This window comes from Haloactinopolyspora alba (assembly GCF_003014555.1).
GTDB classification, from domain to species: Bacteria; Actinomycetota; Actinomycetes; order Jiangellales; family Jiangellaceae; genus Haloactinopolyspora; species Haloactinopolyspora alba.
Map to the genome: position 1 here is coordinate 1 of NZ_PYGE01000018.1, position 54133 is coordinate 54133.

Genomic DNA, 54133 nt, shown 5'->3' on the forward strand with positions numbered 1-54133 from the left:
AGTTTCTGATCCCTGACAAGACAGAAACCTAGAGCGAGAGCGGCGTGCAGCTCTATCAGACGCGCTCACCCACCCACGGAAACGTCACAAGAGCCCCTTGTACACAGCCCGGATGTTCGCCTCGAGTGCGGCGAAGTCGTACGGGTCCCCGCCGACGAGCACCAGGTCGGCGCGGTTGCCCGGTTCGACAGTGCCCAGCTCGTCCGCGACCCCGATCAACCGAGCGGCGGCGCTCGTCGCCGCCGCCAGCACCGCCGCCGGCTGCATTCCGGCCCGGCGCATGAGCTCCAGCTCACGTAGGTTCTGCCCGTGCGGGCCGACGCCGCTGTCGGTGCCCATGGCGATCGGCACGCCGGCGGCGACCGCCCGGCTGACCGACTCCTGGTGGATCTGCGCCACTTCCCGCGCCTTGGCGACGACGACCTCGGAGATCGCCGCGCCGGCGTCGGCGGCCTCGATCACCCAGTGCGGCGCGACCAGCGTGGGGACCAGGAACGTGCCCGCTTCCAGCATCATCTCGATGGCCTCGTCGTCGAGGTACATGCCGTGCTCGACGGAGCGGACGCCCGCTCGGACCGCGTTCTTGATGCCGGCTGCCCCCTGGGCGTGCGCCATCACGAAGATACCGGCCGCCGCTGCCTCCGCGGTGCACACGGCCAGCTCGTCCGGGCCGAACTGCGGGTGCCGGGGATCGTCGCGCGGCGAGACCACGCCGCCGGACGTGCAGATCTTGATCACGTCGGCCCCCGCGCGGATCAGCTGGCGCACCCGGCGGCGCATCTCGTCCGGCCCGTCGACGACCGGGTCGGGGCGGCCCGGATGCGGCACGAACAGCGGGACGTCGATGCCGCTGGGATGCCAGCCGTCGGTGTGGCCCCCGGTCTGCCCGAGGATGCTGACGGCCGTCCGCAGCCTCGGTCCCTCGACCAGGCCGTCCTCGACCGCCTTCTTCACGCCGAGGTCAGCGCCGCCGGCGTCACGTACCGTGGTGACACCCCGGTCGAGGGTGGCGGCGAGGTTCCCGATGGCCGCGTAGAAGGCGTACGAGAACGGCCGCTCCAGATGGGCCATCAGCTCGACGCCGGAGATCATCACGTGCACGTGGCAGTCGATGAGCCCCGGCAGGACCGTCATGCCGGTTGCGTCCACCGCGACGTCGCCGTCCAGACCGCTGCCCACGGCGACGATCCGGCCCTCCTGCACCGCGACGTCGGCCCGGCGGGGTGGCGCCCCGGTGCCGTCGAACACGTCGCCGCCGGTCACGACGAGCCGGCTCGCCGGGTCGTTCCTGGCGCTTCCCGCACCGCTGGCCGGCCCCGGTGTGGACGCGGTCATGCCCGCAGCACCTGCCCGGCCCGCTCCCCGGTGAAGCGGCCGTCGACGACGACGGGCCGGCCGCCGAGCAGAACCGCGTGGATGCCGTCCGGCCGGACGCCGGGCTCCGTGTAGGTGCCGCGGTGGCCGATCCGCTCGGGGTCGAACACGGTGACGTCGGCGTGGCAGCCGGGTAGGAGCACACCACGCCCGGCCAGCCCGAACTGGCGCGCGATCAGCGAGGTGGCCTTGCGTATCGCCTCTTCCCAGGTCAGCACCTTCTCGTCGCGGACGTAGCTGCCCAACAGCCGGGGAAAGCAACCGTAGGTGCGTGGATGCTGCAGGCCCAGCGGCGGGCCGTTGTCCGAGCCGACGCCCACCAGCGGGCTGCGCATGATCTCGCGGACGTCCGCCTCGGCCATCATCTCCAGGACGATCGCGGCCGTGGGGTCGGTGGCGAGCAGGTCGCACAGGGTGTCGAACGGGTCGCCGTCCCCGGCGACGTCGGCGAGCGCGCGACCCACCACGTTCTCGTCGGCGTGCGCGGTCACCAGGATCCGGGCCGGATGCGTGCTGGACCACATGCCGTCGCCCGGGTTCCCGCGTTCGGCGGCGGCGCGCAACGAGGCTCGCTGGGCCGGGTCGCGCAGCCGTGCCGTCATCGCCTCGCGCCCGCCGGCCGCGGCCGCGTTCGGCAGCAGCGCGAGCATGACGGTGCCGCCGGCCAGGTACGGGTACTGGTCGCCGACCACGTCCACCCCCGCCAGCCGGGCCTGCTCCATACGGTCCAGCAGCGCCCGCGCCTTGCCGTGCGCCGGGATGCCGGCGGCTTTGCAGTGCGAGATCTGCAGCCGGATGCCCCCGGCCCCGGCGATCGCCACCGCTTCGTCGACCGCGTCCTCGAGGAACCGGCCCTCGTCGCGCATGTGCGTGGCGTAGATGCGGCCGTGCACCCCGGCGACCTCGGCGATCTGCTCGAGTTCCGCCCGGTCCGCGAAACAGCCCGGCGGATAGATCAGCCCGGTGGAGAACCCGACCGCGCCCGCCTCGAACGCCTCCGCCGCGAGGGCCCGCATCCGTTCGACGGCGCCCGGGCGCAGCTCACCGTCCGCGCCGTTGGCGGTGAGCCGGAGCGTGTGGTGCCCGACCAGGTAGGCGATGTGATTGGTGGGCCCCAGCCGCTGCACCGTGTCGAGGAAGCCGGCGAACGACCCCGGGAGGACCTCCGCGCCACCGGCCAGCTCGTCGAACATGTCCCGCACGACCTGCGCCGACTCCTCGGTCAGCGGGGCGAAACCGAACCCGCAGTTGCCCGCGATCTCCGTGGTCACACCCTGGTGCAGCTTGAAGGGCTGCGGTCCGTCCATGCCCGGGACGAGATCGCTGTGCGCGTGCGCGTCCACGAACCCGGGGGCGACGTACAGCCCGTCGCAGTCGAACTCCCGCGCGCCGGCCGCGGTGACCCGGCCGATCTCGGCCACTCGCCCACCGTCCACCAGCACGTCCGCGACCCGCCCGGCAGAGCCGAGCCCGTCGAAGACCGTGCCGCCGCGCAGGACCGACCGCTCGCCCATGAAGCCGTTCCTCCCGTGTCGGCGACCACGTCACGACGTTCCGGTCACCGTAGCCGCCGACGGCACGGGGAACCTCGTCGACGCCACCACAGCGGCGTCGTCGGAATCGTCCGATCGGCCAACCGCCGGGCCGGACGCTCACGTCGGCCGCCGGGCTCGGCGGACTTTCACGTCCGCAAGTGCCCCAGCGCGCGGAAGGTGCTGCGCGCGAAGTCGCCGAGATCGACCGTGCCGAGCTCGTCGAGAGGAACCCAGGTCGCGGCGAGCGTTTCGTCGTGGTCCGGCGCCGGCCGCCCGGAAAGCACCCGGGCTTCGTAGACGATGCTGACGTAGGCCGCCTGGTCGCCGTTCGGATAGGTGATCCGGAACTCGGGGCCGCCGAGCGCGGCGACCAAGCGCGTCAGCTCGACCTCGACGCCCGCCTCCTCGCGCGCTTCCCGGACCGCGGCCGCAGCTGGCTCCTCGTCCACCTCTACCGAGCCGCCCACCGTCCCCCACCGCCCCGTGTCGGCCAGCCGGACCAGCAGAACCCGGCCGTCACGGTCGGTCGGCAGGACGGTCACCGACGGGAGCAGCACCAGCTCGTTTCCGACCGAGCGGCGCAGCTCACGCAGATATGGCGACATCGGCACGGCACATCACCTCGCAGCGCTTCACCGTAATCGACCAGAGCTGGCTTGTTGCCTGTGCGTCGCGGACGGAGCCCCTTCAGGGCAGTCCATCCGCGACGCACAGGCAACAAGGCTGGGCGCGGACCGACGGCGACGGATATGGCCTCAGCGGCTGGTGACGCCGTCCCGCCCGACGACCGTGACCATCTGGTCGACGTGATCGCCGTAGATCGCGTCGACGCGCATGTCGAGGAGTTGCTCGACGACGCCGGGCTTCTGTACGTCCCATGCGAACGCGTGCACACCTGCCCGGTGACACAGCGCGGCGTACACCTCCGACCAGTCCAGCCGGTGCAGGTTCAGCGCGTCGACGCGGTGTTCGGCGAGCGTGACGGCGCCCTGCCGGACCCCCTCGCCGATGCGGCTCACCCGGGTGGAGTGCACCAGGTGCACGACCTCGTCGGCCCGACGCCACGCGTCCAGCACGGCCAGGTCGTCATGGCACAACCACAGCCGCTCGACCGCGCCCGCAGCGCGTGCCGCCGAGACGATCGCGTCGAAGGCGGCCGGGTCCTTGACGTCGAGGGACAGCTCGAAAGCGGAGCCACACGACGCGTAGAGGTCATCGAGCGTCGGCACGTGAGCGGGCAGCGCCGAGCGGGGCATGTCCGCGAACCGCTGCCGGCGAGGCCATCGGCCCAGCACACCGTCGTGGTCGAGCACGACCCGGCCGTCCGAGGTCATCCAGGCGTCGCTCTCGAGCCCGGTCGCGCCCTGCGACAGCGCCAGCTCGAACGCCGGCAGCGTGTTCTCGGGCGCCCGGTCCATGGCGCCGCGGTGTGCGAAGACGATGGGCGGCACACGTAGCGCCGGCACCCGCTCGGACATCAGGTCCTCCTCCGGCCGCGTCGACGGATCGCTGCCCATTCTTGCCGATCATCGGCATTTCCCGTGCACATGACACGGAAAGTGCCGGTGATCAGCGCAGTGGTCGGGACATCTTGCCAGGTCAGTCACGCACTGCAAGAATGGATCTTGAGCCAGCCCGCTCATCCGGACACTCGACGCTGGCTGCGGCGGGCGCGAGTCGACTCGTCATGACTCGTGCTCCGGACGAAGCCATGCCTTTTGTCATATCAACAGTGACGAACCATCGCTATTACCGACATTCAGCTGAGACGGGGCATTCCGGAAATGACGGAATGCGTGTCACACTCCACAGATGCACATCCCGTTCACGCCGTCCGAGGGCAGCAGCCTCGGCGTGGAGTGGGAACTGCAGCTGGTCGACCCGCGCACCCGCGAACTGACGTCGGGCGCGGTCGAGATCCTCGAGGACATCCGGCCACCGGACGCCGACGAGCACCCGAAAGCCAAGCACGAGCTCCTGCAGTCCACCATCGAGGTCATCACCGGTGTGTGCGGCACCGTCGCCGAGGCGCACGCCGACCTCGCCGAGACGGTCCGGGTCGTGTCCCGCGCAGCAGAACACCAGGGGCTCGCGCTGATGTGTGCCGGCACTCACCCCATCAGCAACTGGGCCACCCAGGACATCAGCCCGAAACCGCGCTATCAGCAGCTCGTCGCGCATTTGCAGTGGCTGGCCCGGCGCCTGCAGATCTTCGGCGTCCACGTCCACGTCGGCGTGCGGTCGCCGGACAAGGCCATCCCGATCGTGAACGCGCTCACCGCGTACGTGCCGCATTTCCTGGCGCTGTCGGCGTCGTCGCCGTTCTGGGTCGGCCACGACACCGGGCTGGCCTCGTCACGCAGCAAGGTCTTCGAGTCGTTGCCGACAGCAGGGCTGCCGTACCAGCTCTCCGGGTGGGACCAGTTCGAGAGCTACATGGAGACACTGGTCTCGAGCCAGACCATCGAGTCCGTCCGCGAGGTCTGGTGGGACATCCGCCCGCACCCCGACTTCGGGACCGTCGAGCTGCGCATCTGCGACGGACTGCCCACGCTCGACGAGGTCGCGGTCATCGCCGCTCTGGCGCAGTGCCTGGTCCAGCGGCTCGACGACGACCTCGACCGCGGCCACACTCCCCAGTCATCGCACGACTGGGTCGTGCGCGAGAACAAGTGGCGCGCCGCCAGGTACGGCCTCGACGCCGAGATCATCATGGACGATCACGGCACCGTCGTGCCCGCTCGGCAAGCGTTGTTCGATTTGGCTGACGAACTCATGCCCGTTGCCCGTAGACTGTCGTGCGCTGACGAGCTCGCGGGTATCGACCGCATCCTCGCGATCGGCGCGAGCTACCAGCGTCAACGCGCGATAGCAGAGGCGAGCGGCGGTGATTTGACCAAGGTCGTCGACAGCCTCTTGGAGGAGATGGCAACGGGGTTGACGGCGTGACCGACACCTGGCTCTCGAGCTGGCTGACCATTCACCACGACGAACTCGTCGCGATGCGGCGGCAGCTGCACACCCATCCCGAGCTCGGCTTCGCCGAGCATCGGACGACCGAACTCATCGTCGAGCGGCTCACGGCCGCCGGCCTGCACCCCCGGGTGCTGCCGCGCGGCACCGGCGTGGCCGTCGACATCGGCTCCGGCCCACGCACCGTCGGCCTGCGCGCCGACATCGACGCGCTCCCCCTGGCCGACGTCAAGGACGTGCCGTACCGCTCGGGCATCGACGGGGTCTGCCATGCCTGCGGGCACGACGCGCACACCGCCATGGCCGTTGGCGCGGCGCTCGCACTCGCGGACGTGCCGCAGCTCCCGGGCCGGGTGCGGGTGATCTTCCAGCCGGCCGAAGAGATCATGGGCGGTGCGCGCGAGGTCGTCGCCGCAGGTGAGCTCGACGACGTCGAGCGGATCTTCGCCCTGCACTGCGACCCGCGGCTGCCCGTCGGCCAGCTCGGGCTGCGTCCCGGTCCGATCACGGCCGCGTGCGACCTGGTCGAGGTGCACATCAGCGGCCCGGGAGGGCACACCGCGCGCCCGCAGCTGACCGTCGACGTGGTGGACACACTGGCGCGCATCGCCGCCGACACTCCCGCCCTGCTCGCCCGCCAGATCGACATCCGCTCCGGGCTGTCGCTGGTGTGGGGGGCCATCCAGGCGGGCTCGCCGCCCAACGCCATCCCGTCCGAGGGCGTCCTGCGCGGCACGGTGCGCGTCCTCGACCACGCGGCGTGGGCCGACGCCGAGAAACACGTCCGCACCATCGTCTCCGACATCGCCGCACAGGCCGGCGCCGGCGTCGAGGTCCACTACGAACGCGGCGTGCCGCCGGTGGTCAACGACGACTCCAGCGTGGCGCTGATGCACACCGGCATCAGCGCGGAACTCGGCGAACGCGCCATCACCGGCACGCAGACCAGCATGGGCGGCGAGGACTTCGCCTGGTACGGCGAGCGCGTCCCGCTGGCGATGGCCCGCCTCGGTGTGCACGGCAACACTCTGGGCACCATGCGCGACCTGCACCAGGGCAACTTCGATCTGGACGAGCAGGCGCTGGGGCACGGCGTCCGGGCTCTGGTGGGAACCGCTCTGGCGGCTCTGGGGCCGGGCGTCACCCCGGCCTGAGCACGTCCCGCCCGGCGGCACCGCCCGAGTACGGTGTCCCGGATACGGTGCACGGTATGGAAGCAGTCGTGTTCGACCTCGACGGGGTGCTGGTGGACTCCGAGCGCGCCTGGGACGAGATCCGCCGTGCGGTCGTCGCCGAGCACGGCGGCACCTGGACCGCGGAGGCGACCCGCGCGATGCAGGGCATGAGCACGCCGGAATGGGCTGCCTACCTGGTGGAGACGCTCGGCGCCCGGCTCAGCGCCGAACGCGCCGCGCAGCTGGTGGTCGGCGAGATGGCGCGCCGGTACGCCGAACAACCACCGCTGCTGCCCGGCGCGGCCGAGACGGTGCGCGCCGTTCTCGATCGCGCGCCGGTCGGCATCGCGAGCTCGTCGCCGCCGGAACTGATCCGGGCGTTCCTCGAGTACACCGACCTGGCCGCACGGGTGCGCGTCGCCGTCTCCAGCGAGCAGGTCAGCGCCGGCAAACCCGAGCCGGACGTCTACCTCGAGGCGGCGCGCCAGCTCGGTGTCGACGCGAGCGCCGCCGCGGCCGTCGAGGACTCCACGAACGGGCTGCGCGCCGCGCTGGCGGCCGGGATGACCGTGTACGCGACACCGAACCCGCATTTCCCGCCCGATCCGGGCGTGCTGGCGTCGGTGGCCGCGGTGCTCAGCGACGTGCGGGAGCTACCGGCCGCCCTCGACGCGGCGGCGTGAGCCCGCGCCCCTGGAGCACGAGCGCCGCACCGACGAACGGCACGAGGACGGCCGCGGCGGCGCCGATCCAGGACACCGCCGTGGCCAACGGGTGCCACAGCGTCAGGAGGCCGACCGCGACCGCCGGGCCTCCGGCGCCCAGATAGAACGCGAGGTACAACGCGGAACTGATCGCCGCCCGCTGGTTCTGCGGCCCGGCGGCGTCGACGGTGGCCGTCGCTCCGCCGAAGGCCAGCCCGTGCCCGACGCCGGCGGCCACCGCCGCGAGCAGGGTCACCGACAGCGAACCACCGCCGGTCAGCGCCAGGGCGCCGAGACCGACCCCGACGGCGCCGAGACCCGCGAGTTGCGCGAGTTCTGGACCGAACCGGCCCACGAGCGGCTGCGACGCCACCGAACAGGCGAGCACCGCACCCACGATGGCACCGACGACCGCCAGGTTGTCGATCCCGGCGGTCCCGCCGAGCACGGCTGGTACGACCGCCAGGAACAGGCCGGCCGCTGTCCAGGCGAGAAAACCCGCCGCGGCGGCGGTGCCGAACCGCAGCCGCCAGCCGGCCGGTATGCGCGGCCGGCTGGGACGCAACCTGCCCGGGATCGGTCCGGGAGCGGCCAGCGCGGACACCCGACGCCACCCGTACCCGAGCAGGGCCAGGTGCATCAGGTACGGCAGCACCTGCGGCGCGGGAGCGTACTGGGCGAGCACGCCGGCAGCGATCGGGCCCGCGGCGGTGCCGGCCACGAACGCCGTGCTGGCCGTCGTCGACGCCCGGGCGCGGCTTCCGGTGGAAGCGTGCGCGGTGATCAGCGCGGCCGCTGCTCCTGTGGCCGCGCCGAGCGCGAGTCCCTGTGCGGCGCGCCCGGCCAGCAGCCACTCCGGACCGCTCGCGAGCGCGAAGCACGACGACGCGAGGGCGGACACGGCCACGCTGATGCGCAGCACCGCGCGCGGGCCGGCCGTATCCGCCGCCGGTCCGAACAGCAGCAGGGAGGGCGCACTGACGAGCGCGAACGTCGCGTAGATCAGTGTCATCGTCAGGTCGCCGAACCCGAACGCGTGCTGATAGCCCGCGTACAGCGGGCTGGGCAGATACGCCCCGGCCGTGAGGACGACCAGCAGGTACACCGCCGTGCTGGTCTCACGCGTCCGAGCGGGCGCCGTGCGCTCGGACGCGGCGCCGGAGGCGCCACCACAACCCTCGTCGAAAGTTCCCTTGAACAGCAGCACACTGCCAGCGTGCGCGCCACGACTGCTGTGGAAAAGCAAACGTTATTGGACATGACTGTGCAACAATGTTGCATGATCGATCCGAAGCTGCGGGTGCTGCAGATGGTCGCCCACCACGGCACCGTCACCGCCGCGGCGGCGGCCCTGCACTACACGCCCTCCGCGGTGTCGCACCAGCTGCGTCAGCTGGCCGCCGAGCTCGGCGTGGAGCTGGTGACCCAGTCCGGCCGCGGCGTCCGGCTGACCGCCGCGGCGGCCACGCTCCTGCGTCACGCCGACGTCCTGTACGCCCAGGCCGAGCGTGCCCGAGCCGAGCTCGCCGCCGCCGCGGACGAACCCGGCGGCTCGTTCACCCTGTGCGGCTTCTCCACCGCCGCCACCCACCTGCTGCCCCCGGCCGCGGCGACGCTGCGCGAACACCACCCCCAGCTCGCGGTGCGGGTCATCGAAGCCGAACCCGCCCGCTGCTTCGACCTGCTGCTGGCCGGCGACGCCGACCTGGCCCTGGTGATCGCCACCGCCGACACCCCGCCGACGTCGGACGCCCGCTTCGACCAGCAGCCGCTGCTGGACGACCCGCTCGACCTGGTCGTGCCCAGCCACCATCAGCTGGCCACCCGTCGGACGGTGACGCTCGCTGACGCCGCCGACGAGCCGTGGATCCTGGGCCGTCCCGGCGGCACCTACCACCACCTGGTGCTCACCGCCTGCATGGCCGCCGGGTTCACCCCGAACATCGAGCACTACGCGGACGAGTGGGACACCGGCACCGCCCTGGTCGCCCACGGCTTCGGCATCATCCTCGTGCCACGGCTCGCACGACTGCCCGAGGACTGGCCCGTCGCACGTGTCCGGCTACGCGGCGAGCCCGCCCCGACGCGCCGGATCCTCGCCGCCACCCGCCGCGGCAGCCGCGAGCACCCCGTCGTCACGACAGCCCTCGCGAGCATCACCACGACCGCCACCGCCCTGCACCCCGCGCCCCGACCGTCCGAGGAGCCCGGCGAGCAGGCGGAACAAGGCTCCTCGACCTGAACCGTGGGTGGCTGAACGGTGTGGAGACGGCGTCGCTGGGGCGAAACGGTGCGAGTTCGGTGTCGCCCTGGCGACACCGTGAACACACCGTGCCGCTCAGATCAGGACCTCGGTCACCGGCAGCGACGAGTCGGAGCCGAACTCGAACCGGCTCGGGGGCAGCCCGCGCTCGACCACTGCCGCGCCGAGCGCCGCGATCATCGCACCGTTGTCGGTGCACAGCGAGAACCGCGGCTGGCGCAGTTCGATGCCGGCGGCCTCGCAGCGCTGCTGCGTCAGCTCACGCAGCCGCGCGTTCGCCGCGACGCCGCCGGCCAGCACCATGGTCGAGATACCGCGCTCCTGGCACGCGAGCACCGCCTTCGCCGTCAGCACGTCGGCCACCGCTTCCTGGAATCCCGCGGCGACGTCGCCCACCGGCACCGGATCGCCGGCGCGTTCGGCGGTCTCGACCCACCGGGCCACCGCCGTCTTCAGGCCGGAGAACGAGAAGTCGTAACGGTGCCGCGCCATGTCGCGCTGGCCGGTCAGCCCTCGCGGGAACCTGATGGCCGACGGGTCGCCGTCGGCCGCCGCGCGCTGGATGTGCGGCCCGCCCGGATACTTCAGCCCGATCAGCCGCGCGACCTTGTCGAACGCCTCCCCCGCGGCGTCGTCGATGGTCTGGCCGAGCAGTTCCGCGGCCGTGGCGACGTCGTCGACCTGCAGGATCTCGGTGTGCCCGCCGGAGACGAGCAGCGCGACCACCGGCTCGGTCAGCGGGCCGTTCTCGAGCTGCTCGGCGGCGACGTGACCGACCAGGTGGTTGACGCCGTACAGCGGCTTGTCCAGCGCCACGGCCAGCGCCTTCGCGGCGGAGACGCCGACCATCAGCGCACCGGCGAGGCCGGGACCAGCCGTCACCGCGACCGCGTCGACGTCGTCGAGACCGACCTGCGCCTCGTCGAGCGCACGGTGCAGCGTGGGCACCACGGCTTCGAGGTGCGCGCGGCTGGCGACTTCGGGCACGACGCCGCCGAAGCGGACGTGCTCGTCCACGGAGCTGGCGACGGCGTTGGCGAGCAGGGTGGTGCCTCGCACGAGGCCGACGCCGGTCTCGTCGCAGGAGGTCTCGATGCCGAGGATCAACGGAGCGGTCACGCAGACGATTATCGCTCCTGTGCCGCCTGGTCCGCTGCCTGGTCCGCCGCCCGCCGTCGCACCCGCCGGCGCATGACGATGCCGTCGCGGCCTCCCTGGTAATAGTTCCGACGCACCGCGATCCGCTCGAACCCGTGGCGGGCGTAGAAGGCCTTCGCGGGCTCGTTGTCCGTCCGGACGTCCAGCAGCAGGTCGCCGGCGCCGCGCCGGGCCGCCTCGGCGACCAGCGCGTTCATCAGCTCGCTACCGTAGCCGCGGCGTTGGCACTCCGGCGCCACGGCGATGGTCTGCACGTCGGCCGGCTCCCCCGGGATCGACGGCGCCAGCAGCCCCGCGTACGCCACGGGCACGCCGTGCTCCTCCGCGACGACGTACCACCGTGACTCGGGCACGCCGGCCAGCTCCGACCAGAACGACTCGGCGCTCCACGGCGAGTCACCGGCGAACAGCCGATCCTCCAGCGGGAGTATCGCTTCGATGTCCCACCAGCGCATCGGCCGTAGTCGAGATGACACCTATGCCAACACGCTCTTCCGGGCCGACGGCAGGGCAGCGTCCGGTCGCCGCAGGTACAGCGGGTCCGGCGCGACGACGTCGAGCGTACCGTCGGCGACACCGGCCGCCAGCTCGGCCGCGGACGGGTACTCCGGCGTGATCAGCCGGGCGAAGACGTCGGCGTAGCGGGTGCCGCCCAGCCCGGCGACCGGCAGGTCCCCGTGCTCGGCGACCACGTCGGCCGCGGCGCCGACGTCCGGCCCCGCGGTCCGCGCGCCGGACGCGTCGTATCCGGCCCAGTACACCTCGCGCCGGCGGGCATCGGTGGCCACCAGGAACGGCGAGCCGGCGTAGTGCCGCGCGCTGCGGGCGATGATGTCGAGGCTGCACACGCCGCGGACCGGCAGTCCCAGGACGTCGCCCAGCATCCGCGCCGCCGCGAGGCCGACCCGCAGGCCGGTGAACGGTCCGGGGCCCACCCCGACAGCGATCTCGGTGAGGTCCGTACGAGCGGCGCCGGCATCGCTCAGCGCGGCCGTCACCTGCGGCATCAGCAGTTCGGTGTGCCGCCGCGGGTCGACGGTCGTGGACTCGGCCTGCACCCGTTTGCCGTCGTGCACGGCGACGGTGACGGCGGGGGTCGCGGTGTCGAGAGCGAGCAACAGCACGTGCCTACCTTATGTCAACCCTCCTGCGCACACGCGTCACCCCGGCCGAAGGCGTGTCCGCCGCTGATACGATGGACGGCGACGGTACGACACGACGCAGAGGACGGTGATCATCACGATGGCCGCCGAACCGCTGCCTGCTCCCCTGGCCGAACCGCTGCCCAGCTGGGTGATCCCGCCGCACGACGGGTTCACCGCTGAAGACTTCTTCGACCTGCGCGGCCTGCCGGCGCACACCGAGCTGATCGACGGGAGCCTCGTCTTCATGAGCCCGCAGCGGATGTGGCACAGCTGGGTCGTCAACCTGTTCCAGTCCGAACTGGACCGGCAGGCTCCGGATCGTCTCCGTGCCGCGCGTGAGATGGCCGTCAAGCTCGGTCTCCACCAGGTGCCTGAACCCGACGTCGTGGTCGTGACGGCCGAAGCTCACGATCGGGACCCGCTGGCCACCCATTTCGGATCGGACGATGTCGTGATGGTCGTCGAAGCCGTTTCGCCGGACTCGTTGGAACGTGACCGCGACACCAAGCCTCGCAAGTACGGCGCGGCCGGCATCACTCACTTCTGGCGGGTCGAGAACGAGGACGACCGGGCCGTCGTCTACACCTACCAGCTCGATCCGGCCAGCGGTGTGTACGCCGTGACCGGCATCCACCACGACCGGCTCAAGACGACCGTCCCGTTCGACCTGGACATCGACCTCACCGCGGTCGGAACAAAGCCGCAGTGACCAACCCGCCATAGGCGGTCTCACCGACAACAGCACGGGACCGCTGCTGGTCTCCTATCCGCCGTCGCCGGGGTGCAGCGGCTGACGACCTTGGCGCACGTGGTCGACGACGTGCCAGGCCACGAGCGCAACGGCGACGATCCAGAGGACGGCCAAGATGATCAACTGGGGAACGCCGACGTTCCCGAGCAGGATCGCCACCAGCGGCAAGACGAGAAGCAGTACCGCGATGCCCAGGCGGTACTCTTTGATCTTTTTCATGATGCTCCATCCGTTCGACGGTCGACGCCAGGTCCGGCGACGGGGGATCAGGTCGGCGCGGTCCAGTCCGGATCGTTCTGTCGCCGGTGCCGCCGAGACGGCCACCCGCGCGGAAGCCGTGCCGTGCTCAGCCGTCCACGACGATGCCGAGGCCGCCGAGGATCGACGCGGCCTGCTCGGCCGAGATGGTCAGCTCCCGAGAGCAGGTGGGCCTCCTCGATCGGGATGTCGCCGAGGTCGGCGCCGCGCAAATCCGCACCGTCCAGTTCGGCCGCACGAAGGACGGCGCCGCGCAGCCGCGACCGGGTCCACACCGTCTCGCGCAGGTCGGCGCCGGACAGCACGGCGTCGTCCATCCGCAGGCCGTCGAGCTCCTGTCCGCGCAGGCTGATGCCGGGCAGCGCCGCCAGCATCATGTTGCACCCGCGGAACGTCGCACCGAGCCCGCGGGCCTCGTCGAACCGCGCGCCCACGAGGCGGCTGCCACGGAACGCCGCGCCGGCGATCATGGCGCCCTTCCACACCGTGTTCGCCAGGTCGACGCCGTCGAACGTGGCGTCGGTGACGTCCGCGCGGGAGAGCACCGCGTTGGCGGCCGACCCTCCGGTCCACGCGGTCTCGTCCAGCTCGGCCCGGGTCAGTGTGGCGGAGTCGAGCGTGCACGTGTCGAAGGTCGCCCCGCGCAGCGCCGCCTTGGACAGGTTGGCTTCGGTGAAGTCGCAGCGCCGGAACACCGGCGGGACCTTGGCCGCCGACGCGAACCTGTCGCGCAGGTCCTGGCCGGTGAAGTCGGTGTCGACGTTCTCGGCGCCGGCATCGTGCGCCCCTGCCGGCGTGTTCGCGGACCGGTCGCCGGTCACGACGTCAGCACCAGCTGACGCAACCGGAGCTCGTCCCACCGGGGCCCGACCCCGGTGAGCCGGACGTGCCGCGTCTCGTTGTCGTCGCCTCCACGACCGCGGTCGATGTGCACCTCGAGACGATCTCCGGCGAGTCCTTCGGCCACGCCCTCGCCCCACTCGATCAGGGTCACGGCTTCGTCGAGCGTGGCTTCGAGGTCGATGTCCTCGAGCTCGTCCCACCCGCCGAGCCGGTAGGCGTCGACGTGCACCATCGGCGGTCCCTCGACCAGCGACGGGTGCACGCGCGCCAGCACGAACGTCGGCGAGGTGATCGGGCCGCGCACCCCGAGCCCGTCGCCGACGCCCTGGGCCAGCGTGGTCTTCCCCGCGCCGAGGTCGCCGCCGAGCAGGACGACGTCACCGGCCGCGAGCTCGTCGGCGAGCCGGTGGCCCAGCTGCGTCATGTCGTCGGCGGCGGGCACGTCGATCTCGATCACACCTGCTCCTTCCCGCGCGGGCGGGGTCGGTTGTTCAGCGACGCCACCCGGGTGCTGGAGCGCCGTGCCCTCGTCCGGCCGGAGCGAACCCGTTGCAGCAACTCCGCGATGCCTTCGGTGACCAGCTCGTGGCGCTCCAGCACCACCATGTGCCCCGCGTCGGTGGCTTCGACGTACTCGACGTCCGACAGCTGCTCGGCAATGGCCCGTCCGTGCTCGACCGGCGTCATCAGATCGTGCTCGGCGCCGACGACGAAGGCGGGCACCCCGGCCAGCACCGGCAGCGCGGCGGACGCGTCGAGCGCGCCGAACAGCGGGAAGAACTCCGCGACGACGTCGATGGGGACAGCGGCGTTCATCAGCGCGGTGAACTCCACCAGCCGCGGCGAGCCGCCCTCGGCGAACGCGTAGCGCCGGGTCAGGACGTATCCGAGGTCGCTGCCCATGCGCCGGCCGCGCTCGACCAGCTCGGGCCGCCGGGAGAGCACCGACAACGCCCCCGGGGCGGCACGCCCGGCGACCTTGCCGAGGTAGCCCGGCAGGCCGAAGCCGCTCACGTCCAGCTTGCGGGCGCTGGTGGCGGCCAGCGCGACCCCAGCGACGCGTCCCTCGAACAGCTCCGGCCGGTCCGCGGCGAGCTCGAGCAGCGTCATGCCGCCCATCGAGTGCCCCACCAGGACCACCGGACCGTGCGGCGCGACCGCGTCGACGACGTGGCCGAGGTCGGCGCCGAGACGCGCGAGGGACAGCTCGCCGCCTTCGGGCAGCGCTCCGGAGCGCCCGTGCCCGCGCTGGTCCCAGAACACCAGGCGCGCGCGCCCGCGCAGGTCCCGGCGCTGGAAGTGCCAGGAGTCCTGGGTGAGCGCGAACCCGTGCGAGAACACCACGGTGACGTCCGGTCCGGCGTCGGCGTCCGGCTCGTCGACCTCGACGTGCAGGTCGACACCGTCGTCGGTGCGCACCGTCCGGGACTCGCCGCGCAACGACCCGAACGGCTCGTCAGCGTACGGGTCGTCGCCCTTGAGCGAGCGCCCCATGGTGTAGCGCTCGGCCGCGAACCCGACGGCGGCGCCGGCGGAGGCGACGCCGAGCCAGGTGCCGACCGTGCCGGCCGCGCGCGCGGCCTTGACCAGCCGGCTCACGGCTCGTCCTCCGTGCCGACGTAGGTCCGTGGCAGCCGTGGCGCGAACCGGGTGACGATCTCGTACGAGAGCGTGCCGCACGCCTCGGCCCATTGCTGGGCGCTCGGCTCGCCGTCGCCGCCCCCGAACAGCACGACCTCGTCGCCGGCGTGGACGTCGTCGTCGCGCAGGTCGAGGACGAACTGGTCCATGCACACCCGGCCGGCGACCCGGCGGGTGACGCCGTCGACCAGCACCGGCGCGCCCGGGCCGACACCGTCGCCGCTGGAGGCGTGCCTCGGGACGCCGTCGCCGTAGCCCAGCGGCACCAGTCCGAGGGTGCTCTCGCGGTCGGTGGCGTAGAGGTGCCCGTACGACACGCCGTGCCCGGCCGGGACACGCTTGACCAGCGCCAGCCTCGCCCGCACCGACATCGCCGGGCGCAGGCCCACGTCGGCCGGTCGCACCTGACCGGGCATCGGTGACAGGCCGTAGACGGCCAGGCCGGGACGGACCAGGTCGTAGTGGCTGGACGGGAGCGCGAGCGTGGCCGCCGAGTTGGCGACGTGCCGCACTTCGGGACGGACACCGCGCGTCTCGGCCCAGGCGAGCGCCTCGCCGAACGCCTCGAGCTGTTCGGTGTTGACGGAGTGGCCAGGGTCGTCGGCGACCGCGAAATGCGACCACAGCCCCACGACCCGCAGCGTCCCCTCGGCCTGTTCCCGAAGCGCGGCGTCCACGAGTGCGGGCCAGTCGGCGCGCGGGGCGCCCGAGCGGCCAAGCCCGGAGTCGACCTTCAGATGCACCCGCGCCGTCCGGCCCGTCTCGCGTGCCGCCGCGGCGATCTCGGCGACCGTCCACGGCGCCGAGGCCGCGACGTCGACGTCGGCGCCAACGGCGTCGGAGAACCGCTCGCCGGGCGCGGTGAGCCACGCCAGCAGCCGGCCGCCCACACCGGCGGCACGCAGCGCCAGCGCCTCGGCGAGGACCGCGGTGCCCAGCCACGTCGCCCCGCCGGACCGAGCCGCGCGTGCCGCCGGCACGAGCCCGTGCCCGTACGCGTCCGCCTTGACCACGGCCATCACTTCGGCCCGGCCGGCCCGTGCCTTCAGTTCGGCGACGTTGTCGCGGATGGCGGCCAGGTCGACCCGCACCTCGGCGTGCGGCACCGGCGCCCGGCCGTACTCGTCGGTCACCACGGCGTCGATTCTGGCAGCAGCAGCCTGCGCGGCGGGATCCGCCCGGCGTGTCGGCTGTCGCCGGAGCTCACCCCTGGCTCCCGGCGGCGCCGCGGCTCACCGACCTGAACGCGGCCGGCAGACGGTCGAGCACGTCGCTGGCACCCGGGTACCCGTACTCGGCCGCGGCGAGGCGCCCGGCCACGCCGTGGACGTAGGCGGCGGCGCTGCCCGCGTCGAACGGGTCGAGCCCGGCCGCCAGCAACGAACCGGCCAGCCCCGCGAGCACGTCTCCTGACCCGGCGGTCGCCAGCGCCGACGTGCCGGTCGGGTTGACACGGACCCGCCCGTCCGGATCCGCCACGACCGTCGTCGACCCTTTGAGCAGTACCGTCGCCCGCCACCTCGCCGCGGCCTCGCGCGCGTACCGCAACCGGTGCGCCTCGACGTCGGCCGGATCCGCCCCCAGCATCCGTCCCAGCTCGCCGGCGTGCGGCGTCAGCAGCGCCGGGCCGTCGAGCCGCGCCGGCAGCGAGGCGAGCGCGTCCGCGTCGAGCAGCAGCGGCAGCCCGGTGTCCAGGACCTGCGCCACCTCCTGGTCCCGGCCGGGACCCAGCCCGGAGCCCACGGCCCACGCCTGCACCCGTCCGCTCGAGTCGACGTCCGAGGCGGCCACCACCTCGGGACGGCGCGCGCGCACCTCCGCCGCCACCGACGCCGGACCGGCGTAGCGAACCATGCCTGCCCCCGAGACGACGGCGGCGGAGGTGGCGAGCGCCGCCGCACCCGGGTACCGGTCGGATCCGGCGAGCACGCCGAGCACCCCACGCCGGTACTTGTCCGACTCCCGTCCCGGCGCCGGCAGCATGGTCTCGACGTCCGGCGCTTCGAGGACCTCGGCACCCGGTGGCGGCAGGTGCTCGCCGAGGCCGATGTCGACGGTGTGCACGGCGCCGGCCGAGGCGGCGGCCGGGTCGATCGCGAGCGCGAGCTTGCTCGCACCGAACGTCACGGTCAGATCGGCGACCACGTGCCGGCCCGGCGTCTCCCCGGTGTCCGGATCGACCCCGCTGGGCAGGTCGACCGCCACGAGCAGCCCGGCGTCGGCCCGTGCGGCGTCGGCCAGCGCGGCCACGTCGTCGTCGACACCGCCCCGGCCGCCGATGCCGAGAACGCCGTCGACGACGAGGTCGGCACCGCGCAACGCCGCGTGGGCCGCGTCGGTCGTGCCCCGGGCCGCGACGCGTCCTCCGGCAGCGAGCAGCGCCGCCAGCCCGTCGGCGTGGACCCGCTCGGGACGCAGCAGGACGGCGTCGACGCGCGCACCGCGGCGGGCGAGCCGCGCCCCGGCCCACAACGCGTCCCCGCCGTTGTTCCCGCCGCCGACGAGCAGGCTCACCCGTGCGCCGTACGCACCGCCCAGAGCCTGCGCACAGACGGTCGCGAGGCCTGCGGCCGCACGCTGCATCAGCGCGCCTTCCGGCAGTCGGGCCATGAGCTCGGTCTCGGCCGCCCGGATCTCGGCGACGGTGTACAACCCGATCACGCCGCTCCTCCCTCCAGCACGACGAGCGCCGACGCGACGCCGGCGTCGTGCGACAGCGACAGGTGCGCGCTGCGCACACCCAACGTCTCGTACCGGTCGCGGACCGTGCCCCGCACCTCGAGCCACGGGCGCCCGTCGTCGTCGGTCACCACCTCGGCGTCGTGCCACTGCAGCCCGTTCGGCGCGCCCAGCGCCTTCGCCAGCGCCTCCTTGGCCGCGAACCGCGCCGCTTGCGACGCGATCGGGCGGTCCCGCTCGGCCGGCGTGAACACCCGCGTCGCCAGCTTCGGCGTCCGCTCGAGCGTCACCGCGAACCGGCCGACGTCGACGACGTCGATCCCCACGCCCACGATCACCCGCCCCACACTAGACCTCGGCGTCCGCGTCGTCCGTCACCGTCCACCGATCATGTTCGGTGGCGGCGCGGCTCCCGTCCCAGCCGGATCACCGAGCGGCCGTTCGACGTGCCTGAACCGGCTCGGAATGCCCGACCGGCAGGTGCGTCCTACACTCGCGGCTATGGGCGAATTGGCACTCGTTGGCGGTTTGGCCGGCGAGGGCGTCGTCCTGCGGCCCGTCGAGCCGGGTGACCTGCCCGCGTTGACGCACATCATGCGCACGCCGCAAGTCCGGGAATGGTGGGACGAGGCCGACTCACCCGACGAGTGGCCGGCCGGCAACACGTCGAAGCGCTACACGATCGTTGCCGGCCGGCGCATCGCCGGCATGATCCGCTACTGGGAGAACGACGACCCGCGGGACCAGCACGCCGGCATCGAGATCTTCCTCGATCCGGACCTGCACGGCCGCGGCCTCGGCCGGGACGCGGTACGGACGCTGGCCCGGCACCTGTTCGACGACCTCGGCCATCACCGGCTGGTCATCGACCCGGCCGCCACCAACGAGATCGCCATCCGCTGCTGCGCGGCCGTCGGGTTCCGGCCGGTCGGCATGATGCACGGACGCGAACGGCACGCCAGCAGCACCCGAGAGGGCCTCGTCATGGACCTGCTCGCCACTGAACTGCGGTGACCGTGAGCACCCTGCTGACCGCCGCACTCGCCGTCGGCCACGTCGGGCTGGCCGCGGTGTGGATGGGGTCGATGCTGTACAGCCTGCTGATCGTGCAACCACGGGTGAGCCGCTTCCTGGCCGGTGACGACGACCGGCTCGAGGAGTTGCTGACCCTGCTGGGGTCGGGGAACCGGCGGCCGGTGCTGGCGATCATCGCCGGGCTGCTCGTCTCCGGCGCCCTGCTCGCCGGCGTCCTGGAACCCGAGCCGGCGCAGGTCGCGCTGCTCACGGCCGAAGGCGTCCTGGTGCTCGCGGCCGCAGCCGTGTTCGCCCGGGTGTCGTGGTGGTTGTGGCCGCGACGGGTCTTCGCGCTGCCGTCGGAGCGCCCGGCGCACCGCGCGTCGCTGTACCGTCACGCCCTGGCCATGGTCGCCCTCGTCGGCGCCGCGTTCACCCTGGCCGTCACCACCCTCGCCACGAGCTCCTGAACGCGCCTCGCAAGTTCTCCGCTCAGCGGTGTGGAGCAGGCGCTTCGGTGCGACGTGTGCCGTGGGGTGCCGGCCAGGGCTCTGACGGGCATCGGCGAGCGAGGAACGAGCGAGCCGCGGGCGGGGCCGGCAACCCGCGGCACACCAGAGCCCGGGGCCCGGCTCACTCCACCGTGACGCTCTTCGCCAGGTTCCGCGGCTGGTCGACGTCGAACCCGCGGGCGCTGGCCATCTCGCAGGCGAACACCTGTAGCGGCACGGTGGACATGACCGGCTGCAGCAGCACCGGGCACTCCGGCACACGCACCACGTGGTCGGCGTACGGCACCACGTCCTCGTCGCCCTCCTCGGCGACGACGATGGTGCGTGCCCCGCGTGCACGGATCTCCTGGATGTTGCTGACGATCTTGTCGTGCAGGACCGAGCGCCCTTTCGGGGACGGCACCACGATGATGACCGGCACGCCGTCCTCGATCAGCGCGATCGGGCCGTGCTTCAGCTCGCCGGCGGCGAACCCTTCGGCGTGCATGTACGCGAGCTCCTTGAGCTTCAGCGCACCCTCGAGCGCCACCGGGTAGCCGACGTGACGCCCGAGGAACAGCACCGACGTCGACGACGCCAGGGCGCGGGCCAGCGCACGGACCGGCTCCATCGTCTCGAGGACCTGGTCCACCTTCGACGGCAGGTCGGACAGGTCGCGCACGACCGAGCGGATCTCGTCGCCCCACTTCGTCCCGCGCACCTGACCGAGGTACAGCCCGACCAGGTAGCAGGCGATGAGCTGCGTCAGGAACGCCTTGGTCGAGGCGACGGCCACCTCGGGGCCGGCGTAGGTGTAGAGCACCGCGTCGGACTCACGGGGGATGGTCGACCCGTTGGTGTTGCAGATGGCGAGCACCTTCGCGCCCTGTTCGCGCGCGTAGCGCAGCGCCATCAGGGTGTCCATGGTCTCGCCGGACTGGCTGACGGCGACGACCAGCGTCTGCCGGTCGACGACGGGATCGCGGTAGCGGAACTCGCTGGCCAGCTCCACCTCGCACGGGATGCGCGTCCAGTGCTCGATGGCGTACTTCGTGACCATGCCGGCGTGGTACGCGGTGCCGCAGGCGATGACGACGACCTTGTCGACCTCGCGCAGCTCCTCGTCGGACAGCCGCATCTCGTCCATCGACAGCAGGCCGTCGGCGCCGACCCGGCCCAGCAGCGTGTTCGAGACCGCCTTCGGCTGCTCGGCGATCTCTTTGAGCATGAAGTAGTCGTAGCCGTCCTTCTCCGCGGCCGACGCGTCCCAGTCGACGTGGAAGCGGCGTCCCTCGACCGCGCCTCCGGCGAAGTCGGTCACCGTGACCTCGTCGGGGGTGATCGCGACGATCTGTTCCTCGCCGACCTCGAGCGCGTCCCGGGTGTGTGCGATGAACGCCGAGACGTCCGAGGCGAGGAAGTTCTCGCCGTCGCCGAGCCCGACCACCAGCGGCGAGTTGCGCCGCGCCGCCACCACCCGGTCCGGGACGTCGGCATGGACGGCCACCAGGGTGAACGCGCCGTCGAGGCGCCCGCACACGGTCCGCATCGCCTCCGCCAGCTCGGACCCTGCGGCCACCTCGGCCGCGAGCAGGTGAGCGACGACCTCGGTGTCGGTCTCGGAGGTGAAGCGGACGCCGGAGCGCTCGAGCTCGGTGCGCAGGCGGGCGAAGTTCTCGATGATCCCGTTGTGGATCACCGCGACGCGGCCGGACTCGTCCAGGTGCGGGTGCGCGTTCTGGTTCGTCGGTGCGCCGTGCGTGGCCCACCGGGTGTGCCCGAGGCCGGTGTTCGCCGTGGGCAGCGGTTCGCCGTCCAGAGCCTTCTCGAGGTTGGCGAGCTTGCCCGCGCGCTTGGCCGACGCCAGCGCACCGTCGGCGACGATCGCCACGCCGGCGGAGTCGTAGCCGCGGTACTCGAGCCTGCGGAGCCCGTCGACGACGACATCGAGCGCCTGCTGATGTCCTGTGTAACCCACGATGCCGCACACGGCGGTCAGCATATCCCGGTACGGCCCGCCGAACCCGCCCCCGTGCGCGCACCTGCGCGATCGCTCGGCAGTATTGGTGCACGATGACTGCGCCCCGTGACTCGTCCCCGTTCGTCGACCTGTCCCGTGCCGACTGGGCGCGTCTGCGCGAGCAGATGCCTCTGTCGCTGAGCGCGGAGGAGCTCGAGCAGCTGCGCGGGCTCGGCGACTTCGTCGACCTGGACGAGGTCCGTGAGGTCTATCTGTCGGTGTCCCGCCTGCTCAACCTGCGGGTGCGTGCGACCGACGGGCTGCACGAGGCCACCAAGACGTTCCTCGGCGACTTCGCGGACCGCACGCCGTTCGTCATCGGCATCGCCGGCTCGGTCGCCGTCGGCAAGTCGACGACGGCGCGACTGCTGCGCCTGCTGCTGGCTCGCTGGCCCGAGCATCCCCGAGTGTCCCTGGTGACGACCGACGGTTTCCTGCTGCCCAACGCGGAGCTGGAGCGGCGCGGGCTGATGCAGCGCAAGGGGTTTCCGGAGTCGTACGACCGGCGTGCGTTGCTGCGGTTCGTGGCGGCCGTCAAGTCCGGTGAGCCCGTCGTGACGGCGCCGGTGTACTCGCACCTGACGTACGACATCGTCCCGGACGAGTACATCGAGATCGATCGCCCAAACATCCTGCTGGTCGAAGGGCTGAACGTGCTGCAGCCGGCGCGCCCGCGCACGAACGGCGTCTCCGGGCTCGCGGTGAGCGACTTCTTCGACTTCTCGATCTACGTGGATGCGGCGCCGGCGGACGTCCGCCGCTGGTACGTCGAGCGCTTCCTCCGGCTGCGCGAGACCGCGTTCCAGCGCCCGGAGTCGTACTTCCGCCGCTACGCCGACCTCGACCACGACGCCGCCGTCCGCCGGGCGGAGGAACTGTGGGACACCATCAACGGCCCCAACCTGTCGCAGAACATCCTGCCCACCCGCGGACGAGCCACGCTGGCCCTGACCAAGGGGCCGGACCACTCCGTCCAGCGGATCCGCCTGCGCAAGATCTGATCACAGGTCGCGCTGGTACCCGCCCATCCAGCCGGCGACGGTGTAGCCCAGCGCCTCGTTGACCGCGACCATGTGCGAGTTCGTGTCCGCGTTCCACGTCCAGATCTTCTGCACGCCCGGGCGCAGCCGCAGCAGCTCGCGCAGGTTCGCGATCTTCAGCAGAAGGCCGAGGCGGTGGCCGCGGTGCCGTGGGTCGACGATCGTCTCTTCCTGGTAGGCGGCGCTGTCGTCGTCGTGCGACAGCTGCAGCTCGGTCTGGCCCGCGAGCGTGCCGTCGGGCGCCACCGCGACGGCGGCCCACACGCCGCGCCGCATCCGGGTGATGCGCTCCTCACGGACCCGGATCCGGCGCTCGTCCCAGGCTTCCTTCTCGTAGTCGAGCTCACCGGTCGGGGCGTCGGTGCTCATCCGCTCGTTCAGCCGCGCGAACTCGGCGACGTACTCGTCCGGGACGGCACCCTGCCAGGTGACGACGCGGTACCCCGCCGCGTGCGGCAGCGCGTTGCGCTCGAGCTCGTCCAGATGATCGGGGTCGAAGGGCGGCCGCTGCGCGCGGAGGATCTCCACGATCCGGCGCGTGTAGCCGTGCCGCTCGGCGAATCGCGTACCCGAGGACCCCTGCAGGCCGGACGGGACGTCGATGTCGGCCATCAGCCGGGTCCGGCTGCGCTGAGCGGCCTCGCGCTCGGCCGCCTCGAGCACCGCCGTGCCGATGCCCTGCCGGCGCGCCGGTGCGGGCACGGCGACCACGATCTGGGCCATGCTCAGGTTGTCCTTGAGCGGCAGCTCCATGGCCGCCGTACCGACGACGTCGCCGGCGTCGTCCTCGGCCAGCAGCAGCAGCGTGTCGAACACGGTGCTCGGCTCGTAGAACACCCGCGCCTCGTGCTCACGCCACCCCGGACCGTCCGGGAAGTCGTGCCGCAACGCGGCGTCGTGCGCGCCGAACCAGGCGCCGAAGTCGGCGTCCGCGGTGATGTCGACCGTACGGATCCTCACCAGCCGAGCGTGACCGGCCGGACGGTCCCGGCGCAATCGAGTTTCCGCCGATCAGATCGCCCGCTGATAACCGGCGCTCCACCCCGCGACCTGATAGCCGAGCGTCTCGTTCACGGCGATCATGTGCCGGTTGGAGTCGGCGTTCCACGTCCAGATCGCCTGCAGGCCGGGCCGGTCACGCGACAGCGCGCGGAGGTTCGCCGCCTTCAGCAGCAGCCCGAGCCGGTGCCCCCGGTGCCGCGGGTCGACGATGGTGGTGCCCTGGAATCCGGACTCGTCGCTGTCGGTGGCCAGGCTGACGACGGTGATGCCGGCCATGCTGCCGTCGGGCGCGAACGCGGCGGCGTTCCAGGTGCCGCGCCCCATGCGTTCGTGACGCTGTTCGTCGGACCGGACCCGGGCCTCGTCCCAGACCTCGACCTCGTAATCGAGCTCGCCCAGCGGGGCGTCGGCGCTCAGCCGCGCCTGCAGCCGGGCGTACTCGTCGACGTGCTCGTCCGGCACCCGGTCGCACCAGGTGACGATCCGGTAGCCGTCGGCATGCGTCCGGGCGGCTCGCTCGGCCGCACCGATCGCGTCCAGATCGAGCGGCGGACGCTGCACGCGCGCGATCTCGGTGATCCGCCGGCTGAACCCGTGCCGCTCGGCGAAGGCGGCACCCGTCGACGCCGGCAGTCCGTCGGCGTCCGTGTGCGCCATCGGCCCTTCGAGCCACGTCAACAGGGTGCTGCGGTTCTGTGCGCGCGCGTCCGCACGCAGAACCTCCAGCATGGCCGACCCGATCCCGCGACGCCGGTGCTCGGGCCGTACGTGCACCTCGGGCTCGCCGAGCGTGGTGTTGTCACGCTGCGGCAGCCCGAGCACCGCGGCGCCGACGGCCATGCCGTCGTCCTCGGCCAGCCACAGCCGCACCTCGTGGTGCTCCGTGCCCTCGAAGACGACGCGCAGCTCCCGCTCGCGCCACCGCGGCCCGTCGGGATAGTCGGCGACGCGAGCGGCCAGGTGCACGTCGAACCAGGCGGCGAAGTCGTCGTCGACGGCCTTGATGGGACGGATGCGCATGAGGAAAGCCTCCTGTCGGCCGCCCCGGACCGGCAACGGGTTTTCGCCGCGGCTACAGCGCGAGCTCGGCCTGCACCGCCGCGGCCAGGCGACGCGCCACCGCGTCGGCCTGTTCGGCCGTGTCCGCCTCGACCATCACCCGCACCAGCGGCTCCGTTCCCGACGGCCGCAGCAGCACTCGCCCGGTGCCGCCGAGCTCGGCCTCGGCCGCGGCGACGGCCGCGGTGACACCCTCGTCGACACCGACCCGGGACTTGTCCACGTCGGGAACGTTCACCAGGACCTGGGGAAGCCGCCGGACGACGCCGGCCAGTTCGGCCAGCGTCCGGCCCGACGACGCCACGCGCGCCAGCAGGTGCACCGCCGTCAGGACGCCGTCGCCGGTGGTGCCGTGGTCGAGCATGACGACGTGTCCGGACTGCTCACCACCGAGGGAGTAGCCGCCGGCCTTCATCGCCTCGAGGACGTAGCGGTCACCCACGGCCGTGTCGATCACCTCGACGCCGGCAGCACGCATCGCCAGCCGGAAACCCTCGTTGGACATGACCGTGGCCACGACCGCGTCGTGTCGCAGAACGCCTTGCTCACGCAGCGACAGCGCCAGGATCGCCATGATCTGGTCACCGTCGACCATCTGCCCCGTGGCGTCCACGGCCAGGCACCGGTCCGCGTCACCGTCGTGCGCGATGCCCAGGTCGGCGCCGGCCGCGACGACCTCAGCCGACAACGTCTCCAGGTGCGTCGACCCGCAGCCGTCGTTGATGTTCAGTCCGTCCGGCTCGGCGCAGACGGTGACGACGTCGGCCCCCAGCCGCCGCAGCGCTTCCGGCGCCGCGCGGTACGCCGCGCCGTGCGCACAGTCGACCACCACGCGCAGGCCGTCCAGCCGGGCCGGTGCGGTACCGACGACGTGCGCCAGGTAGGTCTCGAGCCCTTCCGGGTGATCCTTCACCCGTCCGACGTCGGCTCCGGTCGGGCGGGTCCACGGTTCACGGACCCGGGCCTCGATGGCGTTCTCGACCGAGTCCTCGAGCTTCTGCCCGCCCTTGGCGAAGAACTTGATGCCGTTGTCGGGCATCGGGTTGTGGCTGGCGGAGAGCACCACGCCGAGGTCGGCGTCGAGCATCCCGGTCAGGAACGCCACCGCCGGCGTCGGCAGCACGCCCACCTTGTACACGTCGGCACCGGCGCTGGCCAGGCCGGCCACCACCGCGGCCTCGAGGAACTCACCGGAGGCTCGCGGGTCACGCCCCACCACCGCGACCGGGCGACGGCCCCCGGTCACGCCGACCTGGCCGAGCACGTGCACGGCGGCCACCGAGAGTTCGAGCGCCAGTTCGGCAGTGAGGTCGGAGTTCGCCAGCCCGCGAACGCCGTCGGTGCCGAAGAGACGTGCCACGGGGGTGCTCCTTGACCAGGTCGGAGAAGGTACGGGACACACGTACGGCCCCGGAGCAGACTACCCCGGGGCCGCTCGTGCACGGCACGCGTCGTGCGTGCGGTCAGCGCTTGCTGTACTGCGGAGCCTTGCGGGCCTTCTTCAGGCCGGCCTTCTTGCGCTCGGTGATGCGGTCGTCGCGGGTCAGGTACCCGGCCTTCTTCAGCGCCGGCCGGTTGTTCTCCGGGTCGGCGGCGTTCAGCGCCCGGGCGATGCCGAGCCGGAGCGCGCCGGCCTGGCCGCTCGGCCCGCCGCCGTCGAGCAGCGCCACCACGTCGTAACGGTCGCTCAGCTCGAGCTCGGTGAACGGCGAGTTGACCAGCTGCTGATGGACCTTGTTCGGGAAGTACGAATCGAGCGTGCGCCCGTTGACCTTCCACTGCCCGGAGCCGGGCATGATGCGGACCCGGGCGATGGCCTGCTTGCGACGGCCGGTCGCGGCAGCGGGCTCGATGGCCGAGAAGCGCGACGGCGCCGACTCGGACGTGAAGCTCTCGACGGTCGTCTCGTCAGTGGTCTCGTCGGTCTCGACGGTGGTTTCGGTCATGTCCTCACTCACGGTTGGCCGGTCCGCTGGCTCAGTCACTGCGCGACCTGGCTGATCTCGTACGGCACCGGCTGCTGCGCCTGGTGCGGGTGCTCGGGGCCCGCGTACACCTTCAGCTTGGACAGCATCTGCCGGCCGAGGCGGTTGTGCGGGAGCATGCCCTTGACGGCCTTCTCGACGGCACGCCGCGGGTCCTTGTCGAGAAGTGTCGCGTAGTCCATGGCGCGCAACCCGCCCGGACGACCGGAGTGCCGGTAGTCGAACTTCTGGCCGCGCTTATTTCCGGTCAGCGCCACTTTCTCGGCGTTGACGACGATGACGAAGTCACCGGTGTCGACGTGCGGCGCGTAGACGGGCTTGTGCTTGCCCCGCAGCAACGTCGCGGTCTGGGTGGCGAGCCGGCCGAGAACGACGTCGGCGGCATCGATGACGTGCCACTGACGCTGGACGTCACCTGGCTTGGGGCTATACGTGCGCACGGTCGTAGGCCTTCGCTTCGTCGATGAGGATGGAACTGGTCGGCGCGTGCCGGGGCGCCGAGAAGATCGGGAACGCCGGTACGCACAACGACTCGACAGAATACCCGCCGCTGCGCCGTCGGGTCAAAACGTCGCGGCGATACTACCCGGAGACCCGGTGGGCCGGGACGAGCGACACCCGCCACCAGCGACCGGATGCCCGGCCGGGCCGGAACCGGGCCCACGCACCATGGTACTGCGAGGTGGGTGCGGTGCGGGGCCCAGCGGCGGCGCCAGGTGGCGTCAGGCGGCGTCCTGCTGCTCGTCCGACGCCCGCGCCGCCTTCTGCCGGTCCTTCCGGACCGCCCAGAGGATCAGGAAGATCAGGACCAGCAGGTCTCCGCCGAGGAAGACCGCGGTCCAGACTGCTACCTCCATCGGACTACTCCCCTCGCCGCGTCGCGCCGGACCCGCCGGCTGGCTGGTCGCCGGGCGGTCCTCCGCCGCCGGCGCCGGGCCCGACCTCCGGCGTCATCGGCCCCGGCTCCACCCGCCGGGAGAGGAACCCGTTCAGCGCGTACATGACCACGAACAACGCCACCCACTGCACCAGCAGTGTCATCAGGCTGAACGGTTCGAACGGGTTCCACCACGTGTCCGGAGCGAGCACGTCCACCGTTCGGTAGATCCACCACCCGAACAGCGCCACGAACATGACCGGGAACAGCCGGATCAGCGTCGGCCACCACGCGCCGACCCGGATGTCGCTGGAGTCGTCGAGCTCGGCGCGGGCACGCTCGACGCCGAACTTCATCATCGCCACCGCGGCCAGCAGCCCGCTGATCAGCAGGCCCACGCCCCAGACGAAGTCCTGGTTGTTCAGGAAATCGACGCTGATCGCCGACGGGATACCCGCGACGAACGACACTCCCACGACCCAGGGGACGGCGCGGCGCCGCGGCAGACCCATGTCCTCGACGTTGCGGGTGGCGAGCTCCGCCATGGCGATCAAGCTGGACAGGCCGGCGAGCGAGAGCGCCAGGAAGAACAGCGGCGCGAAGAACCAGGTCCCGCCGGGCATCTCACCGAAGAGCTCCGCGAAGTAGATGAACGCGAGGCCCGAGTTGCCGGAGTTCGCGGCCTCGGCCGCGAACTCCGGGGTGCGCAGCGCGAAGATGGTCGCCATCACGGCGACACCGGCGAGCAACGATGCGAGCAGGTTGCCCGAGCAGATGGTCGCGGCATTCAGCGCGAAGTCTTCGCGTCGCCGCATGTACACCGAGTAGGTCAGGTACAGGCCCCAGCCCGCGCCGGTCGAGAACGCCATCTGCGTGAACGCCTGCAGCCACACCTCGGCGTCCCCGAGCAGGCTCCACTCCGGCACGAACAGGTAGCGCATGCCGTCCGCGGCCCCGTCGAGCGTCATCGCCCGCACGGCCAGGATCACCAGGATGACGAACAGCACTGGGATCGTGTACTTCAGGATGATCTCGAATCCGCGTTTCAACCCTCGGTACACGATCAGGCCGACCAGCCCGATGGCGATCGCGTGGAACAGGATGGTCTGCCACGGCGTGGTCGTGAAGTCGTCCCAGATGCCCGCGGTGTCGGCCCCGGAGTCGAACCGTCCGGTGATCGCGTAGACGAAGTACCGGATGGCCCAGCCGCAGACCACCGAGTAGTAGAACAGGATGCCCACGGTGATGAACCCCATGTAGCCGCCCATCCAGGCGAAGCGGCGGCCCATGAAGTCGCGGAACGCGCCGACGGTTCCCCGCTGGCTTCTCGACCCCATGAGCGACTCGGACATGAGGATCGGGATGGCCCAGATGAGATTCGCGACCACCAGCGCGATCAGGAACGCACCACCGCCGAACTCACCGACCACACGTGGGAACCGCCACAGGTTTCCCGTACCGACAGCCATGCCGATGCCTGCGGCCACGAACGTGAACCGGCTGCCGAAGACCTCACGTACACCGCTCTGAGACTGCTGCGCCATCGCGTGCTCACCCCGCATCGTGTGGAGTCGTCTCGGTGCGCACTACCCGCGGGACGGGTGATCCAGGGATCATGCACCTCCGCCGGTCGCGGAGCAAGACCTGAAGCGGAACGGATGTCGGCGACGTCGATCCTCCGGTGGCGTCGGCGGCCCGCGGGCGGCTCTCGACCGCCGTCAGCGCACCCGCGCCACCCGGGCCTCGTCCCAGACCGGCTCCGGCGACTCGTACACCGACCCGTTGGCGCCGAACACCAGGAACCGGTCGAAGTCGCGGGCGAACCAGCGATCGTGCGTCACCGCCAGCACGGTCCCCTCGAACGCGGACAGCCCTTCCTGCAGCGCCTCGGCGGAGATCAGGTCGAGGTTGTCGGTCGGCTCGTCGAGCAGCAACAGCGTCGCCCCCGACAGCTCGAGGAGCAGGATCTGCAGCCGAGCCTGCTGCCCACCGGACAGCGACTCGAACGTCTGCTCGCCGGCCCGGGCGAGCTCGTAACGGTCGAGAGCCCGGCTGGCCTCCTCGCGGGGCATGCCGGCGCGCCGGCCGTCACCACGGTGCAGGATCGACAGCAACGTGCGTCCCAGCAGTTCCGGATGGTGATGCGTCTGGGCGAACCAGCCGGGCCGTACCCGCGCGCCCAGCCGGGCACGGCCGGTGTGCGCGACCGTCTCGACCGCGGTGCCGTCCACCGGCAGGTGCTCGGGCTCGGGGTCGGTGCCGCCGGCGGCGAGCAGGCGCAGGAAGTGCGACTTGCCGGAGCCGTTCGACCCGAGCACCGCCACCCGCTCGCCGTACCAGGCCTCCAGGTCGAACGGACGCATCAGCCCGGTGAGCTCGAGGTCCTCGCACACCACGGCACGCTTACCGGTGCGCCCGCCCCGCAGGCGCATCCGCACGTCCTGTTCCCGCGGGATCGCCTCTGGCGGGCCCGCCTCCTCGAACCGCCGCAGCCGCGTCTGGGCCGCCTGGTAACGCGCCGCCATGTCGGAGTTGTAGGCGGCCTTCTGCTTGTACATCCGGACGAGTTCCTTGAGCTTGGCGTGCTCCTCGTCCCAGCGCCGGCGCAGCTCCTCGAGACGGGCGAAGCGCTCGCGACGGGCCTCGTGGTAGCCGTCGAACCCGCCCGGATGGACCCAGGCGGTGTTTCCGGCCGCGCCCAGCTCGACAGTGACGACGCGGGTGGCCGTCCTGGCCAGTAGTTCCCGGTCGTGGCTGATGTACAGCACGGTCTTCGCGGTCTCGGCCAGCCGCTCCTCCAGCCAGCGCTTGGCCGGGACGTCGAGAAAGTTGTCCGGCTCGTCGAGCAGCAGGACCTCGTCCGGGCCGCGCAGCAGCGTCTCGAGCACCAGCCGTTTCTGCTCACCGCCGGACAACGTCTCGATCTCGCGCCAGCGGCACCGGTCGAACGGCACACCCAGCGCGGCCGTCGTGCACACGTCCCACAGCACCTCGGCCTCGTAGCCGCCGGCGTCGGCCCACTCCGCCAGCGCCGTGGCGTAGGTCAGCTGCGTCCGCTCGTCGTCGTGGTCCATCATCGCCAGCTCGGCGTCGTCGACGGCCGCCGCGGCCGCGCGCACCCGGGGTGGCGCGACGGACAGCAACAGCGAGCGGACGTCGGTCGCGCCGTGCGACACGAACTGGCGCATGACGCCGAGCCCTCCGCTGCGGGTCACCGCTCCCCCGTGCGCGTCCAGGTCACCGGAGATGATCTTCATCAGCGTGGTCTTGCCGGAACCGTTCGCACCGACCAGGGCCACCTTGGCGCCGTCACCGACGCGGAAGGAGATGTCGTCCAGCAGCACGCGCCCGTCGGGCAGCGTGAACGAGACCGAGTTCAGGTCGACGTGTCCCACGGTCGCAGTCTCTCGTCGTGATGGCGCGGAACGCGAGGTGTTTTCGGCTCACCGCGCGGGGCGGCCACCGCCGGGGGCCGCTGCGGTCGCGCCTACTCGATGCCGTGCTTGCGCAGGATGGCCTCGATGTCGTCGAGGTCGCTGTCGCCGGAGGACTCCGACGCCTTCTTCTTGCCCTTGCCCTTCGGCGCCTCGGTCTTCGGGGCCTCGGCGACCTCGCCGGCGGCGTCGCGCGACTGCGGCACCTCGTCGGTGCCCTTGGACTTCTTCCCGGACGGGCCCTCGAGCTTCTGTCCCACCGTGAACAGCACGCCGGCGATGGCGAGCATGCCGACACCGGCCCAGGCCAGCGGCGAGAAGACCAGCCCGACGACGAACTCGACGACGCCGATGGCCGAAGCGCCCATGAGCAGGAACCCGCCGGCAGCCATCTGCAGCGACGCGGCCCAGCCCTTGGCCCTGCCCTGCCGGAACGACAGGACGACCAGGCCGAGGCCCACGACGGCGACGGCCACTTCGATCGCGTCGGTCAACACACCCCCAGGCTACGTGCTCTGGCCGTCTTTGCCATCAGGGATTTCCCCCACACCACCCGGATGATCATGTCCGGCCGCGGCCGACGACCGGTGGATCGAGCGGACGTTGCGGGCCGTCCGGGCGCGCTCGGCGAGCTCGTCGTCCGGCGGGTAGCCGACCGCCTCGAGCGTCAGCCCGTGTGCACCGACGACGGTCACCCCGGAGTCGCGGACGCCGGCCGCCAGCACCCGTGCGGGCCAGTCGACCGGGCGCCGCCCGTCACCCACGACGAGCATGGCCCCGACCATGGCGCGGACCTGGTTGTGACAGAACGCGTCGGCCTCGACGGTCGCCACCGCGATCCCGTCGGTGCCACGCTCCCAGTGCAGTGTCCGCAGCTCACGGACGGTCGTCGCGCCCTCGCGCGGCCGGCAGAACGCCGCGAAGTCGTGCTCGCCGAGCAACCCGGCCGCCGCCGCGTTCATCGCGTCCAGGTCCAGCGGCCGGTCGTGCCAGAGCACCGACGCGCGCACCAGCGGGTCCGGCCGGTACACCGCGTCCGAGACGCGGTAGCGGTACCGCCGCCACACGGCCGAGAAGCGCGCGTCGAACCCGTCGGGCGCCACCCGTACCGCGTGCACCCGCACGTCCGGGTCGAGAACCCCGGCCAGGCGCCGCAACAGCGCGGACTCCGGGCTGCGCGCCGACCGGCCGGGCACCGACCGCCATGCGGACGCATCGACGTCCACATGGCACACCTGCCCACGCGCGTGCACACCGGCATCGGTGCGCCCGGCGACGGTCAGCCGGGGCGGCTCGACGCGCAGGACCCGGCCGAGCGCCTCCTCGAGCACCCCCTGCACGGTGCGCTGCCCCGGCTGCGCGGCCCAGCCGGAGAACGCCGTCCCGTCGTAGCCGACGTCCAGGCGCAGACGCAGCAGCCCGCCGACCCCTCGGGTGGGATCAGCGGGCTGCACGCGGAACCTGCCGCGTCAGGCCTTCTCGGCGGAGTCCGAGCCGGACTCGTCGTCGCCGTCGGCGGCCTCACCGTCAGCGGCGTCGGCGGCCGGCTCGTCACCGGTGCCCTCGGCCTCGTCGACAGCGGCCTCGGCCGCCGTGGGCTCGTCCTTGGACTCGCCGGCGACGTCGGCGGTCACCTCCGCCTCGGCAGCAGCGGCCGCGGCCGGAGCCGCCGCCGAACTCCCGCCGGCGGCGCGCCTGGTGGCGCTGGTCGCCTCGGAGACGACCTGCTCGGCCAGCGGCTCGACCAGCTCGATGACGGCCATCGGAGCGTTGTCGCCCTTCCGCGGACCGATCTTCACGATGCGGGTGTAGCCGCCGTTGCGATTCTCGTACCGCGGGCCGATCTCGGCGAACAGCGTGTGCACGACGTCCTTGTCCCGGATCGTGCCGAGCACCTGCCGGCGCGCGTGCAGGTCGCCGCGCTTGGCCTTGGTGATCAGCCGTTCGGCTACCGGCCGCAGCCGGCGGGCCCGGGCCTCGGTCGTCGTGATGCGGCCGTGCTCGAACAGCGCGGTCGCCAGGTTGGCCAGCATCGCGCGCTGATGAGACGGCGAGCCGCCGAGGCGAGCACCCTTCGTCGGGGTGGGCATGGTGATCGTTCTCCTGTGTGGGTGGGTGTCAGTTCAGGCGAGCGCCTCGCCGCTCAGTCCAACGGTCGCGCTCGGCCCCTCGTTCGTTCCTCACTCGGGCGCCTCGCCGCTCAGTACTGCTCGTCCTCGGCGAAGGACTGGTCGTCGTCGGAGTACGTGTCGACGGCCGTCGTCGGGTCGAAGCCCGGCGCGCTGTCCTTCAGCCCGAGACCCATCGTCACGAGCTTCGCCTTGACCTCGTCGATCGACTTCTGCCCGAAGTTACGGATGTCGAGCAGGTCGGCCTCGCTACGGGCGACGAGCTCACCCACCGTGTGGATGCCCTCGCGCTTGAGGCAGTTGTACGACCGCACGGTGAGCTGCAGATCCTCGATCGGCAACGCCAGGTCCGCCGCGAGCTGGGCGTCCACCGGCGACGGGCCGATCTCGATGCCCTCGGCCTCGACGTTCAGCTCACGCGCGAGGCCGAACAGCTCGACCAGGGTGCTGCCGGCCGACGCGAGAGCGTCCCGCGGCCGGATGGACGGCTTCGTCTCGACGTCGACGATGAGCTTGTCGAAGTCGGTCCGGCCCTCGACGCGCGTCGCCTCGACCTTGTACGTCACCTTGAGCACCGGCGAGTAGATCGAGTCGACCGGGATCCGGCCGATCTCGGCATCGTTCTGCTTGTTCTGCACCGCCGAGACGTAGCCACGGCCACGCTCGACCGTCAGCTCCATCTCGAGCTTGCCCTTGCCGTTGAGCGTCGCGATCTGCAATTCGGGGTTGTGCACCTCGACACCGGCCGGCGGCGCGATGTCCGCCGCGGTGACGGCCCCCGGGCCCTGCTTGCGCAGGTACATCACGACCGGCTCGTCGTGCTCGGAGGAGACGACGAGGCCCTTCAGGTTCAGGATGACGTCGGTGACGTCCTCCTTGACGCCCGGGATCGTGCTGAACTCGTGCAGCACGCCGTCGATGCGGATCGAGGTGATCGCTGCGCCGGGGATCGACGACAGCAGGGTACGGCGCATCGAGTTGCCGAGCGTGTAGCCGAAGCCCGGCTCGAGCGGCTCGATGGTGAACCGCGCGCGGTAGTCGTTGATCGACTCTTCGCTGAGGTTGGGACGCTGGGTGATGAGCACGTGAACTTCCTTTCCGCGACGCCCGCTATATGACTGTCGCGACCAAGGGGTGTGGACCGTGGCTGGTGTGCGCGCCGGCCACGGCCATCTGGGGTTACTTCGAGTAGTACTCGACGATGAGCTGCTCCTGGACCGGCGTGTCGATCTGCTGCCGGGACGGGAGCTGGTGGACCAGGACGCGCATCGTGTTCGGGATCACCTCGAGCCACGCCGGCGTGTGCCGCTCGCCGTGGGTCTCGCGGGCGATGATGAACGGCGTCGTCTCCTTGGACTTCTCCTTGACGTCGATGACGTCGTGCAGCGCCACCTGGTACGAGGGCACGTTCACCTTCCTGCCGTTGACCAGGAAGTGACCGTGCACGACGAGCTGGCGAGCCTGCCGGCGCGTCCGGGCGAAGCCGGCACGGTAGACGACGTTGTCCAGCCGCGACTCGAGCAGCTGGAGCAGGACGTCACCGGTGCGCCCCTGCCTGCGGTTGGCCTCGTCGTAGTAGCGGCGGAACTGCTTCTCGAGAACGCCGTACGTGTAGCGCGCCTTCTGCTTCTCGTGCAGCTGCAGGCGGTACTCGCTCTCCTTCTGCCGCCCGCGGCCGTGCTGGCCCGGCGGGTACGGACGACGCTCGTACGCCTTGTCCTCGCCGATCAGGTCGACGCCGAGGCGACGCGACTTCTTCGTGAGTGGGCCGGTGTAACGGGCCATGGTGTCTCAGTTCTCCTCAGGTCTCGTCGACGTCAGACGCGGCGGCGCTTCGGGGGACGGCAGCCGTTGTGCGCCTGCGGGGTCACGTCCGAGATGGACCCGACCTCGAGGCCGACGGCCTGTAGCGAGCGGATCGCTGTCTCGCGGCCCGAGCCCGGGCCCTTGACGAACACGTCGACCTTGCGCATGCCGTGCTCCTGGGCACGGCGGGCGGCCGCCTCGGCGGCCATCTGCGCGGCGAACGGCGTGGACTTGCGCGAGCCCTTGAAGCCGACCTGGCCGGCACTCGCCCACGCGATCACGTTCCCCTGCGGGTCGGTGATCGAGACGATGGTGTTGTTGAACGTGCTCTTGATGTGCGCGACGCCATGGGCGACGTTCTTCTTTTCCCGGCGACGCACCTTGGTGCTCGTCCGAGCCTTCGCTGGTGGCATGTGGGTGGTTCTCCTGTCCGAATAAGTCTGTGGGAGTCAGCGCTGGCGGTTCCGGCTCGCGCCGGTCACCGCCCTCGCCCGCGACTCGCTCGTTCCTCGCTCGTCGATGCCCGTCCGCACCATGGACGGTGACCGACACGACCCGGAACGGGCGGGTGCTTACTTGCCGGCCTTCTTCTTGCCGGCGACCGTCTTCTTCCGGCCCTTGCGGGTGCGGGCGTTCGTGTGAGTGCGCTGACCGCGGACAGGCAGGCCACGGCGGTGCCGGATGCCCTGGTAACTACCGATCTCGATCTTGCGGCGGATGTCGCCCTGGACCTCACGACGCAGGTCGCCCTCGATCTGGTAGTTGTTCTCGATCCAGTCGCGGAGCTTCACGAGGTCTTCGTCGGTGATGTCCTTCACCCGGGTTTCCGGGCTGACACCGGTGTTCTGCAAGGTCTCCAGCGCTCGGGTGCGTCCGATGCCGAAGATGTACGTGAGTGCGACCTCCAGGCGCTTGTCGCGCGGGAGGTCAACGCCTACGAGGCGTGCCATGTGATCGTGTCCTCACTTCTGGCTGTACGAAGGTTTCCGGCGCACCGCGTCTCGGCCGGCTGCGACGCCGTCGAGCCCCGGCCTCCGTTCCGGGGGTGTTCCCTGCCCGCGTGCGCGCAGGGGTGCTGGTGCGTTGAGAGGGATATTCAGTTGTGGTCGGGCGAGCAGGTGCGGGTCAACCCTGGCGCTGCTTGTGGCGCATGTTGCTGCAGATCACCATGACCCGGCCATGGCGACGGATCACCCTGCACTTGTCGCAGATCGGTTTGACGCTCGGCTTGACCTTCATCGGGGACTCTTTCGTGGACGTGTGCCGAGGAGCTTGTCAGGCACTGCCTGGTCCGACGTCGTCGGCGGTTACTTGTAGCGGTAGACGATGCGACCACGGGTCAAGTCGTACGGGCTGAGCTCCACCACCACACGGTCCTCGGGAAGGATCCGGATGTAGTGCTGGCGCATCTTGCCTGAAATGTGGGCGAGCACCTTGTGGCCGTTCGACAGCTCCACCCGGAACATCGCGTTCGGCAGAGCCTCGGTCACGGTGCCCTCGATCTCGATGACCCCGTCCTTCTTCGGCATATCCTCCGCACTTCTTCGGTCTTCGTCGTCTGGCGCTTCGGCACACTGCGCCGCCACCGGAGGACCGGTGAGGACGACGAACTGTCCCGCGTCCCCGTCCTCGCCGACTCGGTCGAGGACCAGCCGCAGGGCGCAACGAGACAGACCACAGTGGGCCGACGTCAGATTCTACGGCACGTCGTATATCAGATGCCAATCCGGGGGCGCACGACCCCCGGACGGGTCACTCCCGTGCGCGGTAGGCCATCTCCGCGGTGCCGAGGATGAGCAGCCACGGACCGGCGACCCAGAACGGCCAGAAGTACTGCGGGCTCGCCTGCGAGATGCTCACGCCCATCCAGATCAGGACGTTGAGGGCGACGACGAAGCCGAAGAACCACCAGGCCACCGTCAACGTGCCGCGGATGATCCGCCGGCCGAGGCGCCTGGCCGGCCGCACCGGCTGCGGAGGGCGGGCGACCTGCGCCGGACGTGCCACCGGGAGGTCGGCGATGACGCGGTCCAGCTCGACGTAGGTGCGGGCCGCGTACGCCGCCTCGACACGGGCCAGGAGCTCGTCGTGCCCCAGGCGTCCTTCGCCGTGCGCGTCCCGCAGGATGTCTGCGATGCGGTCGCGGTCGCTGTCCGCCGCGCGGAGTTCGTGCCGATCGGCCATGGTGCCAGTATCCGCCGCCTCCCGGAGTCGCACCATCGGGGTAGCCCCCGAATTGACCCGTATGCCGTCCCCACCCCGTGTCGGCGGCACGGGTGCTGATGCAGGGCACGTTGCCGGTGCCACATCACCAGGATCGTCCTCGCGTCACCAGGCTTGCAACGGTGGTGACGCAGGGAATTCCATGGTGAACGTGATCATTCCGCAAGGCCGCGGGGGGTGGCGACGCCGAGCGCGTCCAGCCGGCCGGCGCCGCCGTCGAGGGCCGTCAGCACCAGCGGACCGTCCGGGGTGATCGCCACGCTGTGCTCGAAGTGCGCCGCCAGCGAGCCGTCGTCGGTCTTGACGGTCCAGTCGTCGGACAGCGTGTGCGTGCCGGCCGTGCCCATCGTGATCATGGGTTCGACCGCCAGGCACATCCCCATCGTCAGCTTCGGACCGCGCGCCCTGGTGCGGTAGTTCATGACGTGCGGGTCCTGATGCATTGCGGTGCCGATGCCGTGGCCGCCGTACTCCTCGACCAGGCCGTAGGAACCACGCGAGCGCACGAGTTTCTCGACCGCCGTGCCGATCTCGCGCAGCCGCTTGCCCGCACTCATCGCCGCGATGCCCGCCCACAACGCGTCGTCGCAGTCGCGCAACAGGGCGGCGACCTCGCCGGGCACCGGCCCCACCGGCAGGGTCACCGCCGCGTCGCCGTGCCAGCCGTCCACCACGGCGCCGAAGTCCAGCGACACGATGTCGCCGGACTCGAACGGGACGTCGTTCGGGATTCCGTGGACCACCACGTCGTTCACCGACACGCAGACGGTGGCCGGGAACCCGCCGTAGCCCAGGAAGTTCGAAGTGGCGCCCCGGTCGGTCAGCTCGCGCCGGGCGATGCCGTCGAGGTCGTTCGGGGTGGCGCCGGGCACCACCGCGTCTCGCAGCACTTCGTGTATCTCGGCGACCACCCTGCCGGCCACGCGCATCTTCGCGACCTCGGCCGGGGTCTTGACCTCGATCATGCGGGCACGGTCACCCGTGCGGAGGGCGGCTCACCGCGTCGGCCACCCGGGCGGCGACCTCCTCGACCATGCCCATGCCGTCGACCTTGAAAACAAGTCCACGATCCGAGTAAACGGCGATCAGCGGCGCGGTCTCCTCGAAGTAGACCTCCTGGCGGCGCCGGATGACCTCTTCGCTGTCGTCGGTGCGGCCCTCTTCCTTGGCCCGCTTGTGCAGTCGCGCCACGACCTCGTCGACATCGACCGTGAGCTCGATGACGTGGTCGAGCTCGGTGCCGGACTCCGCGAGGACGCCGTCGAGGAACTCGACCTGGGACAGCGTCCGCGGGTACCCGTCGAGCAGGAAGCCCTCGGCGGCGTCGGACTCGTTCAGCCGGTCGCGGACCATCTCGTTCGTGATCGAGTCGGGGACGTACTCCCCGGCGTCCAGGTACTTCTGGACCTCGACCCCCATCGGTGTGCTCGCCGCGATGTTCGCCCGGAAGATGTCGCCGGTCGAGATCGCCGGAACGCCGAACCGCTTCGCGACGAGTTCCGCCTGTGTGCCCTTGCCCGCGCCGGGCGGGCCCATGATGAGAAGTCGTGTCACCGCAAGAACCCCTCGTAGTTGCGCTGCTGCAGCTGACTCTCGATCTGCTGCACGGTCTGAAGGCCGACACCGACCATGATCAGAATGCTCGTGCCGCCGAACATGTTGTTGAAGCCCCCACCTCCGTCGGCAGGGAGCAGGACATTGAACGCCAGCAGCGGCAACAGTGCCACCAGAGCGAGATAGATCGCGCCGGCGGAGGTGATGCGGTTGAGGACGTACGCGAGGTACTCCTCGGTGGCACGGCCGGCCCGGATACCCGGGACGAATCCGCCGTACCTCTTCATGTTGTCGGAGATGTCCTTCGGGTTGAACGTGATGGACACGTAGAAGAACGCGAACCCGACGATCAGCAGGAAGTAGAAGGCGATGTAGAGCGGGTGCGTGCCGCGGGTGAAGTTGTCCTGGATCCACAGCGCCCAGCCCTCGGTGGCGTTGAACTGCGACGCCAGCAACGGGATGTACAGCAGCGAGGACGCGAAGATGACCGGGATGACGCCGGCTTGGTTGATCTTCAACGGGATGTACGTCGACGAGCCGCCGTACATCTTCCGCCCGACCATGCGTTTGGCGTACTGCACCGGAACACGCCGCTGGGACTGCTCGACGAAGACGATCAACGCCACGACGACGAGCCCGACGGCGACCACCAGGCCGAAGATCGCCCAGCCCCGGCTCTGCTGGATGCTCCAGAACATGCCCGGCACGCTGGCCACGATCTGGGTGAAGATGAGCAGGGACATGCCGTTGCCCACGCCACGGTCGGTGATCAGCTCGCCCAGCCACATCACGACGCCGGTTCCCGCGGTCATCGTCATGATCATGATCGCTACGGTGCCGATGGTGTCGCTGGCCAGTACTTCCTCGGGACAGTTCGGGAAGAACTGCCCGCGGCGCGCCAGCGTGACGATGGTGGTCGACTGCAGCAGCGCCAGACCGATGGTCAGGTAACGGGTGTACTGCGTGATCTGCGCCTGGCCGGACTGGCCCTCCTTGCGCAGCGCCTCGATACGCGGGATCACCACAGTCAGCAACTGCAGGATGATGCTGGCGGTGATGTACGGGATGATCCCGAGCGCGAACACCGCGAGCTGCAACATCGCGCCACCGGAGAACAGGTTGAGCATCCCGTAGACGCCCTCGTTACCGGCCTGGTCGACGCAGCTGCGCACTGCGGCGACGTCGACTCCGGGCGCCGGCATGACCGAACCGAACCGGAAGATCGCGATGATGCCCAGCGTGAACAGGATTTTCTGGCGCAGGTCTGGGGTACGGAATGCCTGCGCGAACACTCTGAGCACTTCAGGGCCTCCTGCGTGACCGGCGCTGCCAGGCGTACCGGCACGTTGGTACGGATGGACTCACAGACGTTAACACCGCCGACAGCCGGGCAATCGCGAGGCGCCCGCTGTCCGAGACGGACCAGCGGGCGCCCAAGCGGTCGTCGGCCTCCACCGGCGGCGGCAAAGTCACAGCTCGGTGGCGGTTCCCCCGGCCGCGGTGATCTTCTCTCGCGCCGACGAGGAGAACGCGTGTGCGTTCACCTGAAGCGCAACCGAGACGTCACCGCTGCCGAGCACCTTGACCCGGTGTCCGGACCGGACCGCACCCTTGGCGACCAGGTCCTCGACGGTGACCTCGCCACCGTCGGGGTACAGGGCCGCGAGTTTGTCCAGGTTGACGACCTGGTACTCCACACGGAAGGGGTTGTTGAACCCCTTCAGCTTGGGCAGCCGCATGTGCAGCGGCAGCTGCCCGCCCTCGAAGCCGGCCGGCACCTGGTAGCGGGCCTTGGTGCCCTTGGTGCCGCGACCGGCCGTCTTGCCCTTCGACGCCTCGCCGCGGCCCACCCGGGTCTTGGCGGTCTTCGCGCCGGGCGCGGGCCGCAGGTGATGCGGCTTCAACGGGGACTTGCTCATGGTTTGCTGGCCTCCTGGGCTGTCACATTGGCGGCCTCGGCGGCGGAGAGCTCCTCCACCGTCACCAGGTGCGACACCGTCTGGATCATGCCGCGGATCTCCGGGCGGTCGTCCTTGACGACCTCGTGCCCGATGCGCCGCAGTCCCAGCGAGCGCAGCGTGTCCCGCTGCCTCGCCGACCCTCCGATCCGGCTCCTGACCTGACGGACCTTCAGCTTGCCGGGGTCGCTCACGATCCGGCCTCCGCCCTCGCGCGCAGCAGCGCCGCCGGCGCGACGTCCTCGAGCGGCAGCCCACGGCGGGCGGCGACCTGCTCGGGTCGCTCGAGGCCCTTCAGCGCCTCGACCGTCGCGTGCACGATGTTGATCGCGTTCGCCGAGCCGAGCGACTTGCTCAGCACGTCGTGGATGCCCGCGGCCTCCAGGACCGCACGCACCGGGCCGCCGGCGATGACACCGGTACCCGGCGACGCCGGCCGCAGCAGCACGATGCCCGCGGCCTTCTCGCCCTGTACCGGGTGCGGGATGGTTCCCGCCACGCGCGGCACCTTGAAGAATTCCTTCTTGGCCGTCTCGACGCCCTTGGCGATCGCCGCGGGCACCTCCTTGGCCTTGCCGTAGCCGACGCCGACGGTGCCGTCGCCGTCGCCGACGACCACCAGAGCGGTGAAGCTGAAGCGCCGACCGCCGGAGACGACCTTCGCCACGCGATTGATCGCGACGACGGTCTCGATGTAATTCGTCTTGTCGGCGCCGTCGCCGCGACCCTTGTCGCGGTCGCGACGGTCACGGCGATCGCGGCGCTCGCCACCGGCGCCACCACTGCGGCGCTGGGGTTCAGCCATGATGTCCTCTATCCTCTCGAGTTTCGCCTGCGACTAGAACGTCAGGCCACCGTCGCGCGCGCCGTCGGCGACTGCCGCGACACGCCCGTGGTACTGGTTTCCGGCACGATCGAATACGACGGACTCGACACCGCCCGCTTTGGCGCGCTCGGCGACGAGCTCGCCTACCCGGCGCGCCTTCGCGGTCTTGTCGTCGCCGGACGTGCGCAGGTCGCTCTCCATGCTCGACGCCGACGCCAGGGTGTGCCCGGTCGTGTCGTCGACCACCTGGGCCACCATGTGCCGCAGCGACCTCGAGACCACCAGCCGCGGCCGAGCCGGGGTGCCGGAGATCTTCTTGCGCACCCGCAGGTGCCGCCGGTCGCGTGTCGCGGCCTTGTCGCCGCCCTTGACATGGCGATTGATCGCGATGCCCATGGTTACTTCCCAGCCTTTCCGACCTTGCGCCGGACCTGTTCGCCCTCGTAGCGCACGCCCTTGCCCTTGTACGGCTCCGGCGGGCGCAACCCGCGGATCTTCGCCGACACGTGGCCCACCAGCTGCTTGTCGGTGCCCTGCACGGCGAACTTGGTCGGCGACTCGACCGCGAAGGTGATACCTTCCGGTGCCTCGAACAGGATCGGGTGGCTGAACCCGAGGGCCAGCTCGACGTCCGAGCCCTTCGCCGTCACCCGGTAACCGACGCCGACGATCTCGAGTTTCTTCTCGTAGCCCTCGGTCACACCGATGACCATGTTCGCCACCAGTGACCGGCCCAGCCCGTGCATGGCACGGCTTTCCTGCTCGTCGTCCGGACGGCGCACCTCGAGGGTGCCGTCCTCCGCGCGCTGGACGTCGACCAGCGGCGGAAGCTGCCGCTGCAGTGTTCCCTTCGGCCCGGTGACCGTGATGTCACGGCCGTCGACGGCCACGTCCACTCCCGCCGGAACGGGAATGGGAAGCTTGCCGATACGCGACATGATCTTCGCTCCTTTCCCGTCACCAGACGTAGGCGAGAACTTCCCCGCCCACGCCCTGCTTGGTAGCCGCACGCGCCGTCAGCAGGCCCTGCGACGTCGAGATGATCGCGACGCCGAGCCCTCCGAGCACCTTCGGCATGTTGTTCGCCTTGGCATACACCCGCAGTCCCGGCTTGCTCACTCGCCGGACACCGGCGATCGAGCGTTCGCGGGACGGGCCGTACTTGAGGGTCAGCACCAGCATCCGCCCGACCGGGCCCTTGGCCGGGTCGGCCGGCTCCTCGACGGAGATGCTGGCGATGAAGCCCTCCTGCTTGAGGATCTCGGCGATGTGCGCCTTGATCTTGCTGTACGGCATCGACACCGTGTCGTGGTGCGCCGAGTTCGCGTTTCGCAGACGTGTCAGCATGTCTGCGATCGGATCGGTCATGGTCATGGATTCGTAGCCACTTTCCCGCCGTGGTTTCCTCGATGGGCTCGCCGCCCACCTTCATCGGACCTTCGGCGACGAGATGAGAGTCGGGTCTACCAGCTGGACTTCGTCACGCCCGGCAGCTCGCCGCGGTGTGCCATTCCCCGCAGGCAGATCCGGCAAAGGCCGAACTTGCGGTACACCGAGTGCGGACGTCCGCACTTCTGGCACCGCGTGTACGCGCGCACCGCGAACTTGGGTTTGCGCTGCGCCTTGTTGATCAGCGCCTTCTTCGCCACGTCAGGCCTCCTTGAACGGGAACCCGAGCTGGCGCAACAGCTCGCGACCCTGGTCGTTGTCGATCGCCGAGGTGACCACGGTGATGTCCATGCCACGGACGCGATCGATGCGGTCCTGATCGATCTCGTGGAACATCGACTGCTCGTTCAGACCGAACGTGTAGTTGCCGCGGCCGTCGAACTGCCTCGGCGACAGCCCGCGGAAGTCGCGGATGCGCGGCAGGGCGATGTTCACCAGCCGGTCCAGGAACTCCCACATCCGGTCACCGCGCAGCGTCACGTGCGCGCCGATGGGCATGCCCTCACGCAGCTTGAACTGCGCGATGGACTTGCGGGCCTTCGTGACGGCCGGCTTCTGGCCGGTGATGGCCGCGAGGTCGTTGACCGCGCCCTCCATCAGCTTCGCGTCGCGGGCCGCCTCGCCGACGCCCATGTTGACGACGACCTTGGTCACCGTGGGCACCTGCATGACGTTCGCGATCTCGAACTGCTCGCGCAGTGCCGACCGGATCTCGTCACGGTAGCGCTGTTTCAGCCGCGGCAACGGCCGTGCCTGTGTCGTGGTTGTCATCAGATGTCCTCACCGGTGCGCTTGGCGAACCGGACCTTGTTGCCGTCGTCGTCGAAGCGGTAACCCACCCGGCTGCCGACGGTCTTCTTCTTGCCTTCGACGTCGGCCTCGACCGCGATCTGCACGTTCGACACGTGAACCGGCGCCTCCATGTGCACGATGCCACCGGACTGCTGCGTACCGCGGGCCGTCTGGGTCGGCTTCGTGTGCTTCGTGATCCGGTTGACGCCCTCGACCAGGACGCGCTCGTCCTGCGGGTAGGCGGCGATCACCTTGCCGACGAGACCCTTGTCCTTGCCGGCGATGACGACGACCTTGTCACCCTTCTTGATACGCATTCTCACAACACCTCCGGTGCGAGCGAGATGATGCGCATGAAGCGCTTGTCGCGCAGCTCCCGGCCGACCGGCCCGAAGATGCGGGTGCCCCTGGGGTCACCGCCGTCCCTGATCACGACCGCCGCGTTCTCGTCGAAGCGGATGTAGGAGCCGTCCGGCCTGCGACGCTCCTTCACGGTCCGCACGATCACGGCCTTGACCACGTCGCCCTTCTTCATGCCCCCGCCGGGGATGGCGTCCTTGACGGTCGCCACGATGACGTCACCGATACCGGCGTAGCGCCGGCCGGAGCCACCGAGGACACGGATGCACAAGAGCTCCTTGGCGCCCGTGTTGTCGGCGACGCGCAGTCGCGACTCCTGCTGAATCATCTCGCTACCTACTTCGCCTTCTCGATGATCTCCACGATCCGCCAGCGCTTCGTCGCGGACAGCGGGCGGGTCTCCATCAGCAGGACTCGGTCACCGACGGTGGCCTCGTTCTGCTCGTCATGGGCCTTCAGCTTGTTCGCCCGGCGGATGACCTTGCCGTACCGCCGGTGCGTGAAGCGGTCCTCGACGGACACGACCACGGTCTTGTCCATCTTGTCGCTGACCACGAGGCCGAGGCGGACCTTCCGGTAACCGCGGTCGCCGGTGGTGCTCTGCACCGCCGAGGCCGCGATCTCACCGGTGGCTGCGCTCTCTGCCGCCTGCACCGCGGTGTCACTGCCCGTGGCGCCCTGCGCCTCGGTCTGGTCCGTGTTCTCGTTCACGGTCTCTTCCTTGCTTGTCGGACTCACGCGGCACCACCAGCTGTCGTACTCGTCTCCGCCGAGTCACCCTTCGCGGCGTCGCTTTCGACCACGCGGACGATGCCGAGCTCGCGCTCGCGCATCACCGTGTAGATACGGGCGATGTCGCGCCGGACGGCCTTGAGCCGCCCGTGGCTCTCCAGCTGACCCGTGGCGCCCTGGAAACGCAGGTTGAACAGCGTCTCCTTCGCCTCGGACAGCGCCTCGACGAGCTCCGCGTCCGAACGCTCGCGCAGCGATGCCGCGTCGAGGTTCTTCGAACCGATCGCCATCACCCTTCACCTGCCTCGCGCGCGACGATCCTGGCCTTCATCGGCAGCTTGTGGATCGCTCGCGTCAGCGCCTCGCGCGCCACCGCTTCGTTCGGGTAGGACAGCTCGAACATCACGCGCCCGGGCTTGACGTTCGCGACCCACCATTCCGGCGAACCCTTACCCGAACCCATGCGGGTCTCGGCGGGCTTCTTCGTCAGCGGGCGGTCCGGGTAGATGTTGATCCACACCTTGCCGCCACGACGGATGTGCCGGGTGATGGCGATACGCGCCGACTCGATCTGCCGGTTGGTCACGTAGTGACCCTCGATCGCCTGGATCCCGTACTCACCGAACGCCAGCGACGTACCGCCCTTGGCCACACCACGCCGCTTCGGGTGGTGCTGCTTGCGGTGCTTGATCTTGCGGGGGATCAGCATGGTGTCAACCCTCCTGCCCGTTGCCAGCACCCGTGGCCTCGGCGCCGGCCGTAGCCTCTGCCGGTGCCTCGGCGGCGCTCGGCTCGGTCTCTGCCGTGGCGGCCGCGCCGGCCTCCTGGCGGTCGCCGCCCCGGCCGGGACGACGGCGCTCGGGACGGCGGCGCTGTTGCTGCGCCCGTGCCTGTGCCGCCTGCTCGGCAGCACGCTCCGACCGGGAGCCGGTGACGTCGCCCTTGTAGACCCAGACCTTCACGCCGATACGGCCGAATGTCGTGCGTGCCTCGTAGAAGCCGTAGTCCACGTCCGCGCGGAGCGTGTGCAGCGGCACCCGGCCCTCGCGGTAGAACTCCGAGCGGCTCATCTCGGCGCCGCCGAGACGGCCGGAGCACTGGATGCGCACGCCCTTCGCGCCCGCGCGCATCGTCGTCTGCAGCGCCTTGCGCATCGCGCGGCGGAACGCCACCCGGGCGGACAGCTGCTCGGCGACCCCCTGGGCCACCAGCTGCGCGTTCACCTCGGGCTGCTTGACCTCGAGCACGTTCATCTGGACCTGCTTGCCCGTGAGCTTCTCGAGCTCCGAACGCAGCCGGTCCGCGCCGACTCCGCGGCGGCCGATGACGATGCCCGGGCGCGCGGTGTGGATGTCGACCCGCACGCGGTCACGCGTGCGCTCGATGTCCACGTGCGAAATGCCGGCGCGCTCCATGCCTTCGGTCATCAGCTTGCGGATGGCCACGTCCTCGGCCACGTAGTCCCGGTAGCGCTGACCCTTGGTGGTGCTGTCGGCGAACCACCGACTGGTGTGGTCGGTCGATACGCCGAGCCGGAACCCGTGCGGGTTGATCTTCTGACCCACTAGCGGGCCCCTCCCTTCGAACCGGCCGAAGCACGCTTGGCCTTCGAGGCCGGATTGCTCTTGCTGGCGGCCGGCTCGTCGTCGACCACCACCGTGATGTGGCACGTCCGCTTGTTGATCCGGCTCGCACGGCCGTGGGCGCGCGGGCGGAACCGCTTCATGGTCGGACCGTCGTCGACGTACGCCTCGGCGACCACGAGCGTCTCGCGAGGCACGCTGGCGAGGTCGTCCGCGTTCGCCGCGGCGCTCTCGAGCACCTTGCGGACCGGTTCGGCGGCGGCCTGCGGGGCGAACCGCAGCAGTGCCGACGCCTCGTCGACCTCCATGCCACGGATGAGGTCCACCACACGGCGCGCCTTCATGGGCGTGACACGGACGAACCGCGCTTGAGCCCTGGCTTCCATCGTTGACTCCTCGGGTTAACTACGTGGTGGACGTCACCGGCGCCGGGAGCGGCGGTCGTCCTTCTCGTGGCCCTTGAACGTCCGTGTCGGGGCGAACTCGCCGAGCTTGTGCCCGATCATCGCCTCCGTCACGAACACCGGGACGTGCTTGCGTCCGTCGTGGACGGCGATCGTGTGCCCGATCATGTCGGGGACGATCATCGACCGGCGGGACCACGTCTTGATGACGTTCTTCGTGCCCTTCTCGTTCTGCGCCTCGACCTTGTTGGCCAGGTGCTCGTCGACGAAGGGGCCCTTCTTCAGGCTACGCGGCATCTCTTCCGACTCCTGCGACTCAGCGCTTCTTACCGGTCTTGCGCCGGCGGACGATCTGCCGGTCGCTCGGCTTGTTCTTCTTCCGCGTCCGGCCCTCCGGCGTACCGGCAGGGTTGACCGGGTGCCGACCGCCGGACGACTTGCCCTCGCCACCACCGTGCGGGTGGTCCACCGGGTTCATCGCCACACCGCGCACCTGCGGGCGCTTGCCCTTCCAGCGCGACCGTCCGGCCTTGCCCCAGTCGATGTTCGACTGCTCGGCGTTGCCGACCTCGCCGACCGTCGCGCGGCAGCGGACGTCGACGTTGCGGATCTCGCCGGACGGCATCCGCAGCTGGGCCCAGCTGCCTTCCTTGGCGACCAGCTGGACACTGGCGCCGGCCGAGCGGGCGATCTTGCCGCCGCCGCCGGGCCGCAGCTCGATGGCGTGCACGACCGTGCCGACCGGGATGTTGCGCAGCGGCAGGCTGTTGCCCGGCTTGATGTCGGCCGACGGGCCCGCCTCGACCCGCGCGCCCTGCTTCAGCCGGGTCGGCGCCAGGATGTAGCGCTTCTCGCCGTCGGCGTAGTGCAGCAACGCGATCCGCGAGGTGCGGTTCGGGTCGTACTCGATGTGCGCGACCTTCGCCGGCACGCCGTCCTTGTCGGCACGACGGAAGTCGATCACCCGGTACTGGCGCTTGTGCCCGCCGCCCTGGTGCCGCGTCGTGATTCGCCCGGAGCTGTTCCGCCCGCCGTTCTTGGGCAGCGGCCGCACCAGCGACTTCTCCGGCTCGGACCGGGTGACCTCGGCGAAGTCGGCGACGCTGGAGCCGCGCCGGCCCGGTGTCGTCGGCTTGTGCTTTCGGATTGCCATTCGTCAGACCTCGATACTCGTGTCCTGGCCGGCCTCAGCCGACCGGGCCGGAGAAGATGTCGATGCGTTCGCCCGCCGCCACCGTGACGATCGCGCGCTTGGTGTCGGGACGCTTGCCGACGCCGAACCGCGTACGCCGGCGCTTGCCCGGCCGGTTCTGCGTGTTGACGCCGGTGACCTTGACCTTGAACACCTTCTCGACAGCGATCTTGATCTCGGTCTTGTTCGCGTTCGGTGCGACCACGAAGGTGTACTTGTTCTCGTCCAGCAGGCCGTAGCTCTTCTCCGAGACGACCGGCTCGAGCAGGATGTCGCGTGGGTCCTTGATGGTGCTCACTTGGCGCCCTCCTCGACACCGCGGCGCGCGGCGTGCCCGGCCACGAAGGCGTCCAGACCACCCTGGGTGAACACCACGTCGTCGGCGCAGAGCACGTCGTACGTGTTCAGCTGGTCGGCCGCGATCAGGTGCACATGCGACGCGTTGCGCAGGCTCTTCGCCGTCAGCTCGTCGCCGCGCTCCGTGACCACCAGCACGTTCTTGCGCTCGGTCAGCGTCTGCAGCGTGTTCAGGGCCGACTTCGTCGACGGACTGTCGCCCGGGACGAACCCGGCGACCACGTGCACGCGGTCGTGCGCGACCCGGTCGGACAGCGCTCCGCGCAGCGCGGCCGCCTTCATCTTCTTCGGCGTGCGCTGCGCGTAGTTGCGCGGCTGCGGGCCGTGCACGGTGCCGCCGCCGGCGAACTGCGGCGCCCGGATCGAGCCCTGCCGGGCCCGGCCGGTTCCCTTCTGGCGGTACGGCTTCGAGCCGCCGCCGGCGACGTCGCCGCGCGTCTTCGTCGCGTGCGTCCCCTGCCGGGCAGCGGCCAGCTGGGCCACCACGACCTGGTGGATCAGCGGCACGTTGACCTGTACCTCGAAGATCTCCGGCGGCAGCTCGACGGTTCCGGCCGAACCGCCGTTCACGTCCAGAACAGAGACGGTGCTCACTTCGCGCCTCCCTTCGCGGCCGAGCGGACGAACAGCAGGCCGCCGTCGGGCCCCGGGACCGCGCCCTTGAGCAGCAGCACTCCCTTTTCGGCGTCCACCGCGTGGATCTCGATGTTCATCTTGGTCACCCGCTCGCCGCCCATGCGCCCGGCCATCTTCTGGCCCTTGAACACGCGTCCTGGCGTGGCCGCACCGCCGATGGCGCCCGGCGAACGGTGCTTGCGGTGCACACCGTGCGAACCGCGCAGACCGCCGAAGCCGTGCCGCTTCATCGTGCCGGCGAAGCCCTTGCCCTTGCTGGTGCCGGTGACGTCGACGTCCTGGCCGGCCTCGAACAGCTCGACGGTCAGCTCCTGGCCGAGCGTGTGCTCCGAGGCGTCGGCGGTGCGCAGCTCTGCGACGTGCCGCCGCGGCGTCACGCCCGCCTTCTCGAAGTGTCCCTTGGCCGGCTTCGTGACGCGGCGCGCGTTCGGCGCGCCGAAGGCCATCTGCACGGCGTCGTAGCCGTCGTTCTCGGGCGTGCGGACCTGGGTCACCACGCACGGGCCGGCCTTGACGACGGTGACCGGGACGATGCGGTTGTTCTCGTCCCACACCTGCGTCATGCCCAGCTTCTCGCCGAGCAGGCCCTTGCGTACGACGCTGACGGCGCGCTCCGAATTCTGAGTACTCATCGCTGACGCGTCCCTTAAAGCTTGATCTCGATGTCGACACCGGCCGGCAGGTCGAGCCGCATCAGCGAGTCGACGGTCTTCGGCGTCGGGTCGATGATGTCGATCAGCCGCTTGTGCGTACGCATCTCGAAGTGCTCGCGGCTGTCCTTGTACTTGTGCGGCGACCGGATGACGCAGTACACGTTCTTCTCGGTAGGCAGCGGCACCGGGCCTGCGACCTCTGCGCCTGTGCGCGTCACCGTGTCGACGATCTTGCGCGCCGACGTGTCGATGACCTCGTGGTCGTAGGCCTTGAGCCGGATGCGGATCTTCTGTCCCGCCATGGCTGCTTGTCGTCCTCACTCTTCGTACCGCTTGAGATCCGATCTGACCGAACACCGGCCAGGCGCTCCACCGACCCCCGCGGTCGGGCGTGTCGCACTCCGTGACAAGGCACGGCTATGCCGACGTGCGTCGAATCGAGGGATTCTTTCTGGTGAAGCCGACCTGGTCGAACCGACCGAGCCGGCATGGCGGAGTTCGCCGTCGTGCGAGTCGATGCACCATCGACCGCGAGCGTGCAGCCTTGACGTCGCCCTCCACCGAGCAACCTGAACAGTATGCCAGATCGGATCGGCCTCTGGCCAATCGGGGCGGAACTCGATCACCTGACGACGCCGGAACGTCATGAGGTCAACGAACCCCACCGGTCGTTCGCCGGCGGCGGGTGAGCCGCGAGGGGATGAAGCCTCACCGCCCCGAGCGGCCGCCCGCCGCCGGCCAACGACATGGATTACTTGATGATCTTCGTGACGTTACCGGCGCCGACCGTCCGGCCACCCTCACGGATGGCGAACTTCAGGTTCTCCTCCATGGCGACCGGCTGGATCAGCTCGACCGTCATCCCCGTGTTGTCGCCGGGCATGACCATCTCGGTGCCCTCGGGCAGCGTCACGACACCGGTCACGTCGGTGGTGCGGAAGTAGAACTGCGGACGGTAGTTGTTGAAGAACGGCGTGTGCCGGCCACCCTCGTCCTTGCCGAGAATGTAGACCTCGGCCTCGAAGTTGGTGTGCGGCGTGTTGCTGCCGGGCTTCACCGCGACCATGCCGCGCTCGACGTCCTCGCGCTTGGTACCACGCAGCAACAGGCCGACGTTCTCGCCGGCGCGGGCCTCGTCCAGCGTCTTGCGGAACATCTCGACCGCGGTGACCGTCGTCTTCGGCGCCGGGCCCGGACGGATGCCGACCAGCTCGATCTCCTCGCTGGCCTTGAGCACGCCGCGCTCGACACGGCCGGTGACGACCGTGCCGCGGCCGGTGATCGTGAAGACGTCCTCGATCGGCATCAGGAACGGCTTCTCGATGTCACGGGTCGGGTCCGGGATGCTCGCGTCCACGGCGTCCATGAGGTCCTCGACCGACTTGACCCACTCCGCGTCGCCCTCGAGCGCCTTCAGCGCCGAGACCTTGACCACCGGAGCGTTGTCGCCGTCGAAGTCCTGCTCGCTCAGCAGCTCACGGACCTCCATCTCGACGAGCTCCATGATCTCGTCGTCCTCGACCATGTCCGCCTTGTTCAGCGCGACGAGGATGTACGGAACGCCGACCTGACGGGCCAGGAGCACGTGCTCCTTGGTCTGCGGCATCGGGCCGTCGGTGGCGGCCACGACCAGGATCGCCCCGTCCATCTGCGCCGCACCCGTGATCATGTTCTTCACGTAGTCGGCGTGGCCGGGAGCGTCGACGTGAGCGTAGTGACGCTGCTCGGTCTGGTACTCGACGTGCGCGATGTTGATCGTGATACCGCGCTGCTTCTCTTCGGGAGCCTTGTCGATGTCCTCGAAGATCTGCGTCTGGTTCAGCTCCGGGTACTTGTCGTGCAGCACCTTCGTGATCGCCGCGGTCAGCGTCGTCTTCCCGTGGTCGACGTGCCCGATGGTGCCGATGTTGACGTGCGGCTTGGTCCGCTCGAACTTCGCCTTAGCCACTGCTGGGTCCTCCTGTTAGGACTCGTACGTTGCCGATGTCCCGCGAACGGTGTGCTCGGCTGCTTTTCTTGGTCGGGTGTGCCTACGTTGTTCCGGCCGGGTGAAGGCCGGGACGATCACTCGCCCCGGACCTTCTTGATGATCTCCTCCGCCACGCTCCGCGGAACCTCGGCGTAGGAGTCGAACTGCATCGAATAACTCGCCCGGCCCTGGGTCTTGCTGCGGAGGTCACCGACGTAGCCGAACATCTCCGACAGCGGGACCAGCGCCTGGACGAGACGCTGGCCGGCACGTTCCTCCATGGACTGAACCTGTCCACGGCGGGAGTTGATGTCGCCGATGACGTCACCCATGTACTCGTCCGGGGTGGTGACGTCCACCGCGAAGACCGGCTCCAGCAGAACCGGGTCCGCGCGGCGCGCGGCGTCCTTGAACGCCATCGAACCGGCGATCTTGAAGGCCAGCTCCGACGAGTCGACGTCGTGGTAAGCGCCGTCCTGCAGCGTCACCTTGATGTCGACGAGCGGATACCCGGCTACGACACCGAACTCCATGGCCTCCTGGCAGCCCTCGTCCACGGAAGGAATGTACTCCCGCGGGATCCGGCCACCCGTGACGGCGTTGACGAACTCGTACCCGCCGTCGCCGTCTCCACCGGTCGGCTCGACGTCGATGATGACGCGGCCGAACTGGCCCGAACCGCCGGTCTGCTTCTTGTGGGTGTACTCCACCCCTTCGACCTTGCGCTTGATCGTCTCGCGGTAGGCCACCTGCGGCTTGCCGACGTTGGCCTCGACCTTGAACTCGCGCTTCATCCGGTCGACGAAGACCTCGAGGTGCAGCTCACCCATGCCGGAGATGACCGTCTGCCCGGTCTCCTCGTCGGTGCGCACCTGGAAGGTCGGGTCCTCCTCGACCAAGCGCTGGATCGCGGTCGACAGCTTGTCCTGGTCGCTGCGCGTCTTCGGCTCGATGGCCACGTGGATCACCGGAGCCGGGAACTTCATCGACTCGAGGATGATCGGCGCCGACGAGTCGGAGAGCGTGTCACCGGTCGTCGTGTTCTTCAGCCCCATGACGGCGACGATCTGCCCGGCACTGGCCCGCTCGATCTCCTCACGCTTGTTCGCGTGCATCCGGTAGATCTTGCCGATGCGCTCCTTGTGGCCCTTGGTGCTGTTCTGCACCTGCGTGCCCGCGGTGAGCGTGCCGGAGTACATCCGGATGAAGGTCAGCTTGCCGAGGTGCGGGTCCGCGGCGATCTTGAACGCCAGCGCGGACATCGACGCGTCGTCCTCGGGCTCGCGCGTGATGATCGACTCTTCGTCGTTCACCGGGTGGCCCTCGACGGCGCCGACGTCCATGGGCGACGGCAGGTAGGAGACCACCGCGTCCAGCATGGGCTGCACGCCCTTGTTCTTGAACGCCGAGCCGCACAGCACCGGGGTGAGGTTGTTCGCGATCGTCGCGCGCCGGATGGCCGCCTTGAGCTCTTCCTCCGACGGCTCCTTGCCGTCCAGGTAGAGCTCCATCATCGCCTCGTCGTTCTCGGCGATGGTCTCCAGCAGCTTGTCGCGCCACTCCGCGGCCGCCTCGGTGTGCGTGTCCGGGATGTCGCCCGTCTCGTAGGCCTCGCCGAGCTTGGCCTCGGCCGACCACGTCAACGCCTTCATCGACACGAGGTCGATGACACCCTTGAAGTCCGCCTCCGCACCGATCGGCAGCTGCAGCACCAACGGTGTCGCGTGCAGCCTGGTCACGATCATGTCGACACAGCGGTGGAACTCGGCGCCGGTGCGGTCGAGCTTGTTGATGAAGCACATCCGCGGTACGCCGTACTTGTCGGCCTGGTGCCACACGGTCTCGGACTGCGGCTCGACTCCGGCGACGCCGTCGAAGACCGCCACCGCGCCGTCGAGCACGCGCAGGTTGCGCTCGACCTCGACCGTGAAGTCGACGTGGCCGGGCGTGTCGATGATGTTGATGGTGTGGTCGTCCCACTCGCAGGTGGTCGCGGCCGAGGTGATCGTGATGCCGCGTTCCTGCTCCTGCTCCATCCAGTCCATGGTGGCTGCGCCGTCATGGACCTCACCGATCTTGTAGTTGATAC

The 54133-nt window shown here is 70.5% G+C and carries 68 protein-coding genes (1 of these 68 cut by a window edge); 8 read left to right on the forward strand and 60 right to left on the reverse strand.

Annotated features, from left to right (window positions below; translation table 11 throughout):
* Nucleotides 1-84 precede the first annotated feature (84 nt).
* The 4 genes from CLV30_RS19915 to CLV30_RS19930 all read right to left on the reverse strand — a co-directional run bounded on the left by CLV30_RS19915 (nt 85) and on the right by CLV30_RS19930 (nt 4426).
* On the reverse strand, nt 85-1335 hold the full coding sequence (locus CLV30_RS19915; protein WP_106538997.1) for a metal-dependent hydrolase family protein: 1251 nt from the start codon (nt 1333-1335) through the stop codon (nt 85-87).
* A complete protein-coding gene (locus tag CLV30_RS19920) occupies nt 1332-2888 on the reverse strand; it encodes an N-acyl-D-amino-acid deacylase family protein (protein ID WP_106538998.1) in 1557 nt (518 codons plus the stop codon). The genes CLV30_RS19915 and CLV30_RS19920 overlap by 4 nt, the downstream gene beginning before the upstream one ends.
* 167 nt (nt 2889-3055) lie before the next feature.
* Nucleotides 3056-3514: an NUDIX domain-containing protein gene (locus CLV30_RS19925; RefSeq protein ID WP_240723385.1), complete on the reverse strand. Its 459-nt coding sequence runs from the start codon at nt 3512-3514 to the stop codon at nt 3056-3058.
* A 150-nt stretch (nt 3515-3664) separates the two neighbouring features.
* On the reverse strand, nt 3665-4426 hold the full coding sequence (locus tag CLV30_RS19930) for a glycerophosphodiester phosphodiesterase (protein WP_106539000.1): 762 nt from the start codon (nt 4424-4426) through the stop codon (nt 3665-3667).
* Nucleotides 4427-4721: 295 nt separating this feature from the next.
* Between CLV30_RS19930 and CLV30_RS19935 the strand changes: the two genes are divergently transcribed.
* From CLV30_RS19935 to CLV30_RS19945, 3 genes are read left to right on the forward strand one after another with little or no spacing between them, the layout of a single operon-like run.
* On the forward strand, nt 4722-5858 hold the full coding sequence (locus CLV30_RS19935; RefSeq protein ID WP_106539001.1) for a glutamate--cysteine ligase: 1137 nt from the start codon (nt 4722-4724) through the stop codon (nt 5856-5858).
* Entirely contained in the window at nt 5855-7036 is a 1182-nt protein-coding gene (locus tag CLV30_RS19940; protein ID WP_240723380.1) for an amidohydrolase, read from the forward strand. Before CLV30_RS19935 ends, CLV30_RS19940 begins: the two co-directional genes overlap by 4 nt.
* Nucleotides 7037-7092: 56 nt before the next feature.
* Nucleotides 7093-7740 (forward strand): HAD family hydrolase, encoded by a 648-nt coding sequence (locus CLV30_RS19945; RefSeq protein ID WP_106539002.1) that lies wholly within the window; start codon nt 7093-7095, stop codon nt 7738-7740.
* Here CLV30_RS19945 and CLV30_RS19950 read toward each other — a convergent pair.
* Nucleotides 7694-8968: an MFS transporter gene (locus tag CLV30_RS19950; RefSeq protein ID WP_205741085.1), complete on the reverse strand. Its 1275-nt coding sequence runs from the start codon at nt 8966-8968 to the stop codon at nt 7694-7696. The two genes, CLV30_RS19945 and CLV30_RS19950, sit on opposite strands and share 47 nt — an antisense overlap.
* A 72-nt stretch (nt 8969-9040) precedes the next feature.
* On the opposite strand from CLV30_RS19950, the gene CLV30_RS19955 reads away from it, so the two are divergent.
* The gene (locus CLV30_RS19955; protein ID WP_106539003.1) at nt 9041-10003 is read left to right on the forward strand and encodes a LysR family transcriptional regulator; all 963 of its coding nucleotides are present in this window, start codon (nt 9041-9043) and stop codon (nt 10001-10003) included.
* Nucleotides 10004-10099: 96 nt separating this feature from the next.
* Here CLV30_RS19955 and tsaD read toward each other — a convergent pair whose 3' ends face one another.
* The 3 genes from tsaD to tsaB are packed head-to-tail and all read right to left on the reverse strand — an operon-like array spanning nt 10100 to nt 12306.
* Entirely contained in the window at nt 10100-11143 is a 1044-nt protein-coding gene (gene tsaD / locus CLV30_RS19960; protein WP_106539004.1) for a tRNA (adenosine(37)-N6)-threonylcarbamoyltransferase complex transferase subunit TsaD, read from the reverse strand.
* A gap of 8 nt (nt 11144-11151) precedes the next feature.
* Nucleotides 11152-11637 (reverse strand): ribosomal protein S18-alanine N-acetyltransferase, encoded by a 486-nt coding sequence (gene rimI, locus CLV30_RS19965; RefSeq protein WP_106539005.1) that lies wholly within the window; start codon nt 11635-11637, stop codon nt 11152-11154.
* A gap of 21 nt (nt 11638-11658) precedes the next feature.
* Nucleotides 11659-12306, reverse strand: coding sequence for a tRNA (adenosine(37)-N6)-threonylcarbamoyltransferase complex dimerization subunit type 1 TsaB (gene tsaB, locus CLV30_RS19970; protein ID WP_106539006.1), 648 nt, complete (start codon nt 12304-12306; stop codon nt 11659-11661).
* Nucleotides 12307-12424: 118 nt separating this feature from the next.
* Here tsaB and CLV30_RS19975 point away from each other — a divergent pair, with 118 nt between their 5' ends.
* On the forward strand, nt 12425-13036 hold the full coding sequence (locus CLV30_RS19975) for a Uma2 family endonuclease (protein ID WP_106539093.1): 612 nt from the start codon (nt 12425-12427) through the stop codon (nt 13034-13036).
* A 54-nt stretch (nt 13037-13090) separates the two neighbouring features.
* On the opposite strand, the gene CLV30_RS19980 is transcribed toward CLV30_RS19975, so the two are convergent.
* The 7 genes from CLV30_RS19980 to CLV30_RS20010 form a co-directional block, all read right to left on the reverse strand.
* Nucleotides 13091-13297 carry a hypothetical protein gene (locus CLV30_RS19980; protein ID WP_129711111.1) on the reverse strand — a complete coding sequence of 69 codons (207 nt, stop codon included), beginning with the start codon at nt 13295-13297 and terminating at the stop codon, nt 13091-13093.
* A 47-nt stretch (nt 13298-13344) separates the two neighbouring features.
* Nucleotides 13345-14157, reverse strand: coding sequence for a pentapeptide repeat-containing protein (locus CLV30_RS19985; protein ID WP_205741084.1), 813 nt, complete (start codon nt 14155-14157; stop codon nt 13345-13347).
* On the reverse strand, nt 14154-14633 hold the full coding sequence (tsaE, locus tag CLV30_RS19990) for a tRNA (adenosine(37)-N6)-threonylcarbamoyltransferase complex ATPase subunit type 1 TsaE (protein ID WP_420842018.1): 480 nt from the start codon (nt 14631-14633) through the stop codon (nt 14154-14156). Before tsaE ends, CLV30_RS19985 begins: the two co-directional genes overlap by 4 nt.
* Nucleotides 14633-15778 (reverse strand): alpha/beta fold hydrolase, encoded by a 1146-nt coding sequence (locus tag CLV30_RS19995; RefSeq protein WP_165358746.1) that lies wholly within the window; start codon nt 15776-15778, stop codon nt 14633-14635. The genes tsaE and CLV30_RS19995 overlap by 1 nt, the downstream gene beginning before the upstream one ends.
* A complete protein-coding gene (gene alr / locus CLV30_RS20000; RefSeq protein ID WP_240723378.1) occupies nt 15775-16956 on the reverse strand; it encodes an alanine racemase in 1182 nt (393 codons plus the stop codon). Before alr ends, CLV30_RS19995 begins: the two co-directional genes overlap by 4 nt.
* A gap of 67 nt (nt 16957-17023) precedes the next feature.
* Nucleotides 17024-18430: an NAD(P)H-hydrate dehydratase gene (locus tag CLV30_RS20005; protein ID WP_106539096.1), complete on the reverse strand. Its 1407-nt coding sequence runs from the start codon at nt 18428-18430 to the stop codon at nt 17024-17026.
* A 47-nt stretch (nt 18431-18477) separates the two neighbouring features.
* Nucleotides 18478-18837 (reverse strand): holo-ACP synthase, encoded by a 360-nt coding sequence (locus CLV30_RS20010; protein ID WP_106539009.1) that lies wholly within the window; start codon nt 18835-18837, stop codon nt 18478-18480.
* Between the two features lie 163 nt (nt 18838-19000).
* Here CLV30_RS20010 and CLV30_RS20015 point away from each other — a divergent pair, with 163 nt between their 5' ends.
* Together CLV30_RS20015 and CLV30_RS20020 are read left to right on the forward strand one after the other, a co-directional pair.
* Nucleotides 19001-19513 carry a GNAT family N-acetyltransferase gene (locus tag CLV30_RS20015; RefSeq protein WP_106539010.1) on the forward strand — a complete coding sequence of 171 codons (513 nt, stop codon included), beginning with the start codon at nt 19001-19003 and terminating at the stop codon, nt 19511-19513.
* Between the two features lie 2 nt (nt 19514-19515).
* Nucleotides 19516-19983 carry a hypothetical protein gene (locus tag CLV30_RS20020; protein WP_129711110.1) on the forward strand — a complete coding sequence of 156 codons (468 nt, stop codon included), beginning with the start codon at nt 19516-19518 and terminating at the stop codon, nt 19981-19983.
* 163 nt (nt 19984-20146) lie between these two features.
* Here the strand turns inward: CLV30_RS20020 and glmS are convergent, their stop codons facing one another.
* Nucleotides 20147-21994, reverse strand: coding sequence for a glutamine--fructose-6-phosphate transaminase (isomerizing) (gene glmS, locus CLV30_RS20025; RefSeq protein WP_106539097.1), 1848 nt, complete (start codon nt 21992-21994; stop codon nt 20147-20149).
* An 83-nt stretch (nt 21995-22077) separates the two neighbouring features.
* Here glmS and coaA point away from each other — a divergent pair, with 83 nt between their 5' ends.
* On the forward strand, nt 22078-23025 hold the full coding sequence (gene coaA, locus CLV30_RS20030; RefSeq protein ID WP_106539012.1) for a type I pantothenate kinase: 948 nt from the start codon (nt 22078-22080) through the stop codon (nt 23023-23025).
* On the opposite strand, the gene CLV30_RS20035 is transcribed toward coaA, so the two are convergent.
* The 44 genes from CLV30_RS20035 to fusA form a co-directional block, all read right to left on the reverse strand.
* On the reverse strand, nt 23026-24024 hold the full coding sequence (locus tag CLV30_RS20035) for a GNAT family N-acetyltransferase (protein ID WP_165358745.1): 999 nt from the start codon (nt 24022-24024) through the stop codon (nt 23026-23028).
* A gap of 51 nt (nt 24025-24075) precedes the next feature.
* Complete coding sequence (locus tag CLV30_RS20040) at nt 24076-25086, reverse strand: GNAT family N-acetyltransferase (protein ID WP_106539014.1); 1011 nt, start codon at nt 25084-25086, stop codon at nt 24076-24078.
* A gap of 52 nt (nt 25087-25138) precedes the next feature.
* Entirely contained in the window at nt 25139-26485 is a 1347-nt protein-coding gene (gene glmM / locus CLV30_RS20045; RefSeq protein ID WP_106539015.1) for a phosphoglucosamine mutase, read from the reverse strand.
* Nucleotides 26486-26588: 103 nt separating this feature from the next.
* The gene (rpsI, locus tag CLV30_RS20050; RefSeq protein ID WP_106539016.1) at nt 26589-27071 is read right to left on the reverse strand and encodes a 30S ribosomal protein S9; all 483 of its coding nucleotides are present in this window, start codon (nt 27069-27071) and stop codon (nt 26589-26591) included.
* A 35-nt stretch (nt 27072-27106) separates the two neighbouring features.
* Nucleotides 27107-27550: a 50S ribosomal protein L13 gene (gene rplM / locus CLV30_RS20055; RefSeq protein WP_106539017.1), complete on the reverse strand. Its 444-nt coding sequence runs from the start codon at nt 27548-27550 to the stop codon at nt 27107-27109.
* A 282-nt stretch (nt 27551-27832) separates the two neighbouring features.
* The gene (locus tag CLV30_RS27620; RefSeq protein WP_276320022.1) at nt 27833-27967 is read right to left on the reverse strand and encodes a hypothetical protein; all 135 of its coding nucleotides are present in this window, start codon (nt 27965-27967) and stop codon (nt 27833-27835) included.
* A 4-nt stretch (nt 27968-27971) separates the two neighbouring features.
* Entirely contained in the window at nt 27972-29531 is a 1560-nt protein-coding gene (locus tag CLV30_RS20060) for a sodium-dependent transporter (protein WP_106539098.1), read from the reverse strand.
* 174 nt (nt 29532-29705) lie between these two features.
* Entirely contained in the window at nt 29706-31382 is a 1677-nt protein-coding gene (locus CLV30_RS27945; protein ID WP_106539018.1) for an ABC-F family ATP-binding cassette domain-containing protein, read from the reverse strand.
* Between the two features lie 92 nt (nt 31383-31474).
* Nucleotides 31475-31918 carry a hypothetical protein gene (locus CLV30_RS20070; protein WP_106539019.1) on the reverse strand — a complete coding sequence of 148 codons (444 nt, stop codon included), beginning with the start codon at nt 31916-31918 and terminating at the stop codon, nt 31475-31477.
* 9 nt (nt 31919-31927) lie between these two features.
* Complete coding sequence (gene truA / locus CLV30_RS20075) at nt 31928-32875, reverse strand: tRNA pseudouridine(38-40) synthase TruA (protein WP_240723376.1); 948 nt, start codon at nt 32873-32875, stop codon at nt 31928-31930.
* A 15-nt stretch (nt 32876-32890) separates the two neighbouring features.
* On the reverse strand, nt 32891-33511 hold the full coding sequence (rplQ, locus tag CLV30_RS27685) for a 50S ribosomal protein L17 (RefSeq protein ID WP_106539020.1): 621 nt from the start codon (nt 33509-33511) through the stop codon (nt 32891-32893).
* 110 nt (nt 33512-33621) lie between these two features.
* A complete protein-coding gene (locus tag CLV30_RS20085) occupies nt 33622-34635 on the reverse strand; it encodes a DNA-directed RNA polymerase subunit alpha (protein WP_106539021.1) in 1014 nt (337 codons plus the stop codon).
* A gap of 94 nt (nt 34636-34729) precedes the next feature.
* On the reverse strand, nt 34730-35335 hold the full coding sequence (gene rpsD / locus CLV30_RS20090; RefSeq protein WP_106539022.1) for a 30S ribosomal protein S4: 606 nt from the start codon (nt 35333-35335) through the stop codon (nt 34730-34732).
* A gap of 32 nt (nt 35336-35367) precedes the next feature.
* Nucleotides 35368-35769, reverse strand: coding sequence for a 30S ribosomal protein S11 (gene rpsK, locus CLV30_RS20095; RefSeq protein ID WP_106539023.1), 402 nt, complete (start codon nt 35767-35769; stop codon nt 35368-35370).
* A gap of 159 nt (nt 35770-35928) precedes the next feature.
* On the reverse strand, nt 35929-36306 hold the full coding sequence (gene rpsM / locus CLV30_RS20100) for a 30S ribosomal protein S13 (RefSeq protein ID WP_106539024.1): 378 nt from the start codon (nt 36304-36306) through the stop codon (nt 35929-35931).
* 175 nt (nt 36307-36481) lie between these two features.
* On the reverse strand, nt 36482-36595 hold the full coding sequence (gene rpmJ / locus CLV30_RS20105; protein ID WP_106539025.1) for a 50S ribosomal protein L36: 114 nt from the start codon (nt 36593-36595) through the stop codon (nt 36482-36484).
* Nucleotides 36596-36663: 68 nt separating this feature from the next.
* Nucleotides 36664-36885, reverse strand: coding sequence for a translation initiation factor IF-1 (gene infA / locus CLV30_RS20110; protein ID WP_026877474.1), 222 nt, complete (start codon nt 36883-36885; stop codon nt 36664-36666).
* A gap of 223 nt (nt 36886-37108) precedes the next feature.
* A complete protein-coding gene (locus CLV30_RS20115; protein WP_165358744.1) occupies nt 37109-37540 on the reverse strand; it encodes a DUF1707 SHOCT-like domain-containing protein in 432 nt (143 codons plus the stop codon).
* Nucleotides 37541-37734: 194 nt separating this feature from the next.
* The gene (map, locus tag CLV30_RS20120; protein ID WP_106539027.1) at nt 37735-38544 is read right to left on the reverse strand and encodes a type I methionyl aminopeptidase; all 810 of its coding nucleotides are present in this window, start codon (nt 38542-38544) and stop codon (nt 37735-37737) included.
* A gap of 10 nt (nt 38545-38554) precedes the next feature.
* A complete protein-coding gene (locus CLV30_RS20125; RefSeq protein ID WP_240723375.1) occupies nt 38555-39133 on the reverse strand; it encodes an adenylate kinase in 579 nt (192 codons plus the stop codon).
* Complete coding sequence (secY, locus tag CLV30_RS20130) at nt 39130-40434, reverse strand: preprotein translocase subunit SecY (RefSeq protein ID WP_106539029.1); 1305 nt, start codon at nt 40432-40434, stop codon at nt 39130-39132. Before secY ends, CLV30_RS20125 begins: the two co-directional genes overlap by 4 nt.
* A 168-nt stretch (nt 40435-40602) precedes the next feature.
* On the reverse strand, nt 40603-41052 hold the full coding sequence (gene rplO, locus CLV30_RS20135) for a 50S ribosomal protein L15 (protein ID WP_106539030.1): 450 nt from the start codon (nt 41050-41052) through the stop codon (nt 40603-40605).
* Nucleotides 41049-41285, reverse strand: coding sequence for a 50S ribosomal protein L30 (rpmD, locus tag CLV30_RS20140; protein WP_106539031.1), 237 nt, complete (start codon nt 41283-41285; stop codon nt 41049-41051). Before rpmD ends, rplO begins: the two co-directional genes overlap by 4 nt.
* On the reverse strand, nt 41282-41896 hold the full coding sequence (gene rpsE / locus CLV30_RS20145) for a 30S ribosomal protein S5 (RefSeq protein WP_106539032.1): 615 nt from the start codon (nt 41894-41896) through the stop codon (nt 41282-41284). The genes rpmD and rpsE overlap by 4 nt, the downstream gene beginning before the upstream one ends.
* Before the next feature lie 33 nt (nt 41897-41929).
* Entirely contained in the window at nt 41930-42313 is a 384-nt protein-coding gene (rplR, locus tag CLV30_RS20150) for a 50S ribosomal protein L18 (protein WP_106539033.1), read from the reverse strand.
* A 2-nt stretch (nt 42314-42315) separates the two neighbouring features.
* On the reverse strand, nt 42316-42855 hold the full coding sequence (rplF, locus tag CLV30_RS20155) for a 50S ribosomal protein L6 (RefSeq protein ID WP_106539034.1): 540 nt from the start codon (nt 42853-42855) through the stop codon (nt 42316-42318).
* A gap of 19 nt (nt 42856-42874) precedes the next feature.
* Nucleotides 42875-43291, reverse strand: coding sequence for a 30S ribosomal protein S8 (gene rpsH / locus CLV30_RS20160; RefSeq protein ID WP_106539035.1), 417 nt, complete (start codon nt 43289-43291; stop codon nt 42875-42877).
* Between the two features lie 89 nt (nt 43292-43380).
* The gene (locus CLV30_RS20165) at nt 43381-43566 is read right to left on the reverse strand and encodes a type Z 30S ribosomal protein S14 (RefSeq protein WP_106539036.1); all 186 of its coding nucleotides are present in this window, start codon (nt 43564-43566) and stop codon (nt 43381-43383) included.
* A gap of 1 nt (nt 43567) precedes the next feature.
* Nucleotides 43568-44137: a 50S ribosomal protein L5 gene (gene rplE / locus CLV30_RS20170; RefSeq protein ID WP_106539037.1), complete on the reverse strand. Its 570-nt coding sequence runs from the start codon at nt 44135-44137 to the stop codon at nt 43568-43570.
* Complete coding sequence (gene rplX / locus CLV30_RS20175) at nt 44137-44475, reverse strand: 50S ribosomal protein L24 (protein ID WP_106539038.1); 339 nt, start codon at nt 44473-44475, stop codon at nt 44137-44139. Before rplX ends, rplE begins: the two co-directional genes overlap by 1 nt.
* 2 nt (nt 44476-44477) lie before the next feature.
* Nucleotides 44478-44846: a 50S ribosomal protein L14 gene (gene rplN / locus CLV30_RS20180; RefSeq protein WP_106539039.1), complete on the reverse strand. Its 369-nt coding sequence runs from the start codon at nt 44844-44846 to the stop codon at nt 44478-44480.
* An 8-nt stretch (nt 44847-44854) separates the two neighbouring features.
* Nucleotides 44855-45139 carry a 30S ribosomal protein S17 gene (rpsQ, locus tag CLV30_RS27415; protein ID WP_338068508.1) on the reverse strand — a complete coding sequence of 95 codons (285 nt, stop codon included), beginning with the start codon at nt 45137-45139 and terminating at the stop codon, nt 44855-44857.
* A 113-nt stretch (nt 45140-45252) separates the two neighbouring features.
* Complete coding sequence (gene rpmC, locus CLV30_RS20190; RefSeq protein WP_106539040.1) at nt 45253-45540, reverse strand: 50S ribosomal protein L29; 288 nt, start codon at nt 45538-45540, stop codon at nt 45253-45255.
* Nucleotides 45540-45959 (reverse strand): 50S ribosomal protein L16, encoded by a 420-nt coding sequence (rplP, locus tag CLV30_RS20195; protein WP_106539041.1) that lies wholly within the window; start codon nt 45957-45959, stop codon nt 45540-45542. The genes rpmC and rplP overlap by 1 nt, the downstream gene beginning before the upstream one ends.
* Before the next feature lie 4 nt (nt 45960-45963).
* On the reverse strand, nt 45964-46815 hold the full coding sequence (gene rpsC / locus CLV30_RS20200) for a 30S ribosomal protein S3 (protein ID WP_106539042.1): 852 nt from the start codon (nt 46813-46815) through the stop codon (nt 45964-45966).
* Nucleotides 46815-47219 carry a 50S ribosomal protein L22 gene (rplV, locus tag CLV30_RS20205; protein WP_106539043.1) on the reverse strand — a complete coding sequence of 135 codons (405 nt, stop codon included), beginning with the start codon at nt 47217-47219 and terminating at the stop codon, nt 46815-46817. The genes rpsC and rplV overlap by 1 nt, the downstream gene beginning before the upstream one ends.
* Before the next feature lie 33 nt (nt 47220-47252).
* The gene (rpsS, locus tag CLV30_RS20210; protein ID WP_106539044.1) at nt 47253-47534 is read right to left on the reverse strand and encodes a 30S ribosomal protein S19; all 282 of its coding nucleotides are present in this window, start codon (nt 47532-47534) and stop codon (nt 47253-47255) included.
* 19 nt (nt 47535-47553) lie between these two features.
* Nucleotides 47554-48390: a 50S ribosomal protein L2 gene (rplB, locus tag CLV30_RS20215; protein WP_106539045.1), complete on the reverse strand. Its 837-nt coding sequence runs from the start codon at nt 48388-48390 to the stop codon at nt 47554-47556.
* 34 nt (nt 48391-48424) lie between these two features.
* Entirely contained in the window at nt 48425-48727 is a 303-nt protein-coding gene (rplW, locus tag CLV30_RS20220) for a 50S ribosomal protein L23 (protein WP_165358743.1), read from the reverse strand.
* A complete protein-coding gene (gene rplD, locus CLV30_RS20225) occupies nt 48724-49380 on the reverse strand; it encodes a 50S ribosomal protein L4 (protein ID WP_106539046.1) in 657 nt (218 codons plus the stop codon). Before rplD ends, rplW begins: the two co-directional genes overlap by 4 nt.
* The gene (gene rplC / locus CLV30_RS20230) at nt 49377-50054 is read right to left on the reverse strand and encodes a 50S ribosomal protein L3 (protein ID WP_106539047.1); all 678 of its coding nucleotides are present in this window, start codon (nt 50052-50054) and stop codon (nt 49377-49379) included. Before rplC ends, rplD begins: the two co-directional genes overlap by 4 nt.
* A 14-nt stretch (nt 50055-50068) precedes the next feature.
* Entirely contained in the window at nt 50069-50377 is a 309-nt protein-coding gene (gene rpsJ / locus CLV30_RS20235) for a 30S ribosomal protein S10 (RefSeq protein WP_106539048.1), read from the reverse strand.
* Between the two features lie 449 nt (nt 50378-50826).
* Nucleotides 50827-52023, reverse strand: a complete 1197-nt coding sequence (tuf, locus tag CLV30_RS20240) for an elongation factor Tu (RefSeq protein ID WP_106539049.1) — start codon at nt 52021-52023, stop codon at nt 50827-50829.
* Nucleotides 52024-52139: 116 nt separating this feature from the next.
* Nucleotides 52140-54133, reverse strand: partial view of an elongation factor G gene (gene fusA / locus CLV30_RS20245; RefSeq protein WP_106539050.1) — the 3' portion only. It continues 112 nt past the right edge of the window; only the last 1994 of its 2106 coding nucleotides appear in the window; the start codon falls outside the window, past its right edge; the stop codon is at nt 52140-52142.

Excerpts from the sequence above, each read along its gene's own strand:
- CLV30_RS19915 (WP_106538997.1), bottom strand. The coding sequence starts at position 1,335 with ATGACCGCGTCCACACCGGGGCCGGCCAGCGGTGCGGGAAGCGCCAGG.
- CLV30_RS19920 (WP_106538998.1), bottom strand. The coding sequence starts at position 2,888 with ATGGGCGAGCGGTCGGTCCTGCGCGGCGGCACGGTCTTCGACGGGCTC.
- CLV30_RS19925 (WP_240723385.1), bottom strand. The coding sequence starts at position 3,514 with ATGTCGCCATATCTGCGTGAGCTGCGCCGCTCGGTCGGAAACGAGCTG.
- CLV30_RS19930 (WP_106539000.1), bottom strand. The coding sequence starts at position 4,426 with ATGGGCAGCGATCCGTCGACGCGGCCGGAGGAGGACCTGATGTCCGAG.
- CLV30_RS19935 (WP_106539001.1), top strand. The coding sequence starts at position 4,722 with ATGCACATCCCGTTCACGCCGTCCGAGGGCAGCAGCCTCGGCGTGGAG.
- CLV30_RS19945 (WP_106539002.1), top strand. The coding sequence starts at position 7,093 with ATGGAAGCAGTCGTGTTCGACCTCGACGGGGTGCTGGTGGACTCCGAG.
- CLV30_RS19955 (WP_106539003.1), top strand. The coding sequence starts at position 9,041 with ATGATCGATCCGAAGCTGCGGGTGCTGCAGATGGTCGCCCACCACGGC.
- rimI (WP_106539005.1), bottom strand. The coding sequence starts at position 11,637 with ATGCGCTGGTGGGACATCGAAGCGATACTCCCGCTGGAGGATCGGCTG.
- CLV30_RS19975 (WP_106539093.1), top strand. The coding sequence starts at position 12,425 with ATGGCCGCCGAACCGCTGCCTGCTCCCCTGGCCGAACCGCTGCCCAGC.
- CLV30_RS19980 (WP_129711111.1), bottom strand. The coding sequence starts at position 13,297 with ATGAAAAAGATCAAAGAGTACCGCCTGGGCATCGCGGTACTGCTTCTC.
- CLV30_RS20005 (WP_106539096.1), bottom strand. The coding sequence starts at position 18,430 with ATGGCCCGACTGCCGGAAGGCGCGCTGATGCAGCGTGCGGCCGCAGGC.
- CLV30_RS20015 (WP_106539010.1), top strand. The coding sequence starts at position 19,001 with ATGGGCGAATTGGCACTCGTTGGCGGTTTGGCCGGCGAGGGCGTCGTC.
- coaA (WP_106539012.1), top strand. The coding sequence starts at position 22,078 with ATGACTGCGCCCCGTGACTCGTCCCCGTTCGTCGACCTGTCCCGTGCC.
- CLV30_RS20040 (WP_106539014.1), bottom strand. The coding sequence starts at position 25,086 with ATGCGCATCCGTCCCATCAAGGCCGTCGACGACGACTTCGCCGCCTGG.
- rpsI (WP_106539016.1), bottom strand. The coding sequence starts at position 27,071 with ATGACCGAAACCACCGTCGAGACCGACGAGACCACTGACGAGACGACC.
- CLV30_RS27620 (WP_276320022.1), bottom strand. The coding sequence starts at position 27,967 with ATGGAGGTAGCAGTCTGGACCGCGGTCTTCCTCGGCGGAGACCTGCTG.
- CLV30_RS20060 (WP_106539098.1), bottom strand. The coding sequence starts at position 29,531 with ATGGCGCAGCAGTCTCAGAGCGGTGTACGTGAGGTCTTCGGCAGCCGG.
- rplQ (WP_106539020.1), bottom strand. The coding sequence starts at position 33,511 with ATGCCCACCCCGACGAAGGGTGCTCGCCTCGGCGGCTCGCCGTCTCAT.
- rpsD (WP_106539022.1), bottom strand. The coding sequence starts at position 35,335 with ATGGCCCGTTACACCGGCCCACTCACGAAGAAGTCGCGTCGCCTCGGC.
- rpsK (WP_106539023.1), bottom strand. The coding sequence starts at position 35,769 with ATGCCACCAGCGAAGGCTCGGACGAGCACCAAGGTGCGTCGCCGGGAA.
- rpsM (WP_106539024.1), bottom strand. The coding sequence starts at position 36,306 with ATGGCACGCCTCGTAGGCGTTGACCTCCCGCGCGACAAGCGCCTGGAG.
- rpmJ (WP_106539025.1), bottom strand. The coding sequence starts at position 36,595 with ATGAAGGTCAAGCCGAGCGTCAAACCGATCTGCGACAAGTGCAGGGTG.
- infA (WP_026877474.1), bottom strand. The coding sequence starts at position 36,885 with ATGCCGAAGAAGGACGGGGTCATCGAGATCGAGGGCACCGTGACCGAG.
- CLV30_RS20115 (WP_165358744.1), bottom strand. The coding sequence starts at position 37,540 with ATGGCCGATCGGCACGAACTCCGCGCGGCGGACAGCGACCGCGACCGC.
- map (WP_106539027.1), bottom strand. The coding sequence starts at position 38,544 with ATGATCGAGGTCAAGACCCCGGCCGAGGTCGCGAAGATGCGCGTGGCC.
- rplO (WP_106539030.1), bottom strand. The coding sequence starts at position 41,052 with ATGAGCAAGTCCCCGTTGAAGCCGCATCACCTGCGGCCCGCGCCCGGC.
- rpsE (WP_106539032.1), bottom strand. The coding sequence starts at position 41,896 with ATGGCTGAACCCCAGCGCCGCAGTGGTGGCGCCGGTGGCGAGCGCCGC.
- rplR (WP_106539033.1), bottom strand. The coding sequence starts at position 42,313 with ATGGGCATCGCGATCAATCGCCATGTCAAGGGCGGCGACAAGGCCGCG.
- rplF (WP_106539034.1), bottom strand. The coding sequence starts at position 42,855 with ATGTCGCGTATCGGCAAGCTTCCCATTCCCGTTCCGGCGGGAGTGGAC.
- rpsH (WP_106539035.1), bottom strand. The coding sequence starts at position 43,291 with ATGACCATGACCGATCCGATCGCAGACATGCTGACACGTCTGCGAAAC.
- rplE (WP_106539037.1), bottom strand. The coding sequence starts at position 44,137 with ATGACAACCACGACACAGGCACGGCCGTTGCCGCGGCTGAAACAGCGC.
- rplX (WP_106539038.1), bottom strand. The coding sequence starts at position 44,475 with ATGCGTATCAAGAAGGGTGACAAGGTCGTCGTCATCGCCGGCAAGGAC.
- rplN (WP_106539039.1), bottom strand. The coding sequence starts at position 44,846 with ATGATTCAGCAGGAGTCGCGACTGCGCGTCGCCGACAACACGGGCGCC.
- rpmC (WP_106539040.1), bottom strand. The coding sequence starts at position 45,540 with ATGGCGATCGGTTCGAAGAACCTCGACGCGGCATCGCTGCGCGAGCGT.
- rplP (WP_106539041.1), bottom strand. The coding sequence starts at position 45,959 with ATGCTGATCCCCCGCAAGATCAAGCACCGCAAGCAGCACCACCCGAAG.
- rplV (WP_106539043.1), bottom strand. The coding sequence starts at position 47,219 with ATGGAAGCCAGGGCTCAAGCGCGGTTCGTCCGTGTCACGCCCATGAAG.
- rpsS (WP_106539044.1), bottom strand. The coding sequence starts at position 47,534 with ATGCCGCGTAGCCTGAAGAAGGGCCCCTTCGTCGACGAGCACCTGGCC.
- rplB (WP_106539045.1), bottom strand. The coding sequence starts at position 48,390 with ATGGCAATCCGAAAGCACAAGCCGACGACACCGGGCCGGCGCGGCTCC.
- rplC (WP_106539047.1), bottom strand. The coding sequence starts at position 50,054 with ATGAGTACTCAGAATTCGGAGCGCGCCGTCAGCGTCGTACGCAAGGGC.
- rpsJ (WP_106539048.1), bottom strand. The coding sequence starts at position 50,377 with ATGGCGGGACAGAAGATCCGCATCCGGCTCAAGGCCTACGACCACGAG.